General features: G+C 71.3%; 47 protein-coding genes. 23 read left to right on the forward strand and 24 right to left on the reverse strand.

Features of this window, described 5'->3' with window-relative positions:
• Positions 1 to 136 precede the first annotated feature (136 nt).
• The 5 genes from ADY59_RS10350 (at position 137) to ADY59_RS10370 (ending at position 7,379) form a co-directional block, all read left to right on the forward strand.
• A complete protein-coding gene (locus tag ADY59_RS10350) occupies positions 137 to 1,186 on the forward strand; it encodes a polyprenyl synthetase family protein (RefSeq protein WP_049560676.1) in 1,050 nt (349 codons plus the stop codon).
• A 109-nt stretch (positions 1,187 to 1,295) separates the two neighbouring features.
• On the forward strand, positions 1,296 to 2,702 hold the full coding sequence (locus ADY59_RS10355; RefSeq protein ID WP_049560678.1) for a family 2B encapsulin nanocompartment shell protein: 1,407 nt from the start codon (positions 1,296 to 1,298) through the stop codon (positions 2,700 to 2,702).
• A 36-nt stretch (positions 2,703 to 2,738) separates the two neighbouring features.
• Positions 2,739 to 4,103, forward strand: coding sequence for a family 2B encapsulin nanocompartment shell protein (locus tag ADY59_RS10360; RefSeq protein ID WP_049560681.1), 1,365 nt, complete (start codon positions 2,739 to 2,741; stop codon positions 4,101 to 4,103).
• Positions 4,104 to 4,127: 24 nt separating this feature from the next.
• Positions 4,128 to 6,278 carry a terpene synthase family protein gene (locus tag ADY59_RS10365; protein WP_049560791.1) on the forward strand — a complete coding sequence of 717 codons (2,151 nt, stop codon included), beginning with the start codon at positions 4,128 to 4,130 and terminating at the stop codon, positions 6,276 to 6,278.
• Between the two features lie 132 nt (positions 6,279 to 6,410).
• On the forward strand, positions 6,411 to 7,379 hold the full coding sequence (locus ADY59_RS10370) for a zinc-binding dehydrogenase (protein WP_049560793.1): 969 nt from the start codon (positions 6,411 to 6,413) through the stop codon (positions 7,377 to 7,379).
• A 44-nt stretch (positions 7,380 to 7,423) separates the two neighbouring features.
• Here the strand turns inward: ADY59_RS10370 and ADY59_RS10375 are convergent, their stop codons facing one another.
• Positions 7,424 to 7,762 carry an STAS domain-containing protein gene (locus tag ADY59_RS10375; RefSeq protein ID WP_197093534.1) on the reverse strand — a complete coding sequence of 113 codons (339 nt, stop codon included), beginning with the start codon at positions 7,760 to 7,762 and terminating at the stop codon, positions 7,424 to 7,426.
• Positions 7,763 to 7,893: 131 nt separating this feature from the next.
• On the opposite strand from ADY59_RS10375, the gene ADY59_RS10380 reads away from it, so the two are divergent.
• A complete protein-coding gene (locus ADY59_RS10380; RefSeq protein ID WP_049560685.1) occupies positions 7,894 to 8,181 on the forward strand; it encodes a helix-turn-helix transcriptional regulator in 288 nt (95 codons plus the stop codon).
• Positions 8,182 to 8,373: 192 nt separating this feature from the next.
• On the opposite strand, the gene ADY59_RS10385 is transcribed toward ADY59_RS10380, so the two are convergent.
• Positions 8,374 to 8,625, reverse strand: a complete 252-nt coding sequence (locus tag ADY59_RS10385) for a hypothetical protein (RefSeq protein WP_049560687.1) — start codon at positions 8,623 to 8,625, stop codon at positions 8,374 to 8,376.
• A gap of 359 nt (positions 8,626 to 8,984) precedes the next feature.
• On the opposite strand from ADY59_RS10385, the gene ADY59_RS10390 reads away from it, so the two are divergent.
• Positions 8,985 to 9,551 carry a C40 family peptidase gene (locus ADY59_RS10390; RefSeq protein WP_082309999.1) on the forward strand — a complete coding sequence of 189 codons (567 nt, stop codon included), beginning with the start codon at positions 8,985 to 8,987 and terminating at the stop codon, positions 9,549 to 9,551.
• A gap of 212 nt (positions 9,552 to 9,763) precedes the next feature.
• Here ADY59_RS10390 and ADY59_RS10395 read toward each other — a convergent pair whose 3' ends face one another.
• Complete coding sequence (locus ADY59_RS10395; RefSeq protein ID WP_156325411.1) at positions 9,764 to 10,015, reverse strand: hypothetical protein; 252 nt, start codon at positions 10,013 to 10,015, stop codon at positions 9,764 to 9,766.
• Between the two features lie 408 nt (positions 10,016 to 10,423).
• Between ADY59_RS10395 and ADY59_RS10400 the strand changes: the two genes are divergently transcribed.
• Entirely contained in the window at positions 10,424 to 10,915 is a 492-nt protein-coding gene (locus tag ADY59_RS10400) for a DUF2269 family protein (RefSeq protein ID WP_156325412.1), read from the forward strand.
• A 39-nt stretch (positions 10,916 to 10,954) separates the two neighbouring features.
• Here ADY59_RS10400 and ADY59_RS10405 read toward each other — a convergent pair whose 3' ends face one another.
• Together ADY59_RS10405 and ADY59_RS10410 are read right to left on the reverse strand one after the other, a co-directional pair.
• Positions 10,955 to 11,395 carry a MarR family winged helix-turn-helix transcriptional regulator gene (locus ADY59_RS10405; RefSeq protein WP_049560693.1) on the reverse strand — a complete coding sequence of 147 codons (441 nt, stop codon included), beginning with the start codon at positions 11,393 to 11,395 and terminating at the stop codon, positions 10,955 to 10,957.
• Positions 11,392 to 12,018, reverse strand: coding sequence for a type 1 glutamine amidotransferase family protein (locus ADY59_RS10410; RefSeq protein ID WP_049560695.1), 627 nt, complete (start codon positions 12,016 to 12,018; stop codon positions 11,392 to 11,394). The genes ADY59_RS10405 and ADY59_RS10410 overlap by 4 nt, the downstream gene beginning before the upstream one ends.
• A 61-nt stretch (positions 12,019 to 12,079) precedes the next feature.
• Here ADY59_RS10410 and mads6 point away from each other — a divergent pair, with 61 nt between their 5' ends.
• Positions 12,080 to 13,432 carry a methylation-associated defense system protein kinase MAD6 gene (gene mads6, locus ADY59_RS10415; RefSeq protein WP_049560698.1) on the forward strand — a complete coding sequence of 451 codons (1,353 nt, stop codon included), beginning with the start codon at positions 12,080 to 12,082 and terminating at the stop codon, positions 13,430 to 13,432.
• Positions 13,433 to 13,545: 113 nt separating this feature from the next.
• Entirely contained in the window at positions 13,546 to 14,466 is a 921-nt protein-coding gene (bla, locus tag ADY59_RS10420) for a class A beta-lactamase (RefSeq protein ID WP_049560700.1), read from the forward strand.
• 12 nt (positions 14,467 to 14,478) lie between these two features.
• Here the strand turns inward: bla and ADY59_RS53285 are convergent, their stop codons facing one another.
• Positions 14,479 to 17,190 (reverse strand): AfsR/SARP family transcriptional regulator, encoded by a 2,712-nt coding sequence (locus tag ADY59_RS53285; RefSeq protein WP_049560703.1) that lies wholly within the window; start codon positions 17,188 to 17,190, stop codon positions 14,479 to 14,481.
• Between the two features lie 114 nt (positions 17,191 to 17,304).
• On the opposite strand from ADY59_RS53285, the gene ADY59_RS10430 reads away from it, so the two are divergent.
• Complete coding sequence (locus ADY59_RS10430; RefSeq protein ID WP_156325413.1) at positions 17,305 to 18,225, forward strand: M23 family metallopeptidase; 921 nt, start codon at positions 17,305 to 17,307, stop codon at positions 18,223 to 18,225.
• Here ADY59_RS10430 and ADY59_RS10435 read toward each other — a convergent pair.
• On the reverse strand, positions 18,222 to 19,025 hold the full coding sequence (locus tag ADY59_RS10435; RefSeq protein ID WP_049560707.1) for an FKBP-type peptidyl-prolyl cis-trans isomerase: 804 nt from the start codon (positions 19,023 to 19,025) through the stop codon (positions 18,222 to 18,224). The genes ADY59_RS10430 and ADY59_RS10435 overlap by 4 nt on opposite strands.
• Before the next feature lie 92 nt (positions 19,026 to 19,117).
• Between ADY59_RS10435 and ADY59_RS10440 the strand changes: the two genes are divergently transcribed.
• Both ADY59_RS10440 and ADY59_RS10445 read left to right on the forward strand, forming a co-directional pair.
• Positions 19,118 to 20,155, forward strand: a complete 1,038-nt coding sequence (locus ADY59_RS10440; protein ID WP_049560710.1) for a DUF2293 domain-containing protein — start codon at positions 19,118 to 19,120, stop codon at positions 20,153 to 20,155.
• Positions 20,152 to 20,526: an MmcQ/YjbR family DNA-binding protein gene (locus ADY59_RS10445; RefSeq protein ID WP_049560712.1), complete on the forward strand. Its 375-nt coding sequence runs from the start codon at positions 20,152 to 20,154 to the stop codon at positions 20,524 to 20,526. Before ADY59_RS10440 ends, ADY59_RS10445 begins: the two co-directional genes overlap by 4 nt.
• Here ADY59_RS10445 and ADY59_RS10450 read toward each other — a convergent pair.
• The 8 genes from ADY59_RS10450 to ADY59_RS10485 form a co-directional block, all read right to left on the reverse strand.
• A complete protein-coding gene (locus ADY59_RS10450; protein ID WP_049560714.1) occupies positions 20,506 to 21,111 on the reverse strand; it encodes a LysE family translocator in 606 nt (201 codons plus the stop codon). The two genes, ADY59_RS10445 and ADY59_RS10450, sit on opposite strands and share 21 nt — an antisense overlap.
• A 129-nt stretch (positions 21,112 to 21,240) precedes the next feature.
• Positions 21,241 to 22,428: a kynureninase gene (locus ADY59_RS10455; RefSeq protein WP_049560717.1), complete on the reverse strand. Its 1,188-nt coding sequence runs from the start codon at positions 22,426 to 22,428 to the stop codon at positions 21,241 to 21,243.
• A gap of 4 nt (positions 22,429 to 22,432) precedes the next feature.
• The gene (locus ADY59_RS10460; RefSeq protein WP_049560721.1) at positions 22,433 to 23,539 is read right to left on the reverse strand and encodes an ABC transporter substrate-binding protein; all 1,107 of its coding nucleotides are present in this window, start codon (positions 23,537 to 23,539) and stop codon (positions 22,433 to 22,435) included.
• A gap of 14 nt (positions 23,540 to 23,553) precedes the next feature.
• Positions 23,554 to 24,522, reverse strand: a complete 969-nt coding sequence (locus tag ADY59_RS10465) for an amidohydrolase family protein (RefSeq protein WP_049560724.1) — start codon at positions 24,520 to 24,522, stop codon at positions 23,554 to 23,556.
• Complete coding sequence (locus ADY59_RS10470) at positions 24,523 to 25,038, reverse strand: 3-hydroxyanthranilate 3,4-dioxygenase (protein ID WP_049560726.1); 516 nt, start codon at positions 25,036 to 25,038, stop codon at positions 24,523 to 24,525.
• Positions 25,035 to 25,469, reverse strand: a complete 435-nt coding sequence (locus ADY59_RS10475) for a RidA family protein (protein ID WP_049560729.1) — start codon at positions 25,467 to 25,469, stop codon at positions 25,035 to 25,037. The genes ADY59_RS10470 and ADY59_RS10475 overlap by 4 nt, the downstream gene beginning before the upstream one ends.
• The gene (locus ADY59_RS10480) at positions 25,466 to 26,263 is read right to left on the reverse strand and encodes a 2-keto-4-pentenoate hydratase (protein WP_049560730.1); all 798 of its coding nucleotides are present in this window, start codon (positions 26,261 to 26,263) and stop codon (positions 25,466 to 25,468) included. Before ADY59_RS10480 ends, ADY59_RS10475 begins: the two co-directional genes overlap by 4 nt.
• Positions 26,253 to 27,665: an aldehyde dehydrogenase family protein gene (locus ADY59_RS10485; RefSeq protein ID WP_049560796.1), complete on the reverse strand. Its 1,413-nt coding sequence runs from the start codon at positions 27,663 to 27,665 to the stop codon at positions 26,253 to 26,255. Before ADY59_RS10485 ends, ADY59_RS10480 begins: the two co-directional genes overlap by 11 nt.
• A 209-nt stretch (positions 27,666 to 27,874) precedes the next feature.
• On the opposite strand from ADY59_RS10485, the gene ADY59_RS10490 reads away from it, so the two are divergent.
• From ADY59_RS10490 to ADY59_RS10500, 3 genes are all read left to right on the forward strand, one after another.
• Positions 27,875 to 28,339 carry a VanZ family protein gene (locus tag ADY59_RS10490; RefSeq protein ID WP_053174604.1) on the forward strand — a complete coding sequence of 155 codons (465 nt, stop codon included), beginning with the start codon at positions 27,875 to 27,877 and terminating at the stop codon, positions 28,337 to 28,339.
• A 153-nt stretch (positions 28,340 to 28,492) separates the two neighbouring features.
• Positions 28,493 to 29,245, forward strand: a complete 753-nt coding sequence (locus ADY59_RS10495; RefSeq protein WP_049560732.1) for a GntR family transcriptional regulator — start codon at positions 28,493 to 28,495, stop codon at positions 29,243 to 29,245.
• Positions 29,246 to 29,356: 111 nt separating this feature from the next.
• On the forward strand, positions 29,357 to 29,587 hold the full coding sequence (locus ADY59_RS10500) for a hypothetical protein (protein ID WP_049560733.1): 231 nt from the start codon (positions 29,357 to 29,359) through the stop codon (positions 29,585 to 29,587).
• Between the two features lie 163 nt (positions 29,588 to 29,750).
• On the opposite strand, the gene ADY59_RS10505 is transcribed toward ADY59_RS10500, so the two are convergent.
• Positions 29,751 to 30,740 carry a hypothetical protein gene (locus ADY59_RS10505; protein WP_053174607.1) on the reverse strand — a complete coding sequence of 330 codons (990 nt, stop codon included), beginning with the start codon at positions 30,738 to 30,740 and terminating at the stop codon, positions 29,751 to 29,753.
• Between the two features lie 177 nt (positions 30,741 to 30,917).
• Here ADY59_RS10505 and ADY59_RS10510 point away from each other — a divergent pair, with 177 nt between their 5' ends.
• Entirely contained in the window at positions 30,918 to 31,439 is a 522-nt protein-coding gene (locus ADY59_RS10510) for a gamma carbonic anhydrase family protein (protein ID WP_197093535.1), read from the forward strand.
• Here the strand turns inward: ADY59_RS10510 and ADY59_RS10515 are convergent.
• Positions 31,411 to 32,313: a hypothetical protein gene (locus ADY59_RS10515; protein WP_156325414.1), complete on the reverse strand. Its 903-nt coding sequence runs from the start codon at positions 32,311 to 32,313 to the stop codon at positions 31,411 to 31,413. The genes ADY59_RS10510 and ADY59_RS10515 overlap by 29 nt on opposite strands.
• Before the next feature lie 62 nt (positions 32,314 to 32,375).
• On the opposite strand from ADY59_RS10515, the gene ADY59_RS10520 reads away from it, so the two are divergent.
• On the forward strand, positions 32,376 to 33,728 hold the full coding sequence (locus ADY59_RS10520; protein ID WP_156325415.1) for a hypothetical protein: 1,353 nt from the start codon (positions 32,376 to 32,378) through the stop codon (positions 33,726 to 33,728).
• Positions 33,729 to 34,179: 451 nt separating this feature from the next.
• Here the strand turns inward: ADY59_RS10520 and ADY59_RS10525 are convergent, their stop codons facing one another.
• The 7 genes from ADY59_RS10525 to ADY59_RS10555 form a co-directional block, all read right to left on the reverse strand.
• Positions 34,180 to 34,461 carry a metal-sensitive transcriptional regulator gene (locus tag ADY59_RS10525; RefSeq protein WP_049560737.1) on the reverse strand — a complete coding sequence of 94 codons (282 nt, stop codon included), beginning with the start codon at positions 34,459 to 34,461 and terminating at the stop codon, positions 34,180 to 34,182.
• A gap of 29 nt (positions 34,462 to 34,490) precedes the next feature.
• The gene (locus ADY59_RS10530; RefSeq protein ID WP_049560738.1) at positions 34,491 to 35,558 is read right to left on the reverse strand and encodes a glycosyltransferase; all 1,068 of its coding nucleotides are present in this window, start codon (positions 35,556 to 35,558) and stop codon (positions 34,491 to 34,493) included.
• On the reverse strand, positions 35,555 to 36,349 hold the full coding sequence (locus tag ADY59_RS10535) for a hypothetical protein (RefSeq protein ID WP_049560739.1): 795 nt from the start codon (positions 36,347 to 36,349) through the stop codon (positions 35,555 to 35,557). Before ADY59_RS10535 ends, ADY59_RS10530 begins: the two co-directional genes overlap by 4 nt.
• 148 nt (positions 36,350 to 36,497) lie before the next feature.
• Positions 36,498 to 38,597, reverse strand: a complete 2,100-nt coding sequence (locus tag ADY59_RS10540) for a (Fe-S)-binding protein (protein WP_049560740.1) — start codon at positions 38,595 to 38,597, stop codon at positions 36,498 to 36,500.
• A gap of 129 nt (positions 38,598 to 38,726) precedes the next feature.
• Complete coding sequence (locus ADY59_RS10545) at positions 38,727 to 39,308, reverse strand: TetR/AcrR family transcriptional regulator (RefSeq protein ID WP_049560741.1); 582 nt, start codon at positions 39,306 to 39,308, stop codon at positions 38,727 to 38,729.
• On the reverse strand, positions 39,305 to 40,054 hold the full coding sequence (locus ADY59_RS10550; RefSeq protein WP_049560742.1) for a class I SAM-dependent methyltransferase: 750 nt from the start codon (positions 40,052 to 40,054) through the stop codon (positions 39,305 to 39,307). Before ADY59_RS10550 ends, ADY59_RS10545 begins: the two co-directional genes overlap by 4 nt.
• Positions 40,055 to 40,065: 11 nt before the next feature.
• Positions 40,066 to 40,875, reverse strand: coding sequence for a sugar phosphate isomerase/epimerase family protein (locus tag ADY59_RS10555; RefSeq protein ID WP_049560743.1), 810 nt, complete (start codon positions 40,873 to 40,875; stop codon positions 40,066 to 40,068).
• Positions 40,876 to 40,931: 56 nt separating this feature from the next.
• On the opposite strand from ADY59_RS10555, the gene ADY59_RS10560 reads away from it, so the two are divergent.
• The 5 genes from ADY59_RS10560 (at position 40,932) to radA (ending at position 46,080) form a co-directional block, all read left to right on the forward strand.
• Positions 40,932 to 41,630 carry a class I SAM-dependent methyltransferase gene (locus ADY59_RS10560; protein WP_049560744.1) on the forward strand — a complete coding sequence of 233 codons (699 nt, stop codon included), beginning with the start codon at positions 40,932 to 40,934 and terminating at the stop codon, positions 41,628 to 41,630.
• Between the two features lie 42 nt (positions 41,631 to 41,672).
• Complete coding sequence (locus tag ADY59_RS10565) at positions 41,673 to 42,041, forward strand: MerR family transcriptional regulator (protein ID WP_049560747.1); 369 nt, start codon at positions 41,673 to 41,675, stop codon at positions 42,039 to 42,041.
• Positions 42,038 to 42,343, forward strand: coding sequence for a thioredoxin (gene trxA, locus ADY59_RS10570; protein ID WP_049560750.1), 306 nt, complete (start codon positions 42,038 to 42,040; stop codon positions 42,341 to 42,343). The genes ADY59_RS10565 and trxA overlap by 4 nt, the downstream gene beginning before the upstream one ends.
• Positions 42,344 to 42,416: 73 nt before the next feature.
• Positions 42,417 to 44,618, forward strand: coding sequence for a M28 family peptidase (locus ADY59_RS10575; RefSeq protein WP_049560752.1), 2,202 nt, complete (start codon positions 42,417 to 42,419; stop codon positions 44,616 to 44,618).
• A gap of 55 nt (positions 44,619 to 44,673) precedes the next feature.
• Positions 44,674 to 46,080, forward strand: coding sequence for a DNA repair protein RadA (gene radA / locus ADY59_RS10580; RefSeq protein WP_049560756.1), 1,407 nt, complete (start codon positions 44,674 to 44,676; stop codon positions 46,078 to 46,080).
• Positions 46,081 to 46,290 lie beyond the last annotated feature (210 nt).

Here is a 46,290-nt window from a genome sequence, read left to right on the forward strand (position 1 = left end):
CCCCGGGTGTCATGACAAACCCACGGACCAGGCGTTCTTCGTTCGGAAAAAACTCGGTCGGGTCAACCGGCTTTACACCCTCCGTATTCGGTGAGTAACTACTGGTAGTGAACGGTGGACAGAAGGAGCCCGGCTGATGACGGTGAGCTTCACCCCCAACCTGCTGGGGCCGCGGATCGACGACCGCCTGATCGGTTTCCTCGACGAGTGGCGAGCGCCCGTCTCGGATCCGGACGTGGTCGCGGCCTACAGGTTGCTCGTCGAGTTCATCCTGGGCGGTGGCAAGCGCATCCGGCCGCAGTTGTGCTACTGGGGGTGGCGAGGAGCGGGCGGCCCCGACTGCGCGGAGATCATCAGCGCGGCGGCCGCCCTTGAGCTGTGCCACGCCGGCCTGCTCATCCACGACGACATCATGGACGGCAGCGATCTGCGCCGCGGCCAGGCCACCGTGCACCGCAGCCTGGCCCGGCTGCACTCCGGGCCGGGCGCCGAGGCGTTCGGGCGGGCGGGCGGCATCCTGCTCGGCACGCTGAGCCTGGCCTGGTCCGACACGCTGCTGTCGTCCTGCGGGGTCGACCCGGCGCGACTGCGGGCGGCCCACCATGTGTTCGACGCGATGCGCACCGAGGTCATCAGCGGCCAATACCTGGACATCCTCGCCCAGCTCCGGGCCGGCGTCAGCGTCGAGCAGGCGCTGACCACGATCCGCTACAAGACGGCCAAGTACACTGTGGAGCGCCCGCTGCAGATCGGCGGCGCGCTGGCCGGGGCGGACCCCGAGTTGCTGCAGGCATACTCGGCGTTCGGGCTGCCGCTGGGCGAGGCGTTCCAGCTGCGCGACGACGTGCTCGGCATGTTCGGCTCGTCGGATGACACCGGTAAGTCCGCGCTCGACGACCTGCGCGAGGGCAAGCAGACCGTGCTGTTCGCGCACGCGGTGCAGCGCGCCACGCCCGCGCAGCTCGCCTATCTGCGCGCCTGGCACGGCAATCCCGACCTGACCGAGGAGCACGCCGAAGAGGTGCGCCAGATCCTGACGGACACCGGCGCGCTCGCCGAGGTCGAGTCGATGATCGACGAGCGCGTCCGGACGGCGGTTCGCGTGCTCGACGCCACGCCGATCGGGTCCGAGGCCCGCGTCGCGCTCACCGTCCTGGCCGCCGAGCTGGCGCATCGCGACAGCTGACCGGCGCTCCGGGCACGGCGGGCGCTTCTTGCTGCCCGGCCACGGTTACTCACCGTAACTGAACTTTCCTCTCCGTAAGGTCCGACATTCTCCTGATTGGTGGTGCACGATGACAGAAACGACAGAATCGACCGCTCCCGGCAACGGGCATCAGCTCAGCCTCAGCACCGACGCCGCACGCAATCTGGCCACGACCACCAAGACCGCCCCGCAGATGCAGGAGATCACCTCCCGCTGGCTGCTCAAGCTGCTGCCATGGGTGCAGACCTCGGGTGGCGTCTACCGGGTCAACCGGCGGCTGACCTACACGCTGGGCGACGGCCGGATCACCTTCAGCACCACCGGCTCCGAGGTCCGGGTCGTGCCCGCCGAGCTGTGCGAACTGCCCATGCTGCGCGGCTACGGCGACATCGAGGTCCTCGAAGCCCTCGCCTACCGCTTCGCCCAGCGCGAGGTGGAGCCCGGCGAGGAGATCGTGCGCGAGGACGAGCCGATCGACCAGCTCGTGCTGATCGCGCACGGCCGGGTCGGCAAGGAGGGCCAGGGCGCCTACGGCGACACGCAGAACCTGGGCGTGCTCGCCGACGGCGACTACCTCGGCGAGCAGTTGCTGGCGGGCGGCGGGCAGTGGGAGTTCACGGCGAAGGCGAAGACCGCCACCACCCTGCTGACGCTCTCCCGCGAGGACTTCCAGCAGCTCCTGGACCGCTCGCCGAGCCTGCGCGAGCACCTTGAGGCGAGGCAGGCGGCCAACGACCGGGCCAGCAACGACTATGGTGAGGCCGCGATCGACATGTCGTCCGGGCACAGCGGCGAGCCCGTGCTGCCGGGCACGTTCGTCGACTACGAGCTGAGCCCGCGCGAATACGAGCTGAGCGTCGCCCAGACGGTCCTGCGCGTGCACAGCCGGGTCTCCGACCTCTACAACCAGCCGATGAACCAGCTCGACCAGCAGCTCAGGCTCACCGTCGAGGCGCTGCGCGAGCGCCAGGAGGACGAGCTGGTCAACAACCGCGACTTCGGCCTGCTGCACAACGCCGACTTCAGCCAGCGGGTGCGCACCCGCACCGGCCCGCCCACCCCTGACGACATGGACGACCTGCTGTCGAAGGTGTGGAAGGACCCGGCGTTCTTCCTGGCCCACCCGCAGACCATCGCCGCCTTCGGCAGGGAGTGCAGCAAGCGCGGCCTCTACCCGCAGTCGAGCGAGGTCAGCGGGCACCGGGTGCCGGCCTGGCGGGGCGTGCCGATCTTCCCGTGCAACAAGATCCCGGTGTCGGGCCGGCGCACCAGTTCCGTGCTGCTCATGCGGACCGGTCAGGAGAGCCAGGGCGTGGTCGGCCTGCACCAGACCGGCATCCCGGACGAGTACCAGCCGAGCCTGTCGGTCAGGTTCATGAACATCAATGAGAAGGCCGTCGTGTCCTACCTGGTCAGCGCCTACTACTCGGCCGCCGTCCTGGTGCCCGACGCGCTGGCCGTGCTGGAGGACGTCGAGATCGGGCGCGAGGACTAACAGAACGTTTCCGGCCAGGGATTGGTGGTGTTTCGGTTGACGGAGTTGGACGCCCGGCTGAGCCTGGACACGGCGGCGGCGCGCAAGCTCGCCACGACGTCCAAGACGGCTCCGCACATGCGGGAGATCTCCCCGCGCTGGCTGCTACGCGCGCTCCCCTGGGTGGAGCTCGCGGCCGGCGCGTACCGGGTGAACCGCCGCCTCACCTACGAGGCGGGCGGCGGCCGGGTGGCCTTCTCCCATACGGGGACGCGGCTGCGGGTGGTGCCGCCGAGCCTGACCGAGCTGCCCTTCCTGCACGCGTACGAGGACCGTGCCGTGCTGGAGTCCCTGGCCGGGATGTTCGAGCAGCGCGAGTACGAGCGCGGCGAGGTGATCGCGCGGGAGGGATCGCCGCAGAACGAGCTGATCCTGCTCGCGCACGGCAAGATCGCCAAGCTGTGCATGAGCACGTACGGCAACAGCGTCGCGCGGGGCATGCTGTCGACCGGTGACCACGCCGGCAGCCGTGCGGGCAGCAGAACGACGCCGTGGGAGGTCACGCTGGCGGCTCGCACCGCCTGCACCGTGCTGGCCCTGCCCTGGCAGGCGCTGGACGACCTGGCCGGGCGCCGGCCGTCGCTGGGCGAGCACCTCGCGCGGCGACCGGCCGGGCCGGCCAACAAGTACGGCGAGGCCGCGATCGACGTGCTGTCCGGGCATCGCGGCGAGCCCGTGCTGCCGGGCACGTTCGTCGACTACGACCCGGGCCCCCGGGAGTACGAGCTGAGCGCCTCCCAGGCCGTGCTCCGGGTCCACAGCCGGGTCGCGGACCTGTTCAGCGACCCGATGGACCAGACCGAGGAGCAGCTCAGGCTGACGATCGAGGCGGTGCGCGAGGCGCAGGAGCGCGAGCTGGTCAACAACCCGGAGTTCGGGCTGCTGCACGCCGCCGCCCCGGGGCAGCGGCTGACCACCCGGACCGGCCCGCCCACTCCCGCCGACCTGGACGACCTGCTCTGCCGCAGGCGCAAGACCCGCTACTTCCTGGCCAACCCGCTGGCCATCGCCGCGTTCGGCAGGCAGTGCAGCGCCGCCGGCGTCTACATGGACAGCATCGTGCTCGACGGCAGCACGCTGGCCGCCTGGCGGGGGGTGCCGATCCTGCCCTGCGACAAGATCCCGGTCAGCCGGGCGGGCACCAGCTCGATCCTGGCCTTCCGGACGGGCGAGGACGAGCAGGGGGTCGTCGGGCTGCACCAGACCGGCGTCCCCGACGAGTACCGGCCGGGCCTCAGCGTGAAGGTGATGGGCATCGACGAGCACGGGATCACCACCTACCTCGTCAGCGCCTACTACTCGGCCGCGGTGCTCGTGCCGGACGCGCTGGGCCTGCTCGGCGACGTCGAGGTACACAGTTGATCCTCATGACCGATCGGAGTGACGATGACGCAGCCCTTCGACCTGCCGGACTTCTACGTGCCGTACCCGGCCCGGCTCAACCCGCATCTTGAGGAGGCCCGGACGCACTCCAAGCAGTGGGCCAGGAAGATGGGCATGCTGGAGGGCTCGGGGATCTGGGAGGAGGCCGACCTCGACGCGCACGACTACGCGCTGCTGTGCGCGTACACCCATCCCGACTGCGACGCGGTCGAGCTCAGCCTGATCACCGACTGGTACGTGTGGGTGTTCTTCTTCGACGACCACTTCCTCGAGGTGTTCAAACGGCCGGGAGATCGCGAGGGCGGCAAGGCGTACCTGGACCGGATGCCCGCCTTCATGAGCACGGACGGCCCCGAGCCCGTCAACCCGGTCGAGGCGGGGCTGGCCGATCTGTGGGCGCGCACGGTGCCCGGCACGTCGGCCGACTGGCGGGCGCGCTTCACCGAGAGCACCCGCAACCTGCTGAACGAGTCGCTGTGGGAGCTGTCCAACATCAACGCGGGCCGGGTGCCCAACCCCGTCGAGTACATCGAGATGCGCCGCAAGGTCGGCGGGGCGCCCTGGTCGGCCGGGCTGATCGAGCACGCGGCGGGCGCCGAGGTGCCGGCCGCGATCGCCGGGACGCGGCCGATGCGGGTGCTGCGCGACGCCTTCGCCGACGCGGTGCACCTGCGCAACGACATCTTCTCCTACCAGCGCGAGACGCAGGAGGAGGGCGAGCTGAGCAACGGCATCCTGGTGCTGGAGACGTTCCTCGGCTGCTCCACGCAGGAGGCCGCCGACTCCGTCAACGACCTGCTCACCTCGCGGCTGCAGCAGTTCGAGCACACCGTGGCCGTCGAGCTGGGGCCGCTGTTCGCCGAGTACGGGCTCGACCCGCTCAGCTGCGTGGGCGTGCTGGCCTACGTCAAGGGGCTGCAGGACTGGCAGTCCGGCGGTCACGCGTGGCATCTGCGCTCCAGCCGCTACATGAACCAGAACGCCTCGGCCCCGGCGCTCGGCATGAAGTCGGTCGTCGACCTGCTGGGGCTCAAGCGGGTGCGGTCCCACGCGCACGTGCCGTACGAGAAGGTCGGGCACCTGCCGGTGCCGGACCTGTACCAGCCGTTCACGCCGCAACTGTCACCGCACCTGGACGCGTCCCGGCGCAACGTGGTCGAGTGGGCGCACCGGATGGGCCTGCTGGAGGCGCAGCCGGGCATCACCGGCTCGGCCGTGTGGGACGAGGACAAGCTGGTCGACTACGACCTGCCGCTCTGCGCGGCGGGGCTGGACCCCGACGCCACGGTGGCCGAGCTCGACCTGTCCTCGTGCTGGCTGGCCTGGGGGACCTACGGCGACGACTACTTCCCCGTCGTGTTCGGCCACGGGCGCAGTCTGGCGGCCGCGCGGGCCACCGTGGACCGGCTGTCGCTGTTCATGCCGCTCGACGGCGCCACCTTCCCGGCGCCGGTCAGCCCGCTGGAGCTCAGCCTGGCCGACCTGTGGGCGCGCTCGGCGGCGCCGATGAGCCCGGCCGGGAGGCGTACGTTCCGGGCGGCCATCGAGAAGATGGCCGCGAGCTGGCTGTGGGAGCTGGCCAACCAGGCGGAGAACCGGGTGCCCGACCCCGTCGACTACGTCGAGATGCGGCGGCTGACCTTCGGCTCCGACCTCACGATGAGCCTGTGCCGGCTGGCGCGCGCCGACCGGATCCCGCAGGAGGTCTACGACAGCGGGCCGATGCGCTCGCTGGAGAACTCGGCCCAGGACTACGCGACCCTGCTCAACGACGTGTACTCCTACCAGAAGGAGATCGAGTTCGAGGGCGAGCTGCACAACGGGGTGCTGGTGACGCAGTGCTTCTTCGGCTGCGACCGCGACACGGCGCTGCGGATCGTGGTCGATCTGCTGGAGTCGCGGATGCGGCAGTTCCAGCACGTGGCCGGGCATGAGCTGCCCGTCGTGTTCGACGATCTCGGCCTGGACGACGACGGCAGGCAGGCGGTCGCCGAGTACGTCACGGAGCTGGAGAACTGGATGTCGGGCATCTACGTGTGGCACCGCGACTGCCGCCGCTACGACGAGGCGTCGCTGCGCCGGCACCACCGGCCGCCCCGGCCGAAGCTGGCCGGTCCGACGGGGCTGGGCACGTCGGCGGCGTTGATCATCTAGTGCCTCTCCGACGCCTGTCCACACCGATGAAACCGATATTCCGACTCGGTGGAGGTTGACCTCACGTTTGGTTGAGGTCGCAGACTGCTCTGCGAGGGCGCCGCGATGGTCGGCGCAGGAGGAGTGATGGTCATGCGACAGGTATCGGTCAACCGATTCGGCGGTCCCGAGGCGCTGGAGGTGAACGAGGCACCGGATCCCTTCGCGGGTCCAGGGCAGGTCGTGGTGGGCATCTCCGTTGCCGACATCATCTTCCTCGACACACTGCTGCGCAGCGGCGCGGGCAAGGACTATTTCCCGCTCCGTCCGCCGTACGTGCCCGGACACGGGGGCACCGGGCACGTGATCGCGGTGGGCGAGGGCGTGGACCCCGGCTGGATGGGACGCCGCGTCGCCGTCGGAACGTCCGAGGGCGGCTATGCGGAGCAGATCGCGGTTGCCGCAGAGGAGCTGACAGCGGTGCCCGACGATCTGGGGCTTCCGGAGGCGGCGGCGCTCCTGCACGACGGCCCTACGGCGGTGAACATCATCGACGTCGCCTCGATCAACGAAGGAGACCAGGTTCTGGTCACCGCCGCCGCGGGCGGTACGGGCGCGCTGGTGGTGCAACTCGCGCGCGCGGCCGGAGCCCGCGTCGTCGCCGCGGCCCGCGGCGAGCGCAAGTTGAAGTTGGCCCGGGAGGTGGGCGCCGAGGAGGCGTTCGACTACACCGAGGCCGGTTGGATGGACAAAGTGCGGGCCGCGACCGGCGGCGACGGGGCGGACGTGGTCCTCGACGGCGCCGGCGGCCCGCTCGGCACCGAGGCGTTCGAGGCGGTGGCCCGCGGCGGCAGGTTCGTGAGCTACGGAACGTCCAACGGTTTCGCCCAGGTCGATCCGCACACGGCACAGGAGCGCGGGATACGGACGTTCAGCCTCATGGACCTGAACAGCCTGGCCGCGGGGAAGACGAAAGAGCTCGTCGAGAGGGCGCTGGCGCTCGCGGCCGAAGGGCGGATCCGGCCGGTCATCGGCCAGACCTTCCCGCTGGAGCAGGCCGCGGACGCCCACGCCGCCATCGCCGCGCGCAGCGCGCTCGGGAAGACGCTGCTGGTGGTCTGACCGCGGACCGCGAGAGCCTGCCGGCGCACGTTCCGGTCACAGCATCAGGTGTGGGGGACGGCGACCGGGTGCGCGTCCTGGAACCAACCCATCAGCTCCAGCATCCTGCGCTGGCACGGCGTGATGTTGCGCAGGCGGATCCACCGCTCGGTGGGCGGCAGGGCGGGCATGACCAGCACCCGGATGCCCGACAGGTCGATGAAGCTGAGTGCGCCGGTGTCGACGATGAGACGCGGGCAGCCCTCGCGCGACAGGGCCAGCGCGCGGGCGAGCGCGGGGCTGTTGGTGACGTCGATCTCACCGCAGAGGCGCACGGCCGGGTCCGGCGGCGCGGCCAGCACGGTGATTCGTAGCTGCTGGTCCTCGTAGAGCAGTCGCTCCATCTGGTGCACACCCCCCATCGCTCGGAGTCCGGGGGTCGGCCACCGCGGCAGCGGCAACCGAGAACCAGGTTACACGAAATATGTTTCTCTTTGTAATGTTCGCGAGAAAATGACCGTATTACAATAGTTTCATGGACGTCTCGGCCCGATGGACGTTTCTTACCAATCACGCCAGGGTTCTGCTGATTCTGGCCCACCATCCACGGCACCGGCTGCGTGACGTGGCGGGCCTGGCGGGGATCACCGAGCGCGCCGCCCAGAGCATCGTGGCGGACCTGGAAAAGGCCGGCTACCTGACCCATGTGCGGGTGGGGCGGCGCAACCACTACAGCCTCGGGCCCGCCCGATGGCTACGGCACCCGGCAGAGGAGGGCGTGCCCGTCGCCCGGCTTCTGGCCCTGGTCGAGCCCGCCGACTGAGCCCGCCGACCGGGCCCGGCTGCTGGGCCCGGCTGCTGGGCGGGCACGCGAAAGCCCCGGCACTGGCCGTGCCGGGGCTGATCAGGATGCCCGTGCGCCTGTCACGCGCTGGTGCCACGACCCGTCACGCCTTGACTCCCCGCGTCCGGGGAGGTGGGCCGCCGGGCCGTGCGCGCTGTAGGCGCGGCCGGGTCAGTCCTCGACGTTGCTCAGGATGTTGCCCTCGACGTCCTGGAAGTGCAGGAAGGTCAGGACGTCGATGTACTTGACCGAGTCGTTCAGGACGTCGTTGGCCAGCGCCACGTCGTCGACGATGGAGAACTGGCTGAGAATCTGCTGACCGGTGTTGCTGATGTTCGGGCCGACGTCGGCCGAGGCCACGCCGGCGGAGAAGCCGAGCGCGAGACCCGCGATGGCGGCACCGGCGAGAATGCGACGCATCATTTCGTAGAACTCCTTGGTTGGAATCGGCGCGGAAGCGCGTCATCGCGATTGTGTTCACTGTGCTTCGAGATGCCGCGGATAACGATCCCGTATCGCGGCTTCGACCGGCAAGGCAGAGCGCCTAAACAGAGGTCAAAACCGATTCACGAGTTTCGTACCGAGGCACTGCGCCACCATATGTCCGGATTTATTAGGACTCGTCTGGTGGCTGTGACGGACCTTCTTTCACGTTATGGCCATATGCGCCTCTCGCCTCCCCAAAAGGGTGTTTTGTCCTCATAGGTGGCGAGGAAAGCTCTGGGACAGCAGCGCCGGCATCGAGAGCCGGTGAAACGAGTCGCAGAAGCGGTGGATCGACCATGGAGGCAAGACGCACATTTATCGTGATGGCCCTGGCGTGTGTGTTCACCGGCACGCTGGTTTGCGCGCCGGCAGTGGCTCGCGACTGCGGCCCGGAATGCGGGCCGCACTATTCCCACGCCTTTCACGCGGGCCGTTCGGCCGCGGGCGCCATCGCCGTGCGGGCCGCGATCGAGATGATCGGCGTCCCGTACTCGTGGGGCGGCGGCGGAACGGACGGACCCGGATTCGGCATCGGAAAGGGCGCGAAGACCAAAGGATTCGACTGCTCGGGCCTCACGCAATACGCGTGGGCCACGGCCGGGGCACTGATCGGCCGCACCACGAAGGAGCAGTGGCGATCAGGTGCCCGCGTGCCGAAGGAGCAGGTGCAGCCCGGGGACCTCGTCTTCTACGACAGCGATCCGCGGCGCCCCGGCCCCGAGCACGTCGGTCTGGCCGTCGATCGCGAGCGCATGATCAACGCCCCTTATACCGGCGCGTTCGTCCGGCTCGACCCGCTGGACCGGCCGACGTTCATGGGTGCCGTCCGGCCCACCGCGGGTGGAACGGACGCCGACCTGTGATTCGCGGCGCCGGATGGCCTGCTCGATGAAGCAGTCCATCCGGGCCGCCCGGCACCCAGCCGGTCGGTGCGCACCAAGCGTCCGTGGCCTCGAGTATCCACGGCCGCTTTCCGGGAAATCGTCCCGGCATTTCGTCCGGGACGCGGCTGGGGTGACGGTTCACCGGCTTTTGCCGGCGAGCTGTTCAGGTCGAGCGCGGATTTCCGTCGCGCCTAGTCGTCGACGTTGGCCAGCAGGTTCAGCTCGACGTCCTGCAGGTGGCCGACGGTGCCGAGGTCGATGTACTTGACCGAGTCGTTGAGGACGTCGTTCAGCCCGGTGACGTCGTCGATGACGCTGAACTGCCCGAAGATGCTCTGACCCGTGTTGCTCACGTCCGGGCCGACGTCGGCCGAGGCGGCGCCGGCACAGAAGCCCAGCGCGGCGCCCACAATGGCTGCACCGGCAAGAATGCGACGGATCATGATTCGTTCCTCCATTGATCGGCGCCGAGAATTCCAGCGCCTTAGTCGTTTCTGCAGGGCTGTGAGGTGCCGCGCATAACAATTGCGGCACGGCGGTGCAACCGCAACCGGATCTTCCCTGACCGAGGTCAAGGAGCGGCCTCGGTTTCTTGGCGATCGACTGCGCCGGTGAACACAAATGCCGCAGCCGCTCGGGCGCAATCGAAAAGGCATTTCTTTTGGTCCCGCCCGGCGATGACGTAGCCGTTCACGCACCGCCCGATAACCGAGGATCACCCGGCGCTTGGGAATCGCGCGCGGCCGCAATACGCCGTGCGGTGTAGCGGCGGTGCCGACTCTGGTCCGATGCGCGCGGCGGGCCACGCCGGTCACGATGGCCTGGAGTTCCATCGGGAACCGGAGGTAAAGATGGCTGCGATACGACCGCGTACCCGCAAGTCCCTGCTGGTCATCCACATTGTCGCGTCGGTCGCGCTGCTGGGTGAGGTATGGGGACTCGTGGTGCTCAATACTGCGGCGACACTCACGAATGACCTCGCTTTGGCGCACGCCGCCTACCGGTTGATGCCGGCGCTGATTTTCGCGGGCGGGATACCGCTCAGCATGCTGTCGCTGATCACCGGAGTGCTGCTCGGGGTGACAAGCCACTGGGGGCTGCTGCGCCATGTCTGGGTGGCGGCCAAGCTGGCGCTGCTGCTGGCGACGATCTGCGCGGGGATGTTCCTGTTCGACCCCGAGGGCATGGCCGCGGCCACCGAGGGCGCGGCGCGGGTGGCCCCCTCACGCCAGTGGGGCCAGGTCGCCGCGCTGGGCGGCCAGCTCGCGATGCTCCTGGTCGCGAGCGGCCTCTCGGTCTTCAAGCCGAAAACCCGCCTGCCCAGGCTCCGCCCCGCGCGGTAGAGCCCGCCCCGGGCACCGGCCGGCGCGGGGGGATCCCGGTCAGTCCGACAGGCGGTCCAGGGCGTCGGAGAGGCGCTGGAGGGCCGCGAGGCAGTCACGCGCGGTCTGGAGACCCAGCTCGGCCACGAGGCGGTCCGCGAGCTCCTGGTGGGCGGGGTCGATGCGGGCGACGGCGGCCCGCCCCGCCGGGGTGGGGCTGAGCAGCTTGGCCCGCCGGTGCGCCGGGTTGGGCAGGTATTCGGCCAGCCCCTTCTCCACCAGCAGATCGGCGATGCGCTGCACCCCCTGGCGGGTCATCCCCATCACCCTGGACGCCCCGGCCACGGTCAGCGGCTCGTACAGGATCGCCCCCAGCACCTGCCACCAGGCCGCGGTCAGCCCGGCCGGCTTGGCCATCTTCTCGGCCACGTCGAGGAACTGGCCGTTGAGCCGGAAGGCCGTCAGCGCAGTGCCCGACAACAGCTCGCCCGATTCGCTCACGCCGCCATCAGCACCTCGTACGCCGACGCGTCGCTCCTGGCGAAGAGCCGGTACCAGGCGTCGAGCACCTCGGGGGTGTAGACGTCGAGCCGGCGGAAGATCTCGCGGGCGAAGGCGACGGGCTCGGTGGGCCCGGCCGTGATCAGGTCGCCGTCGAGCACCGCGTCGCGGTCCAGGTAGTGCTTGGCTCCGTCGTACCCCTCCTGGGCCTCCAGATACTGCACCACGGCGCTCGTATGGGCGCGGTCGTCGAGCAGCCCCTCGCGGGCCAGCCCGGCGGTGGCGCCGCAGATGGCCGCGACCGGCACCCCCGCGTCGAGGAACACCCGCGCCTCGCGGGCGAACGCGGCCAGGCCGTCACCGGCGTCCCACAGGTCGGCCCCGGGCAGGATCAGCATCGCGCTCTCCTGCGGCGTGAGCGCGTCCAGCGCCAGATCGGGGACGATGCGCACGCCGCCCGCGGTGGTGACGACCTCGCCGGTGAGCCCGACCGTGACGATCTCATAACTGCCGGGCTCCTTGTGGAAGCGGCCGCTGCGCAGGTGGGCGATGGCATGCCCGACCTCCCAGTCGGCCAGAGTGTCGTAAACGGCTACATGCACGGGCTTTGTCTTCAGCGTCATGACAACATACTGTCATTACGACAACATATTGTCAACTCGATCCCGTGCAAGGATAGGGCGCATGGCAGAGATCGTCGGCGGGGGACGTCCGGTCAACGACGCCGAGCGGCGGGTGATCACCTACCTCCGGGATCACGCGCCGGCCGACTGGCTGCTGCTGCACAACGTCGAGGTCCCGCGCGGCGACGACGTCTTCGAGGTCGACCTGCTGGTGCTGACCGGCCACTCCCTCGTGGTCGTCGACGTCAAGGGCACCCGCGGCCGCATCGAGGTGTCGGGGTCGCGCTGGTTCCCGCCGCGCCGCGAGGCGTTCGGCTCGCCGGTGGCCAAGCTGCGCGGCACCGCCAAGGCGCTCAAGGGCCTGCTCGTCTCCAGGGCCACGCAGCTCGAACGCGTCTACGTCGACAGCCTCGTGGTGCTCACCTCGCCCGACGCCCAGCTGATCGACCCGGCCGGGCGCGACGCCGTCAACGTCACCGACCTGTCGAGGCTGATCGCCACGCTGAGCGACGTCTCCCGGGTCAGGCGCGGGTGCAGCCCCGACGCCAAGCCCTACTTCGCCGCGATCCTCGACGCGCTCAACCAGACCGTACGACGCAGCACCGCGCCCCCGCGCTACGGCAACTGGGAGGTCGAGGAGCAGCTCGGCGGCGACGCCAGGATCACCGAATACCGGGCCTTCAACGCGACCCTGCCGGGCAGCGAGACCGTGCTGCTGCGCGTCTACCAGGCCGACCCGCTGGCCGACCAGGAGTCGCGGGCCGCCGAACGGCAGCGCATCGCCAACGCCTACCAGTCGCTGGCGCGCATCCCGCCGCACCCCTGCCTGGTGCGCCCGCGCGACTTCTTCGCCATCGACGACGAGAGCAGGTTCGTCCTGGTGCTCGACGACGTCCACGGCCAGGCTCTCCACCTGCGCCTGGGCCAGGGCGTCCGGCTGACCGTGATCCAGGACATGCTGAGCGGCCTGGCCCACGCGCACGCGCACGGCGTCATCCACCGGGCGCTCACCCCGGCCAGCGTCCTGGTGACCGACGACGGGCACGCGGTGCTCACCGGGTTCGACTACGCCAAGCCGGGGCCGCGCAACTACACCGTGGCGCACGAGCTGCACAACGTGCTCGACGCCCACTACGTCGCCCCCGAGTGCCACGAGCGGCCCGACCGGATGACGGCCGCCTCCGACGTCTACGCGGCCGGGGTGATCGCCTACCAGCTCCTCACGGGCGACCTGCCGGCCGGGCCCGACGCGCACGGGCCCGACGTCCCCGACGTGGTGCGCCGCATGCTCGACCACACTCCCGCCAAGCGCCCCACGGCCGCCGAATCGCTAGACATCCTCCGGCGCCCGCCCGCCCAGGTTCCGGAATCCCGCCTGAAGCGCCTGGTCCGCCGGTTCGTCCCGGGGTCCTGACCTGGCTTTATGCGGTCCCGGATATCCGTACGTTGGCGATATCGCTATTAGACATGACCTGAGCAGGTCTGATTTGCTCCTGCCCTCTGACAGCGAACCGTGAAGGATTCGACGTGCTGCGTTCCCGGCAGGCCCTGCGATCGGCCGTCCTGGCGCTTTCCCTCCTGGCCGCCGGCGCCGCCACCGCGGCCCCCGCCACAGCCGCGTCCGCCGTACACCTCGCCCCCGGCGCCTCGGCCAAGAAGGAGCTGCGCGCGCTGGAGGCGTCCTTCCGGGGGCGCATCGGCGCGTACGCCGTCGACACGGCCACCGGCAAGACGGTCGCCTACCGCTCGGGTGAGCGCTTCCCCCTGCTGTCCACGTTCAAGGCGATCCTGTGCGGCGCCGTGCTGCACAAGGCCCGCACCTCCGAGCCGGGCCTGATGGACAAGGTGCTCCGCTGGACGTCCGACGACCTGGTGGCGCACTCCCCCGTCACCGAGAAGCACGTCAAGGACGGCCTGACCGTGGCCGCCCTGTGCGAGGCGACCATCACCACCAGCGACAACACCGCCGCGAACGTGCTCCTCAAGGAGATCGGCGGCCCCGGCGCCGTGACGCGCTACTTCCGCACGCTCAAGGACCCGATCTCGCGCCTCGACCGTACGGAGCCCACGCTCAACGACTGGGCGCCCAAGGAGAAGCGCGACACCACCACGCCCGCCGCAGCGGCCCGGGACCTGCGCGCCCTCACCGCCGGCTCCGCCCTGCACGCCAAGGACCGCGAACGCCTCAACGCCTGGCTGATCGCCAACCAGACCGGCGACGCCCGCATCCGCGCCGGCCTCCCCAGGACGTGGCGCATCGGCGACAAGACGGGCACTAACGGCTCCCGGGGGCTCGCCAACGACATCGCCGTCGTCTGGCCCGCCAAGGCTTCCGCACCGATCATCATGGCCATCTACACCAACCGCGCCGACCCGGCCGACGCCGTCGACGACAAAATCATCGCCGGCACGGCCACCATCCTCGCCCGCGCCCTCGGCAAGCTCTGACGGCCCCGGCGGTCACGCGGGGAGGGTGCGGCGGAGGGCGGTCGCGTGGGCCTGGTAGTCGAGGGCGAGGCCGGTGCGGCCGGCGGAGTGGTGGAGTTCGGCCAGGAGCTGGGTGGTCGAGGCTTCGCCGCTGCGGTCACCGAGTTCGCGGAAGACCAGGAGGGAGCGTTCGAGGCCGGCCGAGGCGGGGGCGAGGTCGCCGCGGGCCACCTGGAGGCCGGCCAGGCTCTGCAGGGCGTACGCGCCGCAGTGGCGGTCGCCGAGGGATTCGAAGATCTCCAGCGCGTGCCGGTGGAACGACATGGCCTGGTGCAGGTGACCCATCTGGAGGCAGACGCAGCCTTCGCGGTGGGCGTCGCCGAGCTCCTGGGCCAGGCGCATGGCCTGGGTGAGCGACTCCGACGCCTGGGCGAGGTCGCCGGAGCGGAGGCAGGCCCGGCCGATGGCCTGCCGGGCGAACGCCTCGCCGTGCTGGTCCCCGGCCGCCAGGAACATCGCCAGCGCCCGCCGGAAGTGGCCGAGCGAGCGGGCGTGCCGGCCGCGGAACTGGTTGACGGCGCCGAGTCCGCAGACGGAGGTGGCCTCCGCCCGGACGTCGCCCAGCTCGTGGAAGAGCCGGCGGGAGCGGGTGAAGCCGTCGGCCGCCTCCTCGTACCGGTCCCGGTAGAGGGCGACCTGGGCGAGGCCGCGCAGCATGGCGGCCTCGCCGTACGTGTCGCCGGCCGCGCGGGCGGCGGCCAGGGCGACGGTGTGGGTGCGGTGCCAGGTGTCGAGGTGGCAGCGCAGGTCCAGGTACGGCACCATGGCGGCGGCCAGGCCCCAGGCGGAGGCGGCCAGACCGGCGCGGGCGGCGACGGTGACGGCGGCGTCGAGCGCGTCGTGCTCGGCCTCGAACCAGGAGAGCGGGTCGGAGGTTAGCCGGTCGAGCACCGGTTCCGGCAGCCGCCAGCGGGGAGCGCAGGCGGCGGTGAGGCCGAAGACGGTGGTGGGCAGGCGGGCCCTGGCGTGCTCGGTGGTGGCGGTCCAGGCGGCCAGCACCCTGGCGAGGCCGTCGTGGCCGGGGCGGCGTTCGAGGGCGTGCTGACGGATCAGTTCGGGCAGGCGGTAGCGAGGCTGGCCGACGGGATCGGTGCCGACGAGCTCCAGCAGGTTCACGTCCACGAGCAGGTCGGTGACGTCGTCGGCGCGGTGCCGGTCGAGGACGGCGCCGACGACCCAGCCGGGCTGGGCGGCGGTGCCGAGCAGGCCGAGGGTGGCCAGGGTACGGGCGGCTTCGTCGGACAGGTGCTCGTAGCTGCGGTCCAGGCAGGCGCGTACCTCCTTGAGCGCGCCGAGCCGGTCGTCCTGGAGCCGCTGCCGCAGGACCGACAGCGACCAACCGGGCCGTCCGGCCAGGCGCGCACCGGCGCTGCGCAGGGCGAGCGGCAGGCGTCCGCAGGCGGTGACGATGGCCAGCGCGTCGGCGCGCTCGCGGGCCACCCGGTCCTGGCCGGCGATGCTGCCGAGGAGCCGCAGGGCGTCGTCCTCGGGCAGTTCGGCGAGGTCGACGTGGCGGGCGCCGGGCAGCTCGGTGATCCTGCGCCTGCTGGTGACGATGACGGCGCAGTCGTTGCCGGGGAGCAGGGGACGTACCTGGGCGGCGTCGAGCGCGTCGTCGAGCAGGATCAGCATGGGGCGGTCGGCGAGCAGGGAGCGGAGCAGGGCGGAGCGCTCGTGCAGGGTGGGCGGCGGCCGGTCGGCGCCGAGCGCGCGCAGCGCCTCGGCCAGCAGGTCGGCCGGCTCCCTGCCGTCGAGGTCGAGGTGGAGCTGCCCGTAGGGGAAGCGCGGCCGGAGCAGGTGCGCGGCCCGGACGGCGAGGGCGCTCTTCCCGGCCCCGGGCGGCCCGGAGATCACCGCGACGGCGGCGGGCCCGCTCGCGTGGCCGGTGAGTGCGGCCAGTTCGGTCTCGCGGCCGGTGAAGTCGGGGATGTCCGGAGGAAGCTGGTGCGGGGCGGTGGGCGGGGCGTCGTCGGCGAGGATCGTCTCGTGGGCCCGGCGCAGCTCGATGCCCGGCTCGACGCCGAGCTCGTCCACGAGGCGGGCGCGGATGCCGGCGTAGGCGCGTAACGCCTCGGCCTTGCGGCCGCCGCCGTGCAGGGCGAGCACGAGGCGGCCCCACAGGTCCTCGCGGTAGGGGTGCTCGGCCAGCAGGGCGCGCAGTTCCCGGACGGCGCCGGCGTGGTCGCCCCGGTCGAGGCGCTGGGCGATCAGCTGCTCGGCGGCGCGGACCCGTACCTCGTGGAGGGGGTCGAGGCGGCGCTCCCAGAGCGGGCTGCCGGGCAGGTCGGCGAGCGGCGAGCCGCGCCAGAGGGCGAGCGCGTCGGCGTAACGGCCGTGCTCGACGAGCTCCTCGAAGACGAGCAGGTCGAGCGTGCCGGCGGGCACCTCGATGGCGTAGCCGGACCCGTCGCCGCGCAGCGCCCCGTCGAGCCGGTCGGCGCGGGACAGGTCGGCGCGGGACAGGTCGGCGCGGAGGGAGCTGACGTAGGTGCGGAGGTTGGCCTGGGCGGAGCGGGGCGGGCGCTGCGGCCAGAGGACCTCGGCGAGCTGGTCGGCGCCCACCACCCGGCCCGCGTCCAGCAGCAGGGTGGCGAGCAGCAGCCGTGGCTTCCTGCCGGAGATCCGGACGGGATGCCCCGCTGACCGGACTTCCAGCGGCCCGAGCACGTGAAAAGTGACCGTCATGACCGCATCAGCTCCTCTTTGGAGGCCTGACAGCTTTTTGTATCGGTTCTGGACGTTCTTTGTGCGGTGAATCCCGACCCTGGGTTCAGAGCCCTTCCCGGAAAGGATCACCCGATGAGGTTCAGCGGAGCAATGGTCGCGGGTGTCGCACTCTTACTCAGCCTCGGTACGGCCGCCACGGCCTGGGCCGACCCGTCGCTCGACCCGGCGCCGTCCGACGACGTCCAGGTCCTGGCCACCAACTTCCAGCTGCCGTTCCCCTGCGGGCAGGCATGGAACGGCAACTCCAGCGCGAGCAGCGCCCACCAGTCATGGGAGATCGACTTCAACCGGGGCAGCTCGGCCGGCGCCGACCTCGGCGACACGGTGGTGGCGGCCGCGTCGGGCACCGTGGGCATCTCGGCCCACCAGGGCTCGCAGAACGGTTACGGCAACCTGGTCAGGATCGACCACGGCAGCGGCTGGTCCACCTACTACGCGCATCTCAACGTGAGGTCGGTCAGCGCCGGCCAGACGGTCTCGCAGGGCCAGAAGATCGGCACGGTCGGCAACACCAGCAAGCCGGGCAACAACATCAGCCCGCACCTGCACTACGAGGTGCGGCAGGGTACCGGCTACCCGAGCAACATCCGCAAGGCCGTCTTCAACGGCGTCACGTTCGGCTACCCGGCGCAGACGCTGACCTCGCGCAACTGCGGCGGCTCCAGCAACCCGTACACGCCGCAGGAGGCGTGCGGCTCGGGCTACGACGTGGTCGACTCGGCGGGGCTGGGCACGTCCGGCACGGTCTACCTGCTGTACAACAACGGCAACGGCAACAACTGCGTCGTCACGATGAAGCGCACCTCGCTGGGCACGCCCACGGCCACCACCGCCTACCTGGAGGTGCAGGGCAGCTCACGGAAGACCGATTCGGGCAACTACTCCTACTATGCGGGCCCGGTGTACGCCTACGCGCCGGGCAAGTGCGTCAAGTGGGGCGGCAAGGCGGGCTCGTCCGTCTACGACAGCCCGTTCGAGCACTGCGGCTCCTAGATCGCGTCCAGGATGTCGATGACGTAGAGCATCGGCTCGCCGCGTGAGCTGGTGGGCGAGCCGATGGCGACCCGGCCGCCCACCCGCTGGCCGCGCAGGCCGTCCACCCAGCCGGGCGGCACCGCGTCGGGGGCCAGCCGGTAGGCGCTCGGGCCGCCGCGCTTGTAGGAGGAGTCCACCACTTCGCGCGTGGGCCACGAGGCCGCGACGTACTGGACGACGATCTTGGCTCCGGCCCGCACCTCGGCCCCGGACCCGCCTATCAGGGTGCGGGCCGGGGCCGCGGGCGTGAGGTCGGTGGGCATGGTGGGCAGCGGCCGGCCGACCAGGCGGGCGTCGGGCGGGTAGCCGCCGATGACGTCGAAGACCACGACCAGCGTCTCCCCCGGCGGCACCCCGCCGAGCCGCATGTCCGGGCCGAGCACCTGGACGGCGGGGCCGACCAGCAGCACCCGGCTGCCCGCCGCCCGCCCGATGAGCGCCTCCTGCCAGGTGCGGGGCACGGCCCGCCCGTCGAAGACGACCGCGACGGGCTGGTTGGTCTCGTACGTGCTCAGGTGCGGCTGGTTGCCCGACCAGCGGCGGACCTCGACGTCGGCGAGCACCACGTCCCCCGGCACGGTGCGCCGCCCGCTCCCGTGGACGAGCGTGCTCACCCGGGGGGTACGCCCGGGTTTGCCAGCAGGGATGGTGATGTCCGGCGGGACGCCGAAGGGACCGGTGACGACGGGCAGCGTGCCGTTCTCGGCCACGCCACAGGAGGTGGCGAGCACGAGTACGGCGGGCCAGAGCAGGCGCACGATTCCTCCCGGAGCGAGATCCGCCCGCTTCCTAGCCGGGATCGCCACAAGACATGCCCACCCGCTGACAAAGGCGCGGCACACTAAGGGACGTGAGCAAGCCGAACCTGGCCCGCAGGGTCGCCGAAGCCGCCGAGCTCGCGCTGACCCGCAACAAGTACGTGACGTTCCTCGACGTGGTGACGGGCCTGCGCTGGCTGCACTCGCGCCACGTCGACACCTGGCGGCAGGGCCGGGCCGCGACACTGGCGGAGTTGGCCGCCGTCGACGAGGATCGTCTGGTGACCACGGCCGCGCTGCTCGGCGACTGGGCGCGCGGCAAGGGGCTGCGCCCGGTCGAGACGCCGTACGTGTCGGGCGGCCGCGACCGGCGTCCGCTGCGCTTCACGGGCGGGGGCGGGCAGGAGGCGTTCCGGGTGCACTGGCTGTCGCCCGACCTGAGCGAGGCGCGCGCCCGCCAGCTCACCGAGCGGCAGAGCAAGGCGCCCGACCTGGTGGTGGTGGCCCCGCTGGAGGCGTGGACGTGCGCCTCCTGCCGCGACACCGGCCCCTACCTGATCATGGAGGACGACAGGCCGTACTGCCTGACGTGCGCCGACCTGGACCACCTGGCGTTCCTGCCGTCGGGCGACGCGGCGCTGAGCCGCCGGGCCAAGCAGGAGAGCCGGCTGTCGGCGGTGGTCGTCCGCTACAACCGGCGGCGCAAGGTCTACCAGCGGGCCGGCCTGCTGGTGGAGGACGACGCGCTGGCGCGGGCGGAGGAGCGCTGCCTGGCCGACGAGGAGGTGCGCCTGCGCCGCCGGGAGCGCGACGCGGTGCGCCGGGCCGAGCAGGACGTCGACTTCCAGGCGCGGATGGCGACCGAGATCGCCCGGCTGTTCCCCGGCTGCCCGCCCGCCAGGGCGCGGGAGATCGCCGAGCACGCGGGGCTGCGCGGCAGCGGCAGGGTGGGCCGCACGGCGGCGGCCAAGGTGCTGGACGAGAACGCGATCACGCTGGCGGTGATCGCCTCGGTCCGGCATCGCGACACCGACTACGACGAGCTGCTCATGTCCGGCGTCCCCCGCATGGAGGCACGTGACCGGATCAGAGCCGCGATCGACCGCAAACTTGAGGAGTTCCGGACATGACCGACTGGCATGACGTCCGCGAGGAGCTGCGCGCGTACGCGCTCGGGCTGCCCGAGGCCCACGAGGACCACCCGTGGGGCGAGACCGTGATCAAGGTGAACAAGAAGGTGTTCCTGTTCCTCGGCATCGACGAGCAGACCGAGAAGTGGGACCCGACCTTCGGCGTCAAGCTGCTGTCGGAGACGCACGGGCACGCGCTGACGGTGCCGGGGGCGGCGCCGAGCGGCTACGGGCTCGGCAAGGCGGGCTGGGTGACGGTCCCGTTCCTGGTCGAGCTGCCGGAGACCGAGGTGCTGCTCGACTGGGTCGAGGAGAGCTACCGGGCCATCGCCCCCAAACGGGCGGTCAAGCTACTGGACGGCCAGCCGTAGCGCGAAGCCGACCAGCAGCACGCCGGTCACCCGCTCCACCCGGGCGCGCACCCGGGGCGTGCGCAGCAGCGCGCCGACCCGGTCGACGATCAGGTTGTAGAGGCTGAACCAGAGCGCGTACAGCACGGCGATGATGCCCGACAGCAGCAGCGCGCTGCTCAGCGTGTCGCCGTGCGAGGGCAGGAACTGCGGCAGCCACGTCACGAACAGCAGCAGCACCTTGGGGTTGAGCAGGTTGGACAGCAGCCCTCTGCGCACGTGCGCGAGCGGCGGCCCGCCGGGCGCGGCCACGGCGGTCTCGGCGGCCCTGCCGCGGCTCGACAGCAGCGCGTGCACGCCCAGCCAGAGCAGGTAGCAGATGCCCAGCCCGCGCACCACGGTGAACGCGGTGGGCGAGGCCACGAGCAGCGCCGACAGGCCGATCGCCGCGGCGGCGGCGTGCACGGACAGGCCCAGCAGGCCGCCGAACATGGTCAGCAGCCCGGCCATCCGGCCGTGGGCGAGCGAACTACGCATGATCAGGGCCGCGTCGGGCCCGGGGATCATGATCATGACAAGCGTGGTGACCACGAAGGTCAGCAGCATGGCGGGGGTCTCCCGGAGCTGAAGGCGCGCTCCGGTCGACCCGCTCGTGCGCAGGCCGCACGGTGACGCGGGCGAACATCGGTGGAGTGCCTTGTGGGCAGCCTTATGGGCACCGCCGATGTTACCCGGTCAGGTGACCGCGAGCCGCCGCGCGTACCGGTCGTCGCGCCAGAGCTCCTTCTCCAGCACCTCCAGCAGCGCGGTGGCCGCGTCGTACACGTCGGTGTAGCGCGTGTAGAGCGGCGCGAGGCCGAAGCGGAGGATGTCGGGGGCGCGGAAGTCGCCCTGCACCCCGCGGTCGATGAGCGCCCGCATGACCGGGTAGCCGTCGGGGTGACGGAAGCTGACGTGGCTGCCGCGCCGCTCGGGGTCGGCGGGCGAGGCGAGCTCCAGCGCGTCGCCGACGAGCTCGACGAACAGCTCGCCGAGCGCCACGCTCTTGGCCCGCAGCAGGTCGAGAGGCACCCGGTCCCAGATGTCCAGGGCCGCGTCGAGCGCCGCGAACGACAGCACGTGCGGCGTGCTGATCGCGAACCGCCTGATGCCCTCGGCCGGCCGGTACCCGGCCTCGAACGCGAACGGCTCGGCGTGCCCGTGCCACCCGGACAGCGTGTTCACGGCCGTCGCGTGGTGGCGCGGGTTCACGTACAGGAACGCGGGGGCGCCCGGCCCGCCGTTCAGGTACTTGTACGTGCACCCGACGGCGAAGTCGGCGGCCGAGACGTCCACCCGGAGCGCGCCGACGCTGTGGCACACGTCCCAGACCATGAGCGCGCCGGCCTCCTGGACCCGCGCGGTCACCTCGGCCACGTCGTGCCGCTCGGCCGTGCGGTAGTCGACCTCCGACAGCAGCACCACGGCCGCGTCGTCGAACCGGCCCTCGGCGAAGTCGCGGATCTCGTAGCCGCCGGCCAGCCCTTCGATCATGTAGTGGTCGGTGGGGAAGTTGTTGACGTCGGAGACGATCACCCGGCGGTCCGGGCGCAGCCGCAGAGCCGCCGACACGGCCTGGTGGACCGCGATGGACGTGGTGTTGCCGGCCACGACCTGGCCGGGGCCCGCGCCGATGAGCGGCGCGATCCGGTCGCCCACGCGCAGCGGCTGGTCGTACCAGCCGGCGCTGTTCCAGCCGCCGACGAGCTGGTCGCCCCACTCGTCCGTCACGGCCCGGCGCACCCGTTCCTGGGTACGGCGCGGCAGCGCGCCCAGCGAGTTGCCCACGAGGTAGATGACGCCTTCGGGCAGCACGAACTCGTCCCTGAAGTCGCGCAACGGGTCGTCGGCGTCCAGGGCGAGGCAGAGGTCACGGTCCGGCAACGCGTCACTCCTTCGGAGGGATGGTGGCTATCACCCGGTTGATGCCATTTTCGTACTGTCTGGCATACCAGTTCTGGACCGGGTTGTGCGAGGCGGCGTCCAGTCTGAGACTGCCGCGCGGGCTCTCCAGCTCCTCCACCCCGGCCAGCGCCTTCCCCAGGTCGCCGCCGTCCGCCGCCGCCCGGTCGATGAGCCGCATGGCGTCCCAGCTCTGCAGCGCCACCACCGACGGGTTCTTTCCGGTACGCGCCCGCCAGGTGGCGACGAACGCGGTGTTGGCCGGGTTGTCCAGCGCCGGCGAATAGGACCCGACGCTGGTGATGCCCTCGGCGTCCGGGCCGATCGCCGCCAGCACGTCCTCGTCCACCAGTTGCTGACCGGCCAGCAACTGGATCCTGGTGTCGTAGCCGAGCTGCCTGAACGCCTTGACGAAGGTGACCGCCTCGCCGCCCGCGTAGAACGCGTACAGCAGCTCCGCCTCGGGCGGGATCTCGGCCAGGTACGGCTGGAGGTCCCCGACCTTCCCGTACGGCGTCAGGATGCGCTTGAGCGGGCCCGCGCCGTACCCCTCCTCGAAGCCGTCGAGCGTCTCCACGCCCGCCGAGTAGTCGGAGGCCATCAGCACCGCCCCGGCCCCGCCGTAGCGCTCGGCGGCGTAACGGCCGGCCGCGTGGCCGTGCTCGTGGTTGGTGTAGGAGACGCGGAAGACGCCGGGGCCGCCCAGCTCGTCGGCGCCCGCGTTGGCGATCACCACCGGGGTGCCCGCCGCCGCCTCGGCCACCGACACGGCGACCGGCGAGGCCAGCAGGCCGGTGATCACGTCCACGCGCTCCTGCCGCACCAGCCGCCCGGCCTCGTGCCGCCCGCGCCCGGCCGCGCCCGCGTCGTCGGCCACCACCAGCCGGGCCGGCCTGCCGCCCAGCCTGCCGCCGTGCTCCTCCAGGTAGAGGCGCATGGCGGTCTCCATCTCGTCGCCGAGCATCGCGTACACGCCGGTCTGCGAGATGATCGCGCCCACCGTGAGCTCGCCGTCGTCCTGGCCGGCGGTGGGGGCCGGCCCGCCGCAACCGGCGGCCATCAGCACCAGCAGCCCGACCACGCGTAGCCGCATCCGGTGCTCCCTTCTCAGCCCAGGAACGCCCCGGCGTTGCCGCCGAGCAGCTTGGCGCGCGCCGCTTCGGACAGGAAGCCCGCCTTGCGGACCAGCGCCCCGACGGGCGACTCGCCGAGCGGGTAGGGGTAGTCGGAGCCCAGCATCACGTGGTCCTCGCCGATCGTGTCGACGAGCAGCCGCAGCGCCCGCTCGTCGAAGACGACGGTGTCGACGCCGAACCTGCCGAGATAGGCCGACGGCGGCCGCTCCGAGACGCCGATCAGGTCGTTCCTGCGGTGCCAGGCGTTCTCGAACCGGCCCAGCCAGAACGCGAACGACCCGCCGCCGTGCGCGAAGCAGATCCGCAGCGTCTCCGGTACGCGGTCGAAGACGCCGCCGAGGATCATCGCCAGGATCGACAGGTGCGTCTCGGCGGGCATGCCCACCAGCCACTGCGCCATCCACCGCTCGACCCTCGCGCCGCCGGGCATGTCCCACGGGTGTACGAAGACCGGCACGCCGCGTTCGGCGCAGTGCTGGAGGAACTGCACGATCCCGGCGTCGTCGAGGTCGCGGTCGCCGACGTGGTTGCCGATCTCCACGCCCCGGTGCCCAGCCGCGATGCTCCGGTCGAGTTCCGCGCAGGCCAGGTCCGGGTCCTGCAACGGCACCTGGCAGAACGGGATCAGCCGGTCGCCGTCGCAGATCTCCAGCGCCAGGTCGTTGAAGATCTTCGCGACCCGTACGGCCTCGGCGGCGGGCCTGTCGTAGGCGAAGAACACCGGCGTCGGCGAGACGACCTGCCGGTCCACGCCGTCGCGGTCCATGGCGGCCAGGCGGACGCCGGCATTCCAGCAGTCATCCTGAATTTTCCGGAAACTTCGGTCGTTGACGAGGATCGTCGCCTCGCGCTCCGACTCGATCCGCAACCGGGGCGCGCCCGGCCAGCCCAGCTCGGGCCAGCCCCTGGGCACGTGGTGCGTGTGAACGTCGACGATCATTCAGCCCTTGCCAGGATGGAGTGTGCCGCAGGCGTCACAGGTGCGCGCCTTCTCGTCGGTGTAGAACGCGTTGAACACCGGCGGCAGGTCCTTGACGATGTCACGCACCTGCAGCTCGACCTGGTGCACCAGCGCGGCGCACCCCGGGCAGTACCACTGGAACCGCTCCAGGACGCCCTCCGGCCGCACGCGCTCCACCACCAGCCCGACCGACCCCTCCTCGGGCCGCTGCGGCGAGTGCGGCATCCCGGGCGGCAGCAGCCACATCTGCCCCTCCCGGATGTGCACGGTGTCGGGCCCGTCGTCGGTCATCACGTTCACGTGCATGTTGCCGCGGACCTGGTAGAACAGCTCCTCGTACGGGTCGATGTGGAAGTCGGTGCGGGCGTTGGGCCCGCCGACGACCATCACGATGAAGTCCTCGGCCCCCTCGAACACCACCTTGTTGCCCACCGGGGGCTTGAGCAGATGGGCGTGCTCGTCGATCCACTTGGTGAAGTCGATGGGCGGGATCATGATGGCTCCTGGGGGTGGTAGGCGACGGCTTGCATCTCGATCAGCAGGTGGGGGTGCGGCAGCTGGTGCACCGCGACCGTGGTCCGCGTCGGTCCCTCCTCGTCGAAGAACTCGGCGTAGACCTCGTTGTAGCCCCTGAAGTCGTTCATGTTGACCAGGTACGTGGTGATCTGTACGAGGTCGGCCAGCGAGCCTCCGGCGGCCTTGAGGATGTCGCCGATGTTCTCGATCACCGCCCTGGTCTGCTCGCGGATGTTCAGCTCGGCCGCGCCGTGCTTGTCGACGCGCACGCCGACGAAGGAGTTGTCGGGCCGGCGCGAGCTCGTGCCCGACACGTACAGGAAGTCGCCCGCCCGCTTCACGTGCGGGAACCGGCCGAGCGGCGTCGCCTTTCCGCGCACCTGCAGTGCCTCGCCCCGATCACGGCTCACTGAGAGAACACCGCCCGCACCGAGCCCAGCCCGTCGATGTGCGCCTCGAAGGCGTCGCCGGGCTCCACCGGCACGACCGGGCCGAGCGCGCCGGTCAGCACCACGTCACCGGCCCGCAGCGGGTGCGCCGTGCGGCCCAGCGCCCCGGCCAGCCAGACGGCGGCGTTGAGCGGGTGGCCCATGCACGCGGCCCCGGAGCCCGCCGACACCTCCTGCCCGGCCCGCGTCATCGTCATGCCGGCCAGCCGCAGGTCCGTCCCCATCAGCGGGACGGGCGTGCTGCCCAGCACGAACGCGCCGGCGGAGGCGTTGTCGGCGACGGTGTCGGCCAGCGTGATGTCCCAGTCGGTGACGCGCGAGTCGGCGATCTCGATGGCGGGCAGCACGAAGTCGACCGCCCGCATCACCTCCGCCACGGTGAACGGCCCGCCCTCCAGGTCGGCGCCCATCACCAGGGCGATCTCCGCCTCGGCCCGAGGCTGCAGGAGCCTGTCCAGCGGCACCGGAAGCCCGTCGAGATATGCCACGTCAGCGAAAAGCATGCCGTAGGTGGGCTCGTCGATCCCGAGCTGCTTCTGCACCAGCGGGTTCGTCACGCCGATCTTCCTGCCGACCAGCCGCCGTCCCTCGCCGAGCGCCCGCGTCGTGTTGATCTCCTGTACGGCGTAGCCGTCGGCCACGGTGCTGACCAGGTCCCGGATGGGCGCGCACGGCTTACCCGACCGGGCCGCCTCCAGCAGTCGGTCGGCGGCCTGACCACGCGCATCGACTGCCTGCGACCATTCATCGTGCATCGGGGTGCTCCAGCTTGATCGTGATCGTGGTGGGTTCGGAATAGAAGTCGAGCGACCGTGTCCCACCTTCCCTGCCTATGCCCGACAGCTTGACGCCGCCGAACGGGGTGCGCAGGTCGCGCAGATACCAGGTGTTGACCCAGACGAGCCCGGCCTCGATCCGCTGCGCCACCCGGTGCGCCCGGTCGAGGTTCGTGGTCCACACGGTGGCCGCCAGTCCGTAGTCGCTGTCGTTGGCCAGCGCCACGGCCTCGTCCTCGCCGTCGAACGGCGCGACATGGCAGACCGGCCCGAAGATCTCTTCCCTGTTGAACGCCGACGACTCCGGCAGCCCGGTCACCACGGTGGGTTCCACGAAATACCCCCCGTCGCGCGCGTCGCCGAACTCCGGCACGCCGCCGCCCGTCAGGAACTTGGCCCCTTCGGCCCGGGCCAGCCCGTAGGCCCCGAGCACCTTGTCCCGGTGCTCGGCCGAGATCATCGGCTGCGGCTCCACCTCCCGCGCCCGGGCCGCGAGCCGCGCGCAGAACTCCTCGAACACCGGCCGCTCGACGTAGAGCCGCTCGGTGCACAGGCACACCTGACCGCCGTTGGTGAACACCGAGCGGACGCAGCCCTCGACCGCCCTGCCGAGATCGGAGTCGGCGAACACCAGACCCGCGTTCTTGCCGCCGAGCTCGAACGAGACGGGCCTGACCCGCTCCGACACCGAGCGCATGATCGCCGTGCCGGTGCTGGTGGAGCCGGTGAACGTCACCCCGCCGATGCCCGGGTGCTCGACCAGCAGCCGGCCGCTGGCGCCGTACCCGAAGATCACGTTGACCACGCCGCCGGGCAGGCCGGCGTCGGCGCAGATCTCCGCGAACAGCGAAGCCGAGCGGGGAGTGTTCTCCGACGGCTTGACCACGACCGTGTTGCCCGCCATCAGCGCGGGCGCGAGCTTCCAGGTCATGAGCAGGAACGGCAGGTTCCACGGCACGACCACCGCGACCACGCCGAGCGGCCTGCGCACGGTGTAGCTGAGCACGCCGGGCAGGTGGAAGGCCTCCTCGGGGCGCTGGGCGGCGATCTCGGCGAACGCCCGGAAGTTCGCCGCGCCGCGCGGGACGTCGAGCGTGCGGGTCTGCTCCAGCGGCTTGCCGGTGTCGGCGATCTCCGCCGCGACCAGGTCGTCGAAGCGGGCCTCGATGCCGTCGGCCAGCCTGCGCATCCAGCCGGCCCGCTCCGCGGCGGGCAGCGCCGCCCAGCCGGGGGCCGCCTGCCCGGCGGCCGCCACGGCCTGCCGGACGACCTCCTCGTCCGCCTCGCGCGCCTGCCCGGTCTCCGCGCCGGTCACCGGGTCATGGACGCCGAACGCCGGCCCCAGGGCCACTCGCCGGCCGCCGATGAAGTGGTTCAGCACCCAGATCTCCTCCTCCGCTCTGCATCGTCTCTCGCCGGCGGGCGCCGCGCCATGCCGCTCGGCCATGATCGCGGAGACCTGTCCTGGGAGTCATCTTCTCGTAGCCACAAATCGGCCGACATCATGGTCCGGTGAGACAGACGTGGGTTTTGTGGGGAAACGTCATTATTGCTGGTACCTTTGCGCTGTTTTTCGGGGTGCTCGCAATCATGCTCCTGGCCCGCCGGCGGGCCCGCCGGGGCCACCCGGCACCCCTGCGCACCGCCCTCGCCGACGTCGGCGTCGTGGTCGGCACCGCCCCCTGGATCTGGATGGTCCTCACCCCGGCCACCGGTCAGGAAGGTGTCAGCCTCGTCCCGTTCAGAGATCTCACCTGGATCGCCGGCGCGCCGTGGGAGACCGTGTTCGTGCAGGTCGGGGGCAATCTGCTGGTGTTCGCGGCGCTGGGCGCGCTCCTGCCGGTGCGCACCGCGCGGATGGCCTCGACCGCCCGCGTGGCCGCCGTCGCGGCGGGCGCCTCCGCCCTCGTGGAGGTCCTCCAGTACGTCCTGCGGCTCGGCCGGTTCTCCTCCGTGGACGACGTGCTGATCAACACGCTGGGCGCGGTGGCCGCCGCGTTGGTTACTCGCCGCTGGTGGGCGTCTCATGTTTCGGCCACGTCATATTCCCGGTAATGGGCCGCTGAAAACCCGCACTAATCGACACAGAGGCATACAACGCTCAAAAGAATGCTCGGTACCAACCTCCGTATCTGTGCGATCGTGGACAAGACGGGGCAAGTTCTCTGGAGACGCCAAACCCGCTTGGTGACAGAGGGTGATCGAACAGTGTCTGAATCCCCGGTACCCCACGAGCCCCCTATCTATCGACGCATCGCCGACGGCCTCCGCTCCCGGATCCTGTCCGGCGAATTGCGTGACGGGGACCGGCTGCCGGGCGAGAACGCGCTCATGGCCGACCACGCAATCGCACGGGCCACCGCCAGGCAGGCGCTTGCGGTACTGATCAACGAAGGGCTGGCGGTGCCGAAGCGAGGCTCGGGGGTCTACGTGAGACTGTTCAAACCGATCCGCCGGCACGGCTCCCGCCGTCTGGCGCGCGAGCAGTGGGGCCAGGGACGATCCATCTGGGAGGCCGACACGCGCGGCCGCCCCTTCACCGTCGACGAGGTCGAGGTGGCCCGCGAAGAGGCCCCCGAAGAGATCGCCGGCGTGCTGGAGAGCCGCGAGGTCTGGGTGCGCAGGCGGCGCTACTCCGTCGACTCCCGGCCCGTGCAGCTCGCCACCTCCTACTTCCCGGCGCGGCTCGTCGAGGGCAGCGCCATCACCGCCGCCGAGATCGGGCCCGGCGGCGTCTACGCCAGGCTGAGCGACCTCGGCCTGCCCCCCGCCCACTTCACCGAGGAGGTGCGCGCCCGCATGCCCCGCCCCCGCGAGAGCGTCATGCTCGGCCTGCCCGGCGGCACCCCGGTGATCGTCATCGACCGCACCGCCTACACCGCGGGCGGCCTGCCCGTCGAGCTCAACGAGATGGTCCTGGACTCAGCCGCTTACGTACTCCAGTACGACTTCGACGCCTGAGTCAAGAAGGCTAGGTTGACCTGTCCTCCACGATCATTGACGTCTCTAGAGATGTGCCGCACCTTCGAAGGAGATGGAACCTCGCACAGGGGCCCCTGGAAGGTTGACCAGATGACCTTTGACCGGCATCTAGCAGAGATCGCCCGGGAGTTCCCGAAGTGGACCATCTGGCGAAGCGACGCAGGCCGCTGGTGGGCCACCCGTCACCACCCGCTGGACGCGGCCCAGCGCGACGCCGGATGCGCGATGACCATCGACGCGGACGACCCGGAGCAACTGCGCGAGCAGCTCCGGGACCAGGAGCGGCGCGCCGGCGAGGAGGAGGGGCGCGCCCCTCCCTGAGGCGTGGGCCGTGCTCGCCGGCCCACGCCCGCAAGCCGCCCGGTGCCGGGTCCTGCGTCTCGGCGGCCCCGGCACCGGGCCACCAACGGGGCCACCTGACGTGGAAGCCTCCGACCCGATCGGGGGCGGAGGCTTCCACTTCGCCGCGGTGCGCGGCTCCTGACTACTTGCGCAGCTCCGAGAGACGGCCGAGGTTCACGTCCGTGTCGTCGGAGCTCTCCTCCACCGGTTCCTGCACGTCCTCCCGCTCGACGACGATCCGCACGTCGTCCTGCGGGGCCGGGCCGACCGCGGGCTGGGTGGCGTCGGCGACGAGGGCGCCGGCGGCGGACTCGTTGCGCATGAGGTCGCTCAGCACGGTGCTGACCTCGTTGAGCCGCCGCACCACCTCGGTGTGGGTGTTGGTCAGGTATTCCACCCGCCGGCCGGCGTGCTCGTCCAGCGCGGTGACCCGCTGCTGCGCCGTCGCGAGCGCCGCCTCGGCCTCCGCGTGCGCGGCGGCGACCGTCTGCTCGGCCTCCGCCCGCGCGCCCGTCACCGTCTTCTCGGCCTCGGCCTGAGCGGTGGTGACGAGCCGCTCCGCCTCGGCGCGCGCACCGCCGACCAGCTGTTCGGCCTCCGCCTGGGCGGACGTCACCATGCGCTCCGCCTCGGCGTGCGCCTCGCGCAGGCGGCTCTCGGCCTCGGCGCGGGCGCTGCCGCGCGTCTCCTCGGCGTCGGCGCCCGCCTGGGCCAGCATCCGCTCGGCGGCCTCGGTGGCCTCACCCACCCGCCGCTCGGCCTCGGCCTGCGCGGAGGTGAGGATCTTGTCGGCCGTCTCGCGGGCCGTGCTCGTCACCCGCTCGGACTCCGACCTGGCGGCCTCGCGCAGCGCCGTGGCCTCGGCCTCGGCATCCTCGCGCAGCGCCGTCGCCTCTTCCTGGCCCAGCTTGAGTATCTGCTCCAGCCGGGTGCTGGGATTGAAGTTCTGCGGCACCTCGGCGATCTGCCGCCTGGCCTCCGCGAGCTCGACCCGGCCCTGCTCGGCCTGGTCGATCGCGCGCGCCAGCCGCTCTTCGAGATCCCTGACTTGGTTACGGGTGCGGATCATGTAGTCGTGAACCTGGCGGCGGTTGTAGCCGCGCATCACGACCTCGAAGGTGTCCTCTTGCATCAGATCGGGAATGCTCTCGTGCCGGTTTGTCATGCTCTACCTAAGGGGTTGCGTGAGGCGGGGAAAACTGCGGGTTGTGAGGGTCTGACGACGAGACGTTAAGAGTCGACTTTCCTGCCATCTGCCCACCTCCGCAACCGGAACGCCTGAGGAGAGATGGGAATTACGATGTGGCAGATGTACATCGCGGCATTGGACGACGGGGCTGTTCCTGACATCCATCCTCAGGCCTACATCGCCCCCGGTGCGGTCGTGGTCGGCAGGGTGTCGATCGGCAGGGCGTCCAACATCTGGTACGGCTCCGTTCTGCGAGGGGACGATGAGCGGATAGAGATCGACGAGGAGTGCAACGTGCAGGACCTGTGCTGCCTGCACTCCGATCCGGGTGAGCCCGCGATCCTGGAGTCGCGGGTCAGCCTGGGGCACAAGGCCATGGTGCACGGCGCCCACGTGGAGTCGGGCGCGCTGATCGGCATCGGGGCCATCGTGCTGGGCGGCGCCCGCGTCGGCGCGGGCACGCTGGTGGCCGCCGGAGCCCTGGTGGGCCCCGGCAAGAAGATCCCGTCCGGGGTGCTGGTCGCCGGTGTGCCGGGAAAGATCGTGCGCGAGCTCACCGACGACGACCGGGCGTCCTTCGCCCGCACGCCGGACACCTACATGGCCAAGGCGCTCAGGCACCGGCAGGCGTCAACAGTTTGATCAGGACCTCGTCCGACACCGAGGCGGTGTTGAGCGGGTCGGCGTACTCGGGCATCTCCGGCCGCAGGAACCGGACGTAGTCGACGGTCAGCTTCAGGTCGGGCACGCCCCTGACCTGTTTGGCGTTGCCCTTGGTCGCGTCCTTCTTGAGCGTGCTGTAGCTGTCCCAGTCGGTGTAGGCGGTCACGCCCCACTGCAGCACCTCGGGCAGCTCCGACGGCCAGCGGCTGCCGACCTTCCACGCGCCGCCCTCGTCCTTGTAGAGGGCGACCGCGACCCGGCCCACCCGGGCCAGCACCAGCTCCACCCAGGTGCCCTCGACGGCCAGCTCCTGCGGCTTGGAGCTGCCGTCCCTGGTGAACTTCACCTCGACCCGGCCGCTCCTGTCGCCGGTGCCGGTGGTGACGGACATCCAGTTCGGGTTCGCGTACGAGCCCGGGACCCTGGCCATCAGGCCGCCGAGCGAGAACTTGCGCTTGGGCTTGCCGCCCTTCTTGCCCTCGACCTTGACCCGGGCGTGCATGACGATGTCGCCGGCCAGTTCCTGATAGACGAACGGGCCGCGGAAGCCGTCGAACCAGGCTGACGTCTTCGGCTCCAGATAGAGGGCGCCCTTGGCGGTCTTGTCCACGTCGAGGGCGGCGATCCGGTCGATGTCCTTCTCGGTCTCGCTCAGCTTGGTCCACATCGACAGGTCGGTGGCGGTGTCGAACTCGGTCGACCCCCCGCCCACCTCGCCGCCGGGCGCCGGTGGCGAGGCCTTGGCGAGTGTGAGCACGCCGGGGACGGTCGTCGGCGGCTGCGCCGTCGTCGCCGTGCCGCACCCCGCGACCACGCACAAAGCCATCACACTCCCCGCCATCTTTGCCCTCATAGCGGCCATTCTGCCGTGTTCCGGCCGCGGGTGATTCGAGTTCGCCCAGTACGATGGCCGCCGTGCGCCCGTGGAATGCGTTCACCGCCGTCGAGGCGGAGGTCCGCGCGGTGGTCGCCGGCCCGCGCTGGGCGGAGCTGCCGGAGCCCGCGCGCGCCTACCGGATCGCCTCTCACGCGCTGGTCACCGCCGACGGCGACCGGTGGCTGTTCGCCGCGCACGCCCGCTGGCACCTGCACGACCCGGCCGGGGGCCGCTGGCACCCCGCGCCGCCGCCCCGCGACCTGCCGGCCCGCCGCGCCGGGCACGCCGCCGCCGCGCTGCCCTCCGACCTGATCCCGCGCGGCCCCGACTTCGCCGCCGAACCCGGCTCGACGCAGGCGTTCGTCGGCCCGGACGTGCCCGACCGGCTCTGCGCGGGGATCAGGGAGCTGCTGCGGGCCAACTGCGGCAAGGCCGAGCCCGAATACCCGCTCACCGCCTTCGACGAGATCTTCGCCGCCGACGTGCCGGGCACCGTGGCCGCCGTCTGGGGGACGATCATGTGGTGCGCCTACGCGCCCGCGTTCGACGGCAACGAGCGGCTGCTCACCGCCTTCGGCGAGTTCCTGCGGCGGCCGCTGCCCGGGGACGAGTGGGTGCGCTGGCTGCCCGCGCCGCCGCTGACCGACCTCGTCCGCCTCGTCGCCGAACGGCAGCGCGCCGGCCATCCGCGCGCCGCGCTCCGCCTGACCGCGCTCATCGCCGACACGGCCCAGATCCTGCTCTCGGACGCCCGCTTCCGTCCGCGCGCGCTCGCGCTCCTCACCATGACCGAGCCCACGCTGCAGCGGCCCGGCCTCGACGACCACCTCCTCGACGACCAGGCGGTCCTGCGCGCCTGGCTGGCCCGCTGCCCGCCCCGCCTGGCCCGGGCCCTCCTCCCCGACACCGACCCCGACGCGCACCTCGCCCACACCGTCTACGACCTGCTGGAGGCCCTGGCGTTCACGCCCGACCCGCCGCGGGCCGCCGCCGCCCACCTGGCCGACCTCTCCGACTCCCGCGGCCTGCTCCCCGCCCGCCTCGACCACCGCCTCCGCCGCGCCTACGACGACCTCCACCGAGCCGGCCTCACCAGCACCTCGGCCGCCGAACACACCCAGCCCGACGGCTTCCCCGTCCGTCCGGGGCCGCTGCCCGGCGCCGGGCCCGACCGCCCCCGGGCCGGGGAGCCGCCGTCCGGGGATGACGCGTACGAGGGGAGTGCGGACAGGGGGCGGGTGGCGGCGGTGCTGGGGGCGGCCTACGCCGTCGGGCTGGCCTGGAGCAGGGTGTCCGGGGCGCGGGTGCCGGAGCGGGGGTTCGCGGGGGCGGCGGCGCTGGTGCGCAGGCTCATCCACGAGCGGGACGACAAGCCACCCATAAACCACTAATGCCAATATTTCACTCCAGCCCCGCCCTTATCCCTCTAACACTCCACCCAACCGGCAATTCGCTGAATTGTGATCTCGGTATCAGGAAATGATCCTCCTGTGGCCCGGGTGACGGCGGAAGGAATGACCCCGATGGGCCATGTCGCCGGAAGGGGCCGCGCCGTAACCTCGAAGAGGGTGTGGGCTGCGGAAGGAAGGACGACGCGGTGGGGCACGATGACCTGGACTCTCGGGTCCATGACCGTGTCGCGTTGGACGAGATTGCGCTCTACGCCGAGGTGCTCACCGCCGTCGCAGTAAGCGAGCGGCGGCTTACCTTGGACGAGCTCGACGACGCGCTCGGATTGCGGACTTCGGCGAGCCGCTGAAGAAGATGACATGACCTGGTCCCGGACTCCTCAGGGGTCCGGGACACTGCTTATCTGGAATGGCTCATCCTGACTAGTTCTTTTCAGGACCGGACGAGCCGCGCGATGGCCGCCGACGCTTCCTTGACCTTGGCGTCGGCCTCCGGCCCGCCGGTGGCGATCGCGTCGGCCACGCAGTGGGAGATGTGCTCCTCCAGCAGCCCGAGCGCCACCGCCTGCAGCGCCCGCGTGGCGGCGGAGACCTGGGTGAGAACGTCGATGCAGTAGGCGTCGTCGTCGACCATCCGCTGCAGGCCCCTGATCTGGCCCTCGATCCGCCTGAGCCGGGTGAGATAAGCCTGCTTGTCTCCGCTGTACCCATGCATGGTCCTACGGTACCCGTTACCCGTATGGGTCAGCGGAGATCGGCGATCAGCTTCTCCCACTGCTCGCCCACCTCGTCGGCGGCGTGCCTGATCGCCGTGTCGAGCGCCCCGGCCGCCAGCGAGCGCCGCCTGCGCTCGTCGTCGATGAGCGACAGCAGCGCGGCGGCCAGCATCTCGGCCTCACCGGCGGCCTCCGGGACGAGCACGCCGTTGTAGCCGGTCGCCACGAACTCGGCCGGCCCCCTGGCCCCCTCGAACGCCACCACCGGCACCCCGCAGCCCATCGCCTCCAGCACGGTCATGCCCAGGTCGGCGCTGCGCGAGCTGTTGGCCACGATGGACGCCTTGGCGAACTCCCCGGCCAGGTCGGGCGTGGTGCCCATGAAGTAGACGTGGTTGTGCAGGCCCAGGTCGCTGACGAGCGCGCGCAGCCTGCGTTCCTCGGGACCGCCCCCGTACAGTCTGAGCCGCCAGTCGGGGCGTTTGTCGGCCACGATGGCGAAGGCGTTGATCAGCCGGTCGTAGGCCTTGGCGGGCACCCAGCGGCCGCCGGCCGCCACGATGCGGTTGTCCATCCGCGAGCGCGGCCAGGGCGCGCTGGGCAGCGCGTCCGGCACGGTGTGCACGGACGGGCCGCCGTCGAGCAGCCTGCGCCATTCCTCCTGCGACGACTCGGTGGCGGTGACGACGGCGTCGAGGCGCGGGTAGTGCTTCCTGACCGGGCCGGGCACGGCGGGGCGGGCCCACTCGCGGGCGATGCGCAGGGTCTCGCGCGGCGCGTGCCTGGCGGCCTGGACACTCAACCCGGGCCTGGTGGTGATGAGAACGTCACTCCTGAGGCTGCGCAACATGCGCCACAGCGCCACCTCCGTGCGCACCTGCCCGCGCGGCAGCAGATGGCGAACGCCGGGCCTGGCGTCGATGACCGAGCGCATGGTCACGTTCGGGCCGACGGGGAAGAACGGCTTCTCCTTCTGCCGCCTGAGGCTGATCACCTCGACCTCGTGCCGCTGGGCCAGCGCGGTGGCCAGGTTGAGCGTGGACCGGACGTCGCCACGCATCCCGTACGCGGAGGAGAGGACCAGGCTGACCTTCACCCACCCACCTCGATGCGCAGCTCGTCGTCGGCCGTGTAGGAGGGCCGGATGGGCACGCCGTCGACCCGCGCCGACGGGTAGTGCAGGCGGCGGCGCTTGCCGTCGACGTCGTCGAGCCAGGCGCCCAGCCGCAGGGGCTCCGGCACGCCGTCGACCTCCAGCGACGGCTCCCAGGTGCCGACCGCCTCGGGGTCGGCCGCGAGCACGTCGACCAGCGAGAACGCGGCGTGGAAGCGCACCCCCTGCACGGTGGCTGCGGCGCACACGCGCGCGCCCGTCTGCCTGCGCTGCAGGGCCAGCATGGCCTCGTGGCGGGAGTCGTCGTCCTCCAGGCCGGTGTAGGCCAGCAGGCCGGTGACCTCGAAGCGGCCTTCCCTGAACCACACCGCGCGGACCTCCGCCACCGGCTCGGCGTCGTCGATCTTCAGGGCGAGATAGCCGTTGCGGGTGCGGTAGGAGCGGTAGGCCAGCGTGCGTTTGCACAGCGCGTACGCGTCGAGGTGGTCGAGCGAGAAGCCCGGGTCGATGCTGCGCAGCCGCGTCCGCTTGCCGTCGTGGCGCAGGTAGGCGTCCCACCGGCCGGCGCTGAGCAGCAGCGGCGCCAGCGACACGGCCAGCGTGGCCTCGCGGGCGGTGGCCCCCGGAGTGCCGAGCAGCACGTCACGCTCGACGCCGGTGGTGCGGTGCCTGAGCACCAGCTCGGTGCCGGACCGCAGCGGCTCGGGCATGGCCAGTCGCAGGGAGAGCACGTCGGCCAGGGTGACTTCCGCATCGGTCACGACGACGCTCACGCGTGCCCCCCTCCCCGTCGAATAGAGCCATGCGACGTTGAGGTTACCGTGATTTTCCCGTTATGTGGATGGCAGATTTCCGGGGATCGCCCCTTCTGACGTGCGAAACTCCTCCACAACCAGGTGTGGAGGAGTCCGACTTTCCGCGTCAGGAAGGGCTCTTGACCGATTTGATCAAGAGCTGGGCCACGTCCACGACCTCCAGCGACTCCTTGGCCTCACCGTTGTTCTTCTTCTCGTTGATGGCGTCGCCGAGCATCACCATGCAGAACGGGCAAGCGGTGGAAACCGTGTCGGGATTGGTGGTCAGCGCCTCGTCCACCCGCTCGGTGTTGATGCGCTTGCCGATGCGCTCCTCCATCCACATCCGGGCGCCGCCGGCGCCGCAGCAGAAGCCGCGGTCCTTGTGCCGGTGCATTTCCTGGGTCTGCACGCCGGGCACCTTGGACATGATGTCGCGGGGCTGCGAATAGACCTTGTTGTGGCGGCCGAGGAAGCACGGGTCGTGGTAGGTGATCTTCTCCTCGATCGGCGTGATCGGGGTGAGCAGGCCCTCGTCCACCAGCTTCGACAGCAGCTGCGTGTGGTGCACGACCTCGTACGTGCCGCCGAGCTGCGGGTATTCGTTGGCCAGCGTGTTGAAGCAGTGCGGGCAGGTGGCGACGATCTTCTTGACGCCCGCCTCGTTGAGCGTCTCGATGTTCTGCTGGGCGAGCATGTTGAACAGGTATTCCATGCCCAGGCGGCGGGCCGGGTCGCCGGTGCACGCCTCCATCGGGCCGAGCACCGCGAACTTGACGCCCGCGATGTGCAGCAGCTCGGCCACGGCCTTGGTGGTCTTCTTGGCCCGGTCCTCCAAGGCGCCCGCGCAACCGACCCAGAACAGGTATTCGGTGCCCTCGGGCATCTTGTCCTCGACCAGCTCGACCTCGAAGTCCAGCTCCTCGATCCAGTCGGCCCGCTTCATCTCGGACATGCCCCACGGGTTGCCCTTGTTCTCCAGGTTCTTCACCATCACTCCCGCCTCGGACGGGAACGACGACTCCACCATCACCTGGTAGCGGCGCATGTCGAGGATGTGGTCGATGTGCTCGATGTCGACGGGGCACTGCTCCACGCAGGCGCCGCAGTTGGTGCACGACCAGAGCACGTCGGGGTGGATGACGCCGTCCTCGCCGACGAGCGGCTTCTCCAGCAGCGCCAGCACGTCCTGCCCGGCGTGCTCGTTGCTCGCCGCCATCAGGTACGGGGCCACCGCGAAGGCGTGGTCACGCTGGTCGAGGATGAGCATCTTCGGCGACAGCGGCTTGTCGGTGTTCCACGCCGGGCACTGCGACTGGCATCGGCCGCACTCGGTGCAGGAGTAGAAGTCGAGGAAGCCCTTCCACGTGGTGTCGCCGATCTTGCCCCGGCCGAGCCGCTCGGGGTCCAGGTCCTCGTCCTCGAAGTCCACGGTCTTGCCGTCGACCCGCAGCTCGGGGGCCGCGCCCATGGCGTCGGGGCGGCGGGAGAACAGCACGTTGAGCGGCGCGGTGAAGATGTGCAGGTGCTTGGAGTTCACCACGATGACCAGGAACACCAGCATGAAGCCGATGTGCAGGAGCAGCGCGATCTCCTCCAGCAGCGCGCTCTGCGGCAGCGCGTCGCCGAGGGGCAGCGAGACGAACGCGCCCGAGGAGTAGGGGAAGTTGCCGTTGGCCGCCGCCGCGCCCCTGGCCAGGAAGAGCGTCCAGATGATGTTGAAGATCATGAACAGCACGAGCCAGGCGCCGCCCAGGTGCGACCCGGAGAAGCGGGAGCCCCTGCCGAGCGTCTTCGGCGAGTTCTTCACCCGGATGACGGCGAAGGCGACCAGGCCGAGCAGACAGGCGACCGCGATGAAGTCCTGCAGGAAGCCGAGGACCCCCCACGTCCCGATGAGCGGGATGTGGAAGTTCGGCCTGCCGGTGATCGCGCCCTGGATGATCGCGCCGTACGCCTCGATGTAGACGGTCAGCAGGATGAAGAACGCCCACATGACGAAGAAGTGCGCGACGCCGGACGCCGTCCACTTCAGCAGCTTCTTCTGTCCGAACACCTCAACGAGCTGGGCCTTCACCTCGGCGCCCACGTTCGCCTTGGCGTAGGCGATCCGCTCGGGAGCCGGCGGGCCCACCGTCGCGAGCCTGAACAGGAACAGCGCCCGGCGGCCCGCCATGGCGACCGCCACGACGGTCATCACGAGCCCGATGATGGCTACCCAGAGCACGGGTCCTCCCACAGACGACGATGGCTGTCAGCGTACTGACCTGGCCTCCCCGGAATCCTACCCGCCGGTAACATTCACGAGGTAACCCGCCACTCACCTTACGGTCAGGACCGCCTCTAGAACAATGCTCTACCCGGTGAAGTAGCGTTGAATCGTCGGCCCCAGCAGTTCGGCCAGTTCCTCGGGATCGGCGCTGGCCATCGGCTCCAGTTTGAGCACGTAGCGGGCCATGATCACGCCGAACATCTGCGAGAAGGCCGCCTCGATCCGGAGGTGCGGCACGTCCAGCTCGTCGGCCACCCGGTAGAGCAGCGCGTTGGTGATGAACTCACGGAACATCGTCACGGCGTGCTCGTTCGTCACGGCCGAGCGCACCAGGGCGATCATCGGCTCGCGCGTCTCCGGCTCGGCCGTCACGGTCAGGATCAGCGTGACCAGCCGCCTGCCCAGCTCCTCCCGCGGCCCCTCCAGCAGCGCCGGGATCACCACGTCCGGAGTGATCGGCAACCGCATCGCCGCCGCGAACATGCCTTCCTTGGTGTCGAAGTAGTGGTGCACGAGAGCCGGATCGACGTGCGCCTCCCTGGCGATGCCGCGCACCGTCGCCTTGTCGAACCCCTTCTCCGCGAACACCTTCCTGGCGGCGCTGAGGATCTCGCCGCGCGTGTCGGCCGACCCGGGCCTGCGCCCCGGCCGTCGCTTGACCGTCACCGGCCCACCGCCAGGTAGACGCGCATCGGCACCGACAGCACGCCCGCCGGGAACTCCCTCGTCAGCTCCGCCCGCTGCCGCCCGACCAGCTCGTCGGCCTCCCCGGCGGACAGCGCCGCCATGTAGGAGTGCGAGCGCAGGTCGAGCAGGAAGTCCTCGATGCCCACCAGCCTCGTCCAGGGGATCCACCGCTCCGCGACCACCTCGAACGCGGCGGCGATCGGCGGCACCGACCACTCCTCCAGCGCCGGGCCCCAGTAGGTGGGGCACGCCCCGGCCAGCCGCTCCTCGTAGGCCGCCAGCCAGCCGGCCTGCGCGGCGTGCGCCAGGTTCCAGCAGCCGGCGATCGCGCCGCCGGGCCGCAGCACCCGCCTGGCCTCGGCGATCGAGGCCACCGGGTCGAGCCAGTGCCAGGACTGGGCGTAGGTCACCAGGTCGGCCACGCCGTCGGCCAGCGGCAGCGCGTTGCCGTCGGCCAGCACGGCGGCCGTACCGCCCGCCCCTGCCCGCGACCGCAGGCGGGCCAGCATCTCCGCGCCCGGGTCGACGGCCACGACCCGGGAGCCGCGGGCCCGCAGGGCGCGCGTCAGGATGCCCGTGCCCGCGCCGACGTCGACCGCCGTCGCGCCGTCGAGGTCGACGCCCGACACCTCCGACATCACCTGGTAGAGCTCGTCGGGATAGGTAGGGCGGGCCGCGTCGTAGGCGTCGGCGACCCGGTCGAACACCTTGCCGAGCTTCCGCATCGGCCCCACGCTCATCGCGAGGCCGCCAGGTGCAGGCGGGCGAAGGCCAGCCCTTCGGCGAGGTCGTCGATCCGCTCGGTGCGGCTGGCGGCCTTACGGGTGTTGATCTCCAGCACGACGAGACCGCCGTAGCCGGAGCCCGCCAGCCGCTCCAGCAGCGGCGCGCACGGCTGGTTGCCCCTGCCGGGGACCAGGTGCTCGTCCTTGTTGGTGACGCCGAGGCCGTCGGCCAGGTGCACGTGGGCCAGCCGCTCGCCGAGCTTGGTGGCCATCTCCATGGCGTCGCTGCCGGACACCGCCGTGTGCGACAGGTCCAGCGTGACGTGCGGGAAGTCGTAGTCGGTCGGGTTCCAGTCGGGCGAGTAGGGGACCACGTCGTTGCCCCTGGCGCGCAGCGGGAACATGTTCTCGACCGCGAAGGTCACCTCGGTCTCGTCACGCATGCGCGCCAGGCCGGTCTCGAAGTCGCGCGCGTAGTCGCGCTGCCAGCGGAACGGCGGGTGCACCACGACCGTCGAGGCGCCCAGCCGCTCGGCCGCCTTCTGCGCCTTGACCAGCTTGGCCCACGGGTCGCGCCCCCACACGCGCTGCGTGACGAGCAGGCAGGGCGCGTGGATCGCCAGGACCGGGATCTCGTAGTGCTCGGACAGCCGTTCGATCACGTCGATGTCCTGGCTCACCGGGTCGGCGCCGACCATGATCTCGACGCCGTCGTAGCCCAGGCGGGCCGCCAGCTCGAACGCATCGGGAGTGCGTTCCGGATATACCGAAGCGGTCGACAATGCGATCTTCGCATTGGGCACGCGGATGACATCAGCCACGCTGCCAGCCTAAGCCGGTTGACGGGATATGGCGCGCCAGCCCCTACGGTTGGGCCATGCCCAGGATCGCGAAAGGCGCCATTCCCAGCCCCAACATCTGGAACACCCCGCAGGTGTACGAGCTGGAAAATCGCGCCGTCGATCCCGATGGCGCCGCCGACGCGGCCATCCGCGCGCTGCGTCCGTGGGACGGCGCGACCCTGCTCGACATCGGCTGCGGCACCGGCTTCCACCTGCCGATCTACGCGCGCCACGCCGCCCGGGTGATCGGCGTGGAGCCGCACGGCGACCTGGCAGCGCTGGCCCGCCGCCGCTGCGCCGCGCTCCCCGCCGTCCAGGTGCACGCCGCCACCGCGCAGGACCTGCCGCTCCCCGACGCCTCGGTCGACGTCGCCGTCGCGCGCTGGGCGTACTTCTTCGGGCCGGGCTGCGAGCCGGGCCTGCGCGAGCTGTCACGGGTCGTACGGCGCGGCGGGGCGGCCTTCGTCATCGACCTGGACGCCGCCCGGGGCGCGTTCGGCCGCTGGTTCCAGCGGACGGTGCCGACCTACTCGGCGGGCGCCGTGGAGGACTTCTGGGTCCGGCACGGATGGCAGCGGCAGCCGCTCGACCTGCGGATGGCCTTCGAACGCCGGGCCGACCTGGAGGCGGTGCTGCGCATCGAGTTCGCGCCCGAGGTGGCCGAGCAGGCCATCGCCGAGACACCCGGCCTGGAGCTGCCCTACCCGAACGTGCTGCGCTGGCGTTTCTACTGACGGCTTGACCTTGACGTCGGTGTCAACGTTTACCGTGGGGTCATGCGCATCGGAGAGCTGGCCGAACGGACGGGGGTGAGCACCCGCTCGCTCCGCTACTACGAGCAGCAGGGGCTGCTCAGCGCCAGGCGCGCCGCCAACGGCTACCGCGACTACTCCGAGGACGACGTCAAGCTCGTGTCGGAGATCCGCATGCTGCTGTCGGTCGGGCTGACGCTGGAAGACACCCGCCCGTTCGTCGCGTGCCTGCGCGCCGGGCACAGCAAGGGCGGCTCCTGCCCCGATTCGGTCGCCGTCTACCAGCGCAAGCTGTCGGAGATCGACGACCAGATCCGCGTCCTGCTCACCCGCCGCGCCGAGGTGTCGGCCCAGCTCGCCGGGGCCTGCCCGTTCTTTGGAGGAAAGCGATGATCGAACTGACCACGGACAACTTCGAGGAGCAGGTGCTCAAGGCCGACAAGCCGGTGCTCGTCGACTTCTGGGCCGAATGGTGCCCACCCTGCCGGATGGTCGCGCCCGTCCTGGCCGAGATCGAGGCCGAGCACGGCCTGACCATCGGCAAGCTCAACACCGACGAGAACCCCGAGATCATGGCCCGCTACGGCGTCATGGGCATCCCCACGCTGCTGCTCTTCGACGGCGGCGAGCCGGTCAAGCAGGTCGTCGGGGCCCGCCCCAAGCGCCTGCTCGTCAACGACCTCGGCCTCGCGTAATCCCTTGGATCTACGCGGCGAATCGTCCCCTGGGCTGATTCGCCGCACCACCCCCGCGACCTAACGTGGCCGCATGTTCCGCTCCGCCCTGATCGGCCTGCTCACGCTGGCCACCCTGCTCGCGCTCACCGTCACGGGCCTCGCGCCCCCGGCCCCGCGAGCCTCCGGCGACGGCTTCCAGGCCGTCAGGGCGCACGAGCACGTCAAGGCCATCGCCCGCGCCCCGCACCCGACCGGCTCCGCCGAGCACACCCGCGTCCGCGAGCATCTCGTCGCCGAGCTGCGCGCCCTCGGCCTGGAGGTGCGCGTCCAGGAGGGCGTCGGCGTCCTGCCGCTCGACATCGACGGCGTCACCCCGATGGGCACGATGCGCAACATCGTCGCCGTCCGTCCCGGCACCGACCCGACCGGCCGCGTCGTCCTGGCCGCCCACTACGACTCCGTCCCGGCCGCTCCCGGCGCCGCCGACGACGGCGCCGGCGTGGCGACCGTCCTGGAGGTCGTCAGGTCGCTGCCGCCGAGCCCGCGCAACGACCTCGTCGTCCTCCTCACCGACGGCGAGGAGCAGGGCCTCCTCGGTGCCGAGGCGTTCGCCCGCGACGACCCGATGGCCAAGGGCACCGTCGTGGTGGTCAACAACGAGGCCCGCGGCGTGCGCGGTGCCGTCCAGATGTTCCGCGCCTCACCGGGCTCGGCGCCCCTCGTCGACCTGTACGGCACGGCCGCCCCGCATCCGTCGGCCGACTCGGCCTTCGCCGCGCTGCTGAGCATCCTGCCCAACAACACCGACTTCCACGTCTTCGACGAGGCGGGGTGGCTGGGCCTCGACTCGGCCTTCGTTGGCGGCGGCGCCTACTACCACTCGCCGCTGGACGACCCCGCCCACCTGAGCCTGAGCAGCCTGCAGCAGATGGGCGACAACACCCTCGGCGTCGCCCGGGCCCTGTCCGTGGCGGACCTGACGAAGCTGCGGACCGGGGAGGAGTCCGTATATTTCACCGTTCCGGGCACGCTGATCCGCTACCCGCTCTGGCTGGAGCTCCCGATCGCCCTGGCGGTCCTGGCCCTGGCGGCGGCCCTGGCCTGGACCCTCCGCCGCCCCGCCCTGGGCAGGGAAGACACCGCCTCGCTGCCGCGGACCCTCGCCGCCTCCCTGCTCGCGCTGGTGCCCGTCCTGTTGTCGGCCGCCGCCGGCTACGGCCTGATGCCGCTGCTCGCCCTCATCAGGCCCGCCTACGCCGACATGTTCACCGGCGACCCCTATCGCCCGTGGCTCTACCAGGCGGCCCTGCTGACCTTCACCGCCGCCGTCGTCCTGGTCTGGCGCGGAGCCCTGCGCCGCCTCGGCACGACCGCGCTCGCCGCCGGGTCCCTGCTGCTGGTGGCCGTCCTGGGGGTCGTGTCGGCCGCGCTCCTCCCGGGCGGCGCGCACACGCCGGCCTGGCCCGCCCTGTTCGCCGCCGCCGGCTGGCTGGTCTCCCGCCGCCTGCCCGGCACCGCCCTGCCCGCCGTGGCCCTCACCGTGGGCCTGGCGCCCGCCGTGCTCCTGCTCGGCGCCGCCGCCCTGACCTCCCTCGACGTGGGCCTGGGCATCGGCGGCATGATCGCCGCCCCGCACTTCGCCCTCTTCACCCTGCTCCTGCTCCCCCTCGTCGACCACCTGCTCCCGGCCGGCGGGCCCAGGGAGCGACGTGGTTTCCTGCCGCCCCTGACGGTCGCGGCCGCCGCCGTCGTCCTCCTGGCCGCCGGTCTGGTCGTCGACCGCTTCGACGCCGCGCACCCCCGGCAGGTGCGGCTCGCGTACGCCATGGACGCCGGCGCCGGGCGGGCCGTCTGGGGCACCCGCTCGGCCACCGCCACCCCCGGCAGCGAACACTTCTTCACGTCCGGCACCTGGACGGCCACTCCGGCAGGCCCCGCGTCCCTCCGCGCCCCCGAGCTCGCGGTGCTCAAGGACGAGACGACCGCCACCCAGCGCACCCTCACGCTGCGGCTGAAACCGACCGGCGGCGCCCCCGTCACCGGTCTCAGCCTCGCCCCCGGCGCCGCGCCCGCCCGGATCACCGTCAACGGCAGGTCCCTGACCAGCACCGGCTTCGCCTACCACGCCCCGCCGGAAGACCTGCGCGTCACCCTCACCCTGCCTCCGGGCCCGGCCCAGGTCCGCGTCTTCGAGCAGAGCCACGACCTGCCGTCCCTGCCCGGCTACCAGGCCGTCCCCGACAGCATTCTCATGAACCCGCTGGCCACGATCTTCCGCGTCCACCCGCTCTGATCCGCGCCCCTGTGGCGGGGGAAGATTGTCGGCCCCGACCGCTACCCTGCTCGACATGGCCAAGACAGCGCAGAAGCCCGGTTATCGCTGTGCCGAGTGCGGGTGGCGCACCACGAAGTGGGTGGGCCGGTGCGGCGAGTGCCAGGCGTGGGGCACGGTCGACGAGGAGGGCGCCCGGGGCGGGGCGCACGTCGTCCAGGCCGGCGCGACCACCGCCCCGGCGATGCCGATCGGCCAGGTCAAGGCCGAGGTCGCGGCCGCGCGCACCACGGGCGTCGGCGAGCTCGACCGGGTTCTCGGCGGCGGCCTGGTGCCGGGCGCCGTGGTGCTGCTGGCCGGCGAGCCGGGCATCGGCAAGTCGACGCTGCTGCTGGAGGCGGCGGCCCGCATCGCCGAGCGCGACACCGTCCTCTACGTGACGGGTGAGGAGTCCGCCGCCCAGGTCCGGCTGCGCGCCGACCGCATCGGCGCCATCCGCGACGACCTCTACCTGGCCGCCGAGACGGAGCTGTCCGCCCTGGTGGCCCACGTGGAAAAGGTCCAGCCGAGGCTGCTCGTGGTCGACTCCGTCCAGACGGTCGGCTCGGCGCAGGCCACCGGCGTGCCGGGCGGCGTGACGCAGGTGCGCGAGGTCGCGGCCAACCTGGTCCGCCTCGCCAAGGAGCGCAACATGGCCACCGTGCTCGTCGGCCACGTCACCAAGGAAGGCTCGATCGCCGGGCCCCGCACGCTGGAGCACCTGGTCGACGTGGTGCTCAACTTCGAGGGCGACCGCCACTCGCGGCTGCGCATGGTGCGCGCGATCAAGAACAGGTTCGGCCCCACGGACGAGGTCGGCTGCTTCGACCTGCACGAACGCGGCATCGAGGGCATCACCGACCCGAGCGGCCTGTTCGTCTCCCGGCGCAGCAGCCCGGTGCCCGGCACCTGCGTGACCGTCACCGTCGAAGGCACCCGGCCCCTCCCGGCCGAGGTCCAGGCCCTGGTCGCCCGCACCGAGGCGCAGCAGCCCCGCCGCACCTCCTCGGGCCTCGACACCTACCGGGTGCAGATGATCCTCGCCGTCCTGGAGCGCAGGCTCAACGCCCGCCTGGGCGGCTGCGACGTGTTCACGGCCACGGTCGGCGGCATCAAACTGGCCGACCCGGCGGTCGACCTGTCGGTCATGCTGGCGGTGGCCAGCGCCGCCGGCGACAAACCCCTCCCCGCCGGCCTCGTGGCCCTGGGCGAAGTGGGCCTGGCGGGCGAGCTGCGGCCCGTCAAGGACGTCCGCCGCCGCCTGTCGGAGGCCGCGCGCATGGGCTTCAAACGCGGGCTGGTCCCGGCGGGCTCCCTCAACGAGGCCACCCGCAAGCCCAACGGGCAGCGCTCCCTCGTTCCCGTCGGGCCTGTTTCCTTCGCGCCGGGCTTTGAGGTGGTCGAGGCCGAAAACGTCTGGGACGCGCTGACGCACGTGACCTGAACCCTTCTTTGTTTTACGGCAGGCCGGGTCTGGCCAGTCGCCGTACTTCGGCTGGGGGCCTCCAGGGGAACGGCCGCTGACCGGATGGTGGTCGCCCGCCGTTACGCGAGCCCATGGTTTGCCCGTCTGGGGGGTCACTCGGCGGGTGCCGCGCCCCCGCCCGCCGGGCCCGGGCTGCCGGTGTCGGGGGTGTCTCTTATTCACATCTGA

Source organism: Nonomuraea sp. SBT364 (genome assembly GCF_001083785.1).
Lineage (GTDB): Bacteria > Actinomycetota > Actinomycetes > Streptosporangiales > Streptosporangiaceae > Nonomuraea.

Coding starts and splice junctions, on each gene's coding strand:
- ADY59_RS10350 (WP_049560676.1), top strand. CDS start 137: ATGACGGTGAGCTTCACCCCCAACCTGCTGGGGCCGCGGATCGACGAC.
- ADY59_RS10355 (WP_049560678.1), top strand. CDS start 1,296: ATGACAGAAACGACAGAATCGACCGCTCCCGGCAACGGGCATCAGCTC.
- ADY59_RS10365 (WP_049560791.1), top strand. CDS start 4,128: ATGACGCAGCCCTTCGACCTGCCGGACTTCTACGTGCCGTACCCGGCC.
- ADY59_RS10370 (WP_049560793.1), top strand. CDS start 6,411: ATGCGACAGGTATCGGTCAACCGATTCGGCGGTCCCGAGGCGCTGGAG.
- ADY59_RS10375 (WP_197093534.1), bottom strand. CDS start 7,762: ATGGAGCGACTGCTCTACGAGGACCAGCAGCTACGAATCACCGTGCTG.
- ADY59_RS10380 (WP_049560685.1), top strand. CDS start 7,894: ATGGACGTCTCGGCCCGATGGACGTTTCTTACCAATCACGCCAGGGTT.
- ADY59_RS10385 (WP_049560687.1), bottom strand. CDS start 8,625: ATGATGCGTCGCATTCTCGCCGGTGCCGCCATCGCGGGTCTCGCGCTC.
- ADY59_RS10390 (WP_082309999.1), top strand. CDS start 8,985: ATGGAGGCAAGACGCACATTTATCGTGATGGCCCTGGCGTGTGTGTTC.
- ADY59_RS10395 (WP_156325411.1), bottom strand. CDS start 10,015: ATGATCCGTCGCATTCTTGCCGGTGCAGCCATTGTGGGCGCCGCGCTG.
- ADY59_RS10400 (WP_156325412.1), top strand. CDS start 10,424: ATGGCTGCGATACGACCGCGTACCCGCAAGTCCCTGCTGGTCATCCAC.
- ADY59_RS10410 (WP_049560695.1), bottom strand. CDS start 12,018: ATGACGCTGAAGACAAAGCCCGTGCATGTAGCCGTTTACGACACTCTG.
- mads6 (WP_049560698.1), top strand. CDS start 12,080: ATGGCAGAGATCGTCGGCGGGGGACGTCCGGTCAACGACGCCGAGCGG.
- ADY59_RS53285 (WP_049560703.1), bottom strand. CDS start 17,190: ATGACGGTCACTTTTCACGTGCTCGGGCCGCTGGAAGTCCGGTCAGCG.
- ADY59_RS10430 (WP_156325413.1), top strand. CDS start 17,305: ATGAGGTTCAGCGGAGCAATGGTCGCGGGTGTCGCACTCTTACTCAGC.
- ADY59_RS10445 (WP_049560712.1), top strand. CDS start 20,152: ATGACCGACTGGCATGACGTCCGCGAGGAGCTGCGCGCGTACGCGCTC.
- ADY59_RS10450 (WP_049560714.1), bottom strand. CDS start 21,111: ATGCTGCTGACCTTCGTGGTCACCACGCTTGTCATGATCATGATCCCC.
- ADY59_RS10460 (WP_049560721.1), bottom strand. CDS start 23,539: ATGCGGCTACGCGTGGTCGGGCTGCTGGTGCTGATGGCCGCCGGTTGC.
- ADY59_RS10465 (WP_049560724.1), bottom strand. CDS start 24,522: ATGATCGTCGACGTTCACACGCACCACGTGCCCAGGGGCTGGCCCGAG.
- ADY59_RS10470 (WP_049560726.1), bottom strand. CDS start 25,038: ATGATCCCGCCCATCGACTTCACCAAGTGGATCGACGAGCACGCCCAT.
- ADY59_RS10480 (WP_049560730.1), bottom strand. CDS start 26,263: ATGCACGATGAATGGTCGCAGGCAGTCGATGCGCGTGGTCAGGCCGCC.
- ADY59_RS10490 (WP_053174604.1), top strand. CDS start 27,875: ATGCTCCTGGCCCGCCGGCGGGCCCGCCGGGGCCACCCGGCACCCCTG.
- ADY59_RS10500 (WP_049560733.1), top strand. CDS start 29,357: ATGACCTTTGACCGGCATCTAGCAGAGATCGCCCGGGAGTTCCCGAAG.
- ADY59_RS10505 (WP_053174607.1), bottom strand. CDS start 30,740: ATGCAAGAGGACACCTTCGAGGTCGTGATGCGCGGCTACAACCGCCGC.
- ADY59_RS10510 (WP_197093535.1), top strand. CDS start 30,918: ATGTACATCGCGGCATTGGACGACGGGGCTGTTCCTGACATCCATCCT.
- ADY59_RS10515 (WP_156325414.1), bottom strand. CDS start 32,313: ATGAGGGCAAAGATGGCGGGGAGTGTGATGGCTTTGTGCGTGGTCGCG.
- ADY59_RS10525 (WP_049560737.1), bottom strand. CDS start 34,461: ATGCATGGGTACAGCGGAGACAAGCAGGCTTATCTCACCCGGCTCAGG.
- ADY59_RS10550 (WP_049560742.1), bottom strand. CDS start 40,054: ATGCGGAAGCTCGGCAAGGTGTTCGACCGGGTCGCCGACGCCTACGAC.
- ADY59_RS10560 (WP_049560744.1), top strand. CDS start 40,932: ATGCCCAGGATCGCGAAAGGCGCCATTCCCAGCCCCAACATCTGGAAC.
- ADY59_RS10565 (WP_049560747.1), top strand. CDS start 41,673: ATGCGCATCGGAGAGCTGGCCGAACGGACGGGGGTGAGCACCCGCTCG.
- trxA (WP_049560750.1), top strand. CDS start 42,038: ATGATCGAACTGACCACGGACAACTTCGAGGAGCAGGTGCTCAAGGCC.
- ADY59_RS10575 (WP_049560752.1), top strand. CDS start 42,417: ATGTTCCGCTCCGCCCTGATCGGCCTGCTCACGCTGGCCACCCTGCTC.
- radA (WP_049560756.1), top strand. CDS start 44,674: ATGGCCAAGACAGCGCAGAAGCCCGGTTATCGCTGTGCCGAGTGCGGG.